Consider the following 53,058-nt stretch of genomic DNA (forward strand, 5'->3'; position numbering starts at 1 on the left):
CGAGGTCGGCGGTGGCGCCGGTGCGGCGGGCGAGCTGGTCGAGTTCGGGGCCGGCCAGGTGCAAGCCGCGCTGGTGGAAGGTGAGTTGGCCGAGCTCGGCGACGGCGGGGCCGAGCCGGTAGCGGGCGGTGCGTTCGTCCTGGTCGAGGAAGCCGGTGACGACCATGGTGCGGGCCAGGCGGTGCGCGGTGGAGACGGACAGGCCCATTCTGCGGGCGAGTTCGGAGGCGCTGAGGTCGGGGCCGTTGTCGTGGAAGCAGTGCAGCAGGCCGAGTGCCCGGTGCACTGCCTGGGCGCCGGCCGGCGGTGACTGCAGGGTTCCGGGGCTGGCGGGCATCGCGCACCTCTTCGGGATTGGCTCATATGGGGTCAACTGCGGTGGGATTTCCAGGATATGGGCGTGATAGCCAACAGAGCATGTCGGCGGTGTTGCGGCGGTGCACCCTGTGTGAACAGCTGATCCCATGATCTGGCAACGCTTGATCCGCGCCCCGGCGTCGTGGAACGCTCGGTCCATCGGCGGACAGACCGCCACCGGCCCCGTCGGCCGGTCCAGCAGGAGGGAGCGCGCCGTGACGACCCACCGGCCGCGCCCCTGCTGTTGTCGCTGAGCGCTCCCCCGAACTCCCCCTTCCCGTCGCACTGTTCCCACTGTGTGGGATTTCTGTGCGTTTTCCCAGCATTCCGGAGCCCCGCCATGAGCCCCGTACCTTCCGTGCCCGGCGCACCCCCGTACCCCGACACCCTGTGGTTCACCCGCTGCCCGGTGCCCACCGCCACCGGTATCGCCGCCGACCGGGGCTGGCTGGCCGAGGAGTTCGCGGCCGACGGCATCGAGGTGCGTTCCCTGCAGGACGCCCCGCCCGAGGTCGCCGCCGACCACCACTACACGCACGCGCTGACCGCGCTGTTCCGCGAGGGCGGCAACGTGCCTGCGCTGTGGGCGCGTTCGCGTGGCCAGCGGACCCGGCTGATCGGCCTCACCTGGATCGAGGAGCGCCAGACCGTCCTGGTCCGGGAGGGCAGTGACATCCGCTGCGCCGAGCAGCTGCGGGGCGCCAGGCTTGCGGTGCCCCGGCACCCGATCGGTATCGACTTCTGGCGGGCGATGGCGCTGGCCGGCCACCGAGGCGCTCTCGAATCGGCTCAACTCGGCCTGGAAGACGTCGAGTTGACGGAGGTCGTGGCGGAGCCGGGCGGCGAGCAGTGGGCGGCCGAGCTGGCGGCGCTGCGGGACGGCCGGGTGGACGCGGTGTACGTGAAGGGCGCGCTGGCGGTGGAGGCTGCCCGCCGGTACGGCGCGGTGCCCGCCGTGGAGCTGGACGCGCTCGCCGACCGCCGCCACCGGGTCAACAACGGCACCCCGCGGCCGATCACCGTGCACCAGCAACTACTCGACGAGCACCCCGAGTTGGTGGCCCGGTTCGTCGCTGTCCTGCTGCGGGCCGCCGACTGGGCGGCCGGGCGGCCGGCCGAGGTGGCGCGGATCCTCGGCGCGGAGACCGGCGCCGGACCGGACGGCGTCGCCGGGGCGTACGCCGGGGGCGGGCACCGCGCCCTGCACCTGGACCTGTCCGCCGAGCGCCTCGACCTGCTCGCCCAGCAGGAGCGGTTCCTGCACGCCCATGGCTTCCTCGCCGACCGGGTGGACGTCCACGCCTGGGCCGACCCCGCCCCGCTGGCCGCCGCCCGCGCCCTCGTCCCCTGAAGCCCCTCCCTGACGCCCCCACGCCCTGTGATCCAAGAGGAGAGACCCATGCGCAGCACCATCCCGCGCACCCCCATCATCGCCACCGTCGCCGCAGTCGCCGCCGCCCTCGTCCTCTCCGCCTGCGGCTCGTCCGGGCCCGGGGCCGATGGGAGCACCGACGGCAAGGGCGGCGAGGTGGCGCTCCGGGTGCCCGACCCGGGGAACTCCGGGTTCCTGGCGAAGGGGAAGAAGGACGGATCGCTGGACCGGGCGCTGGCGGCCGTGCACGCCAAGGTGGTGTGGACGGGCAGCGCCGGGCCGTTCGCCCCGGCCGCGCAGGCACTGAACGCGGACCAACTGGACGTCGCCCAGGGCTCGATCACCTCGGCGATTGCCGCGCTCGCCCAGAAGCCCGGCTTCGAGCTGTTCGCGCAGATCGCGCCGGACGAGGCCGGCGAGGGCATCCTGGTGAAGAACGGCTCGCCGATCAAGGAGGTCAAGGACCTGATCGGCAAGAAGGTCGCGGTCTCCCAGGGCGGCACCTCCGAGTACCTGCTGCTGAAGGCGCTGGAGAAGAACGGCATCCCGGCCGACCAGGTGCAGCGGGTCTACCTGCGGGCCGACCAGACCTCCGGGGTGTTCAACTCCGGCCAGGTGGACGCCTGGGCGACCTGGGGGGCGTTCTCCATTCCGGCGATCGCCAACACCGGCGCGCACCTCCTGGTGGACGGCAGGGCCATCGGCAGCGACAACTACGCGGTGTGGGCGGTGCGTTCGCGCTTCGCCGAGCAGCACCCGGAGGTGGTGAAGGCGTTCTACGGCTACCTGCACGAGAACGGCGCCAAGGAGAAGGCCGACCCTGCCGCCTACCTGAACGTGTTCACCGACGCCGGCCCGACCGCCGTCAGCCCCGCCGAGCAGCAGATCGCCGTCGAGTTCGGCCGGCAGCGCGCCGTGGACTCGCCGATCACCGAGGCCGACAGCGCCCGCTTCGCCGTGGTCGCCGCGTTCTACGCCGACCAGGGCGTCACCAAGGCGAAGGTGGACGTCAAGCCCTATCTGATCAGCATCAACTCCCTTGGTGGGGACGCGAAATGAGCACCACTACCGCCACCGCCACCACCACCGAACAGGCGCGGGCCGCCGGGCTGGTCGCACCGCGCGCCCGGACCACCGCCGATCGCCGGCGTGGCGTCTCGCTCGCCCTGCGCACCCTCGGCCCGCTCGGACTGCTCGCCGCCTGGCAGGTCTCCTCCGCGACCGGCGTGCTGACCCCGGACGTGCTCGCCTCGCCCGGCCAAGTCGTCCAGGCCGTCGGCGAGTTGTGGGGCAACGGGCAACTGACCGCCGCGCTGTCCACCTCGCTGGCCCGGGCCGCGCTCGGCCTGCTGTTCGGGGCGGGCGCCGGGCTGGTGCTCGGCGTGATCACCGGATTCTTCCGGCTGGGCGAGGAACTGCTCGACTCCGCCGTCCAAGTGCTGCGCACCGTCCCGTTCTTGGCGCTGGTGCCGCTGTTCATGGTGTGGTTCGGCATCACCGAGACGGCGAAGGTCGCGCTGATCGGCGTCGCCACTTCCTTCCCGATGTACGTCTCCACCTTCGGCGGCGTGCGCAGCACCGACCGCAAACTCGTCGAGGCGATGCGCAGCTTCAGCCTGTCGCGCTTGGCGGTGGTCCGCGAGGTCGTGCTGCCCGGGGCGCTGCCCGCACTGCTGTCCGGACTGCGGCTGTCGATGACGCTCAGCGTGATCGCGCTGATCGCCGCCGAGGAGATCAACTCCACCGAGGGGATCGGCTACTTGATGGCCCAGGCGCAGAACTTCTCGCGCACCGACGTGCTCGCCGTGTGCATCCTGATCTACGGCCTGCTGGGCCTGGCCGCCGACGGTGCGGTGCGCGTCCTGGAGCGGCTGCTGATGCCGTGGCGTCCCGTCAACGGCCGGGCGGTGGTGGGGCGATGAGCACGCCCGCCGTTCATGTCCGGGGCCTGCGACGGGTGTTCGGCACCCGGACCGTCCTGGACGGCATCGACCTGGACATCGCCCGCGGTGAATTCCTCGCCCTGCTCGGCGCGTCCGGCACCGGCAAGACCACGCTGCTGCGCATCCTCGGCGCACTCGACCGGGCCGACGGCGGAACCGTTCTGGTGCCGCCGGCGCGGACGGTGGTCTTCCAGGAGCCGCGACTGATCCCGTCCAAGCGCGTCCTCGGCAACGTCACCGTCGGCCTGCCGCGCGGCGCCGCCACCCGGGAGACCGGCCGGCGGGCACTCGCCGAGGTCGGCCTCGCCGGACACGCCGACGCCTGGCCCAGCACCCTGTCCGGCGGCGAGGCGCAGCGCGCCGCGCTCGCCAGGGCCCTCGTGCGCGAACCCCAACTGCTGCTGCTGGACGAGCCGTTCGCCGCCCTGGACGCGCTCACCCGGCTGCGCATGCAGGACCTGGTCGGCGACCTGTGCCGCCGCCACCGCCCCGCCGTCCTGCTGGTCACCCACGACGTCGACGAGGCGATCCGCCTCGCCGACCGGGTGGCCGTGCTGCGCGACGGCGCACTGGTGCGGGACGAGACGGTGGCCGTCGAACGGCCCCGCGACCCCGCCGACCCCGCCTTCGCGGCGCTGCGCCGCGAGCTGCTCGCCGATCTCGGCGTGCACCAGGAGACCAAAGCCCACCGCTGACTGACGCGCCGTCAGCTAGCAAGAAGAAGAGAGACCACGCCCATGACCGTCACCGTCGGTGTGCACCGCTCCAACCCGTCCCTTTCCCACCTGGCCCGACTCGACTACCTCCAGCAGGAGTTGGCGCCGCTCGGTGAACGTGCCGAGTTCCACCACTACGCCGACGGCACGAAGACCGGAGGCTACCTGGCGGACGGCACCATCGACTTCGGCGGGACGGGCTCCACCCCACCGATCACCGCGCAGGCCGCCGGGCACAACATCGTCTACACGGCGGTGTCCGCGCCCCGGCCCGACCACGGGGCGCTGCTGGTCGCCGCCGACGGCCCGATCGGCTCGGTCGCCGACCTGAGGGGCACCACCGTGGTGCTCGCCATCGGCTCCTGGCAGACCCACCTGCTCGCCAAGGCCCTGCACCAGCACGGACTTTCGTACCGCGACGACCTCACTGCCGAACGCCCCGCCGGGGACGAGGCCGAGCGGCTGCGCAGCGGCGCCATCGCCGGCTGGATCGCGCAGGGCGCGGAACTCGCCGCCGCCCGCCGCACCGGCGGGTTCCGCGAACTGATCCGCACCACGGACGTGATCACCGACCGCTCGGTGTTCTTCGCCCGCCGTGAACTCGCCGTCCAGCGGCCCGAGGTGATCGCCGCGATCGTCACCGCCCTGCAGCGCGCCGACCACTGGGCCGCCGCCCACCCCGAGGAGGCGGCCGCGATCGCCGCCGCCGACCAGGGCGGCGAGACGGCCGACTGGCACACCGCACTGAGCGCGCTGCCCTGGCAACTGGAGCCCGCCACCGCCGAGTTCGTCGCCGAGCAGCAGGAGGCCGCCGACATTTTCCACCAGGTCGGCTTCATCGACCGCCCGGTCACCGTCGCGGACATTCACCTGCCCGCCCTGGAGCAGGCCGTCGCCGACGCCATCTCGCGTGCCGCGAAGGGGAACTGAGCACCATGGCCACCGAATTCCTGTGGTACCTGATTCCCCGCGAAGGCCACTACCCGTGGGAGCCCGAGGGCCGTCGGCCGGTCGACCTCGGCTACCTCCAGCACCTCGCCGCCACCGTCGAACGACTCGGCTACAGTGGCGCGTTGCTCGCCACCGACCAGTACGACGTGTGGACGCTCGGCTCCGCGCTCGCCGCCGCCACCGGCCCGGGCTTCCAGCCCCTGCTCGCCGTCCACCCCGGGCTGATCGCGCCCACCCTGCTCGCCAAGATGGCGCTGTCCTTCGAGCACCTGCACGGCGCCGGCCGGCTCCGCTTCAACGTGGTCAACGGCTCCACCGGCCAGCTGCGCGAGTACGGGCTGCACGTCGAGCACGACGACCGCTACCGGCTGTCCGCCGAATACTGGAGCCTGGTCAAGCGCCTCACCAGCGGCGAAGTCTTCGACCACGAAGGCGAGTTCTACCAGCTGAAGAACGCCGGCGCGTCCCTGCGCGACCTGCCGCCGCTGCGCGAGGGCCACATCCCGCTCTGGTTCGGCGGATCCTCCCCGGCGGGCATCGAGGTCGCCGCCGAACACGTGGACGTGTACCTCACCTGGGGCGAACCCCCGCACCTGCTCAGGGAGAAGCTGGAGAAGGTCCGCGAACGCGCCGCCGCGCACGGCCGCACCCTGCGGCTCGGCCTGCGCCTGCACCTGATCGTCCGCGACACCGAGGAACAGGCCTGGGCCGCCGCCGACCGCCTGCTCGACGTCACCAGCCAGGCCACCTACGCCCGCCAACTCGGCGGCGCGCAGGGCGAGGACGGCATCGGCTGGCAGCGGCAGTTCCGTCAGCACGGCGGCCGCGTCCCGGCCCGCGCCCGGGAACTGGAGGCCCACCCCAACCTGTGGCCCGGCATGAGCCTGTTCCGGCCCGGGCCCGGCACCGCCGTGGTCGGCTCCACCGAACAGGTCGTGGAGCGGCTGCGGGAATTCCAGGAGTTGGGCGTCGAGACCTTCATCCTGTCCGGCAACCCGCTGCTGGAGGAGGCCTACCGGGTCGCCGAGACCGTCCTGCCGCAGCTGCACTGACACCGAACGGGCGGGCGGCCGACTCTCCCGGGCCGGCCGCCCGTTCGTCCGCACCGATCAAGCGATCAAGCGATCAAGCGCTCAGGTGCTCAGGCGGTCAGGCGTTCAGGCGTTCAGGCGTTCAGGATCAGCCGGTCGATCTCCGCCAGCTCCGCGGCGGTGAGCGGGCCCGCCGCCAGCCCGTCCAGGTTCTGGTCCAGCTGCCGCACACTCGACGCGCCGACGATCACCGACACCACCCGCTCGTCCCGCAGCACCCAGGACAGCGCCAGCTGCGCCAGGCTCTGACCGCGCCCCTGCGCGACCTGCGCCAGCGCCCGCAGCTGCGTCAACTTCGCCTCCGTCAGCGCCTCCTGCTTCAGGAAGTGCCCCACCGACATCCGCGAACCCGCAGGCACCTCGCCGCTCAGGTAACGGTCCGTCAGCAGACCCTGCGCCAGTGGCGAGTATGCGATCAGCGCCGTCCGCGTCTCACCCACCGCGTCCAGCAGCCCCTGCTCCGGCTCCCGGTTCAGCATCGAGTAGCTGGCCTGGTTCAGCAGACACGGCGTGCCCAGCTCGCGCAGGATCGCCACCGCCTCCCGGTGCTGCTCCGCCGGGTAGTTCGAGATCGCCGCGTACAGCGCCCGGCCCGAGCGCACCGCCGTGTCCAGCGCCCCCATGGTCTCCTCCAGCGGAGTCGACGGGTCCCAGCGGTGCGAGTAGAAGACGTCCACGTAGTCCAGACCCATCCGCTCCAGCGACTGGTCCAGGCTTGCCAGCAGGTACTTGCGCGAGCCGCCGTCCCCGTACGGGCCCGGCCACATGTCCCAGCCCGCCTTCGACGCGATGAACAGCTCGTCCCGGTACGGGCGGAAGTCCTGCGCGAACAGGTAACCGAAGTTGCGCTCCGCACTGCCGTACGGCGGGCCGTAGTTGTTCGCCAGGTCGAAGTGCGTCACCCCGCGGTCGAACGCCCGGCGCAGCACCGCGCGCTGCACCTCCAACGGCTGGGAGTCACCGAAGTTGTGCCACAGCCCGAGCGAGACGGCGGGCAGCTGCACGCCGCTGCGCCCGGCACGGCGGAAGGTCATCGAGGCATAGCGGTCGTCCGCGGCGAGGAAGGTCATACCGGCATCCTGCCAGGTGAGCGCGGTGAAGGGGACCAACGGCCCTCCCGCCGGACCCGGTGCCGACGTACCCTGAGCGGGCGCGAGCAGCACGAGGAGGAAGCCGTGGCACTGCCGGACATCACCACCCGGGCCGAGCTGGAGTCCGCCCTGCGCCGCTTCTACCGTGCCGCGTTCGCCGACCCGCTGCTCGGCCCGGTCTTCACCGAGATCGCCCGCCTCGATCTGGAGTCGCACCTGCCGCGGATCACCGATTTCTGGGAGAGCGCCCTGCTGCGCACCGCCTCCTACCGGGGCAACGCGCTCGCGCCGCACGCCGCGCTGCACGCGATCAGTCCGCTCCATGCCGAACACTTCGGCCGCTGGGTCCAGCTCTGGCGCGCCACGCTGGACGGCCGGCACGCGGGCCCCGTCACGGAACGCGCCAAGGCGCAGGCCCAGCGGATCGCCGTCGCCATGCTCCGCCGCCTCGGCGAGGGCGACACCGCAGGCGGCAGCGGCGGCTTCGTCCCGCTGTCCGCCGTCCGCCTCGCCTCCGGGGTGTGAGCGACCACCCGCCGCAGAGGCGTGGTTCTCCTCCGGTGAGCCGGTCGCGAATGGTCGATCAGTACCGACCCCAGGTCACGTCCCAGTCCGGGTCGCCCTGGTTCTCGTTCGGCGCGGTCACCGAGGCGCCGGTGGCGAGGGCGCTGCCGGTGGCGTGCGAAGAAGGCGCGGAAGAGATCCCGATCAGCACGGCGATGCCGGTGGAAAGCAGACCGACGAGAGCGGTGCGGGCCATACGGGTGGCGTTCACGGAAGTCTCTTCTCTGTGCGAACTGCGGTGCGTGGTAACTGAATTGCCCGGTCAACCGGTCGGGGATTTCCGGCGTCGGATTCGGGTCTGTCTTTGCTGCTCCCCTGCCGACGGGCACTACTTTGGCCCCCGCCGGGGGCGCATGGAAGAGCTGGAGGGTGGACGGATCATGCAGTGGCACAAGTCGTCCACACCTCCCCCGGGCCGCAGCAGCACCCCGGCGGGCGGTGACGGCGGCGAATCCGCAGGTGGGAGCTCGTGCGGGGGCCCGGGGAGAGGTTTGGCGGCGGCTTGGAGCCGACGTGGACGCAGCGGGTGGACCCGCTCGGAGCGCAGGTGGTGGACGGTTGCGGCCAGCCATCGCATAGGCTCGGCGCACGATGGTGCGGATCACTGTGCTCGGGGCACTCACGGCGACCTTCCCGGACATCGCCGACCGGCTCTCCGCCCGCCTCTGGCTGGTCGTCCTGCTCGGCCGTCACAACTGGTGGCTGCCGCGCTGGCTCGACCGTCTCCTCCCGCAACTGCGGATCGAGCACGGCGAGGGCCCGCCCGCCCCTGCGAAGCAGCCGCAGCCCGCTGCCGTCTGACGTCCGGCCGGCCCGCCCCTCGGGGCGGGCCTTGCTGCGTGCGAGTGGCCGCGCCGCGTGGTCCGCTCCGCCCCCGCTCCGCCCGTGCTTACCGTGGGCGCATGAGCGTACGAGTGGAACGTGTGTACGAGGCGCCGAACGGTGGAGTGCGGGTCCTGGTGGACCGGCTGTGGCCACGCGGCCTGAAGAAGGAGGACGCCCAGCTGGACCGCTGGGCCAAGGAGCTCGCACCGTCGACCGAACTGCGCCGCTGGTTCCACGGCCCGCACAGCGACTACGAGGAGTTCGCCCGACGCTACCGGGCCGAACTCGACGCGCCGCAGGTGCAGGGCAAGTTGGACGAGCTGCGGGAGCTGGCGGCGAAGGGGGATCTGGTGCTGCTGACGGCGGTCAAGGAGCCGTCGCACAGTCATGTGTCCGTGCTGCTCGAGAGGTTGGAGTCGTAGGTCCCCCGTCGCCGCCCGCCAGGACGCCCCTCCGCATGCTCAAGGTGCGTTGATCCGCCGCGAGTTGTCGCCCGTTACGATCTCGCCATGACTGCGGACGGACGGATCGAAGAAGCGGAACTCTGCTACGAGCGGGCCGTATTCAAGGGTGACAGCGGCGCTCTCGAACCTGCCGAACGCGGGCTGGACGGAGTCGAGGCCGACCTCGCACTGGCCCGAGGGAGGCTCATCCACGCGCGCTTCATGGACGAACGGGTGGAGGACGCCCGGGAATTGGGGCTGTTCGAGCGGGCCGCCGAGCTGTACGGCCGGCTCGGCGACGAACGCGGCGAGGGCGAAGCACTGTTCTGGGTGGGCACGTTCCACCAGGTGGTGCGGGACGACAACGAGACGGCGCTGCCCGCCCTCCGGCGCGCCCGGGAGCTGGCCGCCCGGGCCGGAGACCGGCTGACCCTCTCGTACGTGCTGCGGCACCTCGGCATCGCCGACCACATGGCCGGTCGACTCGACTGCGCCCGCGCCCACCTTGAGGAGTCCACCCGGCTGCGCCGCGAACTCGGCTTCCTGCCGGGCGTGGCCGCCAACCTGATCGGCCTCGCCTTCCTCGCCTCTCAGCAGCAACGGCGCGAGGACGCGGAGGAGTTGCTCGCCGAGGCGGCCGAACTCGCGGAGAAGAGCGAGGCGTTCGGCGTGCAGCGGTGGGTGGCGGGCGCTCGTGCGGAGCTCGGCCTGGCGTGAGCCGTTCGTTCGCCGCGCCGGGGACGGTCTTCGCCGGGGCGAGGGTCTCCGGCGGGGCAGGGTCTCCGGGCGGGGCGAAAGGTCAAGCCCGGTAGGCCGGTTCGGGGTCAGATCTCGGCGGGCTCGGGGTGGGGCAGGAAGCGGCTGAGCCGGTAGCTGTCCGGGTACTCGCCCCGGCCGCAGAACTCGTCCAGCCGGACGGTGGACCAGTCGAGGTCCGGCTCCGTCCGGCCGAGCTCGCGGAGGTAGGCCTTCCACTCGCCGGCGTCCTGGGTGGCGAACAGCACCTGCCAGCTCCCCGCCTCCGGCGCGAAGCGGTCGGCGAACTGCTGGGCGAGCTCCCGTTGCTTGCGCTTTCTCTTCTTCTGGCCTGGCACCAGCTCGGCATTCCCGGCGACGGGCAGTTGGGCAAGCCGGATTCGTGCTGGTGTCCGTTCTCCCGTGCAGCACCAGGCTGTTCCCGTGCGACTGCGTGCCGGCCCGGTTCGTGCGGCGGCACCTCGATGGCTGACTCGCTTGTTCAGTGGGGGAGTTGCTGCTCCCCGAGGGTGCGCAGGTGGCGGGCGAGGGCGGTGCGCTGGGCGGCGGTGAGGCCGTTGGTCAGCTCCGCGTCCACGGCCTCGGCGGCCTCGGCGCAGCGGGCGAGCAGGTAGCGCCCTTCGGGGGTGAGGGTCAGCACCTGGCGGCGACGGTCCCCGGGGTCGCGGACGCGCTCGACCGCGCCGAGCTCCTGCAGTTGGTCCGCGAGGGCCACGATCAGACTGGGCGCGACACCCAGGCGGGTCGCCAACTCCTGCTGCGAGGCCGCCGATTCGGCATCCAGGGCCGCCAGCAGGCCCGCGTGCTTGGGCTTGATCCCCAGCCGCTCCACTCGTCCCGCGAAGCGGTCGGAGGCGAGAGCACCGAGGGTGCCCAGGTTGAAGACCACCGTTGCGCGCAGCGCCGCTGCTCCCTTGACATCGCTCACGGCCCGAATGGTACCGTCCTCGCATCGTTCACGGCTCGAATGATTCAGGGGGAGATCGAATGACTGCCGGAATGGCTGTTCTGCTGGTGGCCAACGCGGCGGCGGCACTGCTCAGCGCCGGATCCAGCGTGGCCGGGGCGATCCGCCCCGGACTGGTGCTGGCCGCGAACGAGCCGATCACCGCCGGGACGCGCCTCTACGCCCGGGCCTACACGGTCCGCGCCGTCCCGCTCGGGGTCGTCACCGCGCTGGTCCTGGCCGCCGGTTCGCGCGCCGCAGCCTGGCCGATGCTGGTGGTGGCCGGGCTGGCGCAGGTGGGCGACACCGCGATCGGCGTCCGGCAGCGGAACATCGGCATGACCATCGGCGCCGGCGCGGCCGCCGTCCTGCACCTCGTCACCGCCTGGTGGCTGGCCCGATGAACGGCGTCGGACCGTTCGACGCCCTGGCGTTCGCCGCCGAACTGGCCGTCTACGCCGCCGCCGCACACTGGACCTGGACCCGCCCGGGCCACCGCGCCGTCCGGGCGGCCACTGCCCTCGGGTCGGTCGCCCTGCTCGCCGTCCTCTGGGGCCAGTTCGCCGCACCGACCGCCACCCACGCCCTGCACGGCCCGGCGCGGGTGGCGTTCGAGATCTGCTGGTTCGGCGCGGGAGCCTCTGCTGCGGCGGTCGGGAGTTGGAGACGACGGCAGGCCAACGCCCCTTCGGGGGTTGGACGTTGGCGGATTGGCCTGCTTCGCGCCCGAGTCCGGCCGCAGTTGTGTCCAGGCAGGGGGTGTTGGGCGGCCGGAAGTAGTCATCCGGACCGAACCAGGGGCGTCACACCCCGGGCCGGTCGTCCGGCGATGGGCCCCGCAGGCCCGGCGAGGCGCCGCGCGGGCCGGCTGCCCGGGGTGTCGGCCGTGCCTGAGAGGCTCTGGTCCGTGCTGATCAAGGGATACGGCCTTGGGCCGCTTGTCGTGGGTGAGCGGCTGCTTGAGCGTGCCGGGTTCTGGTCCAACCACCTGCTGCCCTGGTGCCGGTGTGCCCCGGGGGAGGTTCGGGCGGTGCCCGAGTGGTTCGGTGACGACGGTGCCGACACTGACGCCCTGTCCGAAGTGCTGCTGGAGGAGCGGGCGTGGCCGACGTTTCGCGTTCCGTTCGGAGGCGGTCACAGCGCCGTCGTTGTCCACCGGAACCTCCTCGGTGACTACGGGGTCGACTACCTGCGGACCCACCCGGATTGGCCGCGGGCGGAGGACCTGTCCAGCTATGACGGCGACTGGTCCGGTCCGGGCCTGTCCTGGCACGACATCGTGCACATCGCCGAGACGCCCGACCTGGCTGCGCCCGGCGTGCACGACACCGAGGCCCGACTGCTGCTCCTGCTGCCGTTGCTCGCCGAGGACGAGCTGCCCCCGGAGGCGTCGGCACGGGTGAGCGCCGCGCTCGCGGACGTCGGAGCATCCGAGGGCTCCGTTCAGGAGGCGGCCGGCCGGCTCCTGCGGAACAGGCGGCCGAAGGCGAGGCGTGCCGAGTCCCCGCTGAGCGGCGGCAGCTGCCACATCGGTCCGGGCTCGGACGAGTCGGCGGTTCTGTGGGCGCTCGGCCTCACTCGATCCCAGAGCGATGCGCTCGCCGGTGCCCTGGGAAGTGGGCTGCTTCCGGCGTCACCGCAGTGAGTGGCAGAGGGCCGGCCGCCGGAAACGGTGATCACCCATGCGGTGCGCCCCCGGGCGGCCGGAACGCGCGCGGGGCACGGGACGAGCCCGGGTCCCGGGAGCCGAGACGGACCGGCAGGGCGGGCAGGGATGGAAAGCGGTTTCCGTGCGGCCGGGGGCAGCGGCCTGGCCCCCGGAGGGAAAGCGCTTTCCGTGGGGCGGGCCGTTCTTGCTTGGCCGGGTGGTGCGGGGCGGCGCATGCTGGAAGGAACGACCGGGGTCCGAGGAGTGTGCGATGGAGATCAGGGGACCCAGTGGGGTGATTGCCGGGGTTGACGGGTCGGCGCCCGCGAACGAGGCTGCCGAGTGGGCGGCCCGGGAGGCCGAGCGGCGGGGGGAGGGTCTTCACCTGGTGCATGCCGTCAACACGGGGACGGTCACGCTCTCGCCGCGTACCGGGACGACCGTCACGGACTTGATCCTGCGCGAGGCGGAGGAGCTGTTGGAGTCCGTCCGCTCGGGGCTGGAGGCCGCGCACCCGGGGCTGCGGATCACCGGCGATGTGGTGCCGCGCGATGCCGCGGAGGCGGTGCTCACGGCCGCGGAGCATGCCGGTCTCGCGGTGCTCGGCACGCGTGGGCACGGCGGGTTCGCGTCCTTGCTGCTCGGGTCGGTGAGTCTGCGGGTGGCCGCGCACGCGGCCTGTCCGGTGGTGGTGGTGCGCGGGACGGAGTATCCCGACGGGCCGGTGCTGGTGGCCGTGCACGACGAACGGGACGCCGCCGCGCTGCGGTTCGGCTGCGAGACGGCCGCCCGGCGGGGCCTGGTGGTGCGGGCGCTGCACACCTGGTCGCCGGTGGTGGCGGATGTCGGGCGGATGGCGCCGATGGTGGACGAGCTGGGGGAGGAGAATCAGCTGCACGAGCAGCTGCTGGTGCGCACCTGCGAGCCGGTGCGGGAGGAGTTTCCCGCCGTCGAGGTGCAGTCCCAGCAACTGGCCGGCGGCACGGCCGCGACCCTGGTCGAGGAGTCCCGCACCGCCGCGATGGTGGTGCTCTCCCGGCACCAGCCGGCCCCGCGCTTCGGTCTCCGGCTGGCCACGCCCGTGCACGCCGTCCTGCATCACGCGCAGTGCCCGGTGGCGGTTGTGCCGGTGTGAACCGGCCTCGGCGGCAGGGGAGTCGGTTCCTCAGTTCGGTTCGGTGAGCGGCCCCGTCAGGTGGCGGAAGGCGGTCTCGGCGAGGTCGGCGGCCCCGGTCGGGTCGGTGTCGCCCGCCGCCCAGGCCTCGACGGCGACCCGCATCGCGGCGTTGGTGGCGGCGGCCAGCAGGCGGACGTCCAGGCTGTCGGCGGGCAGGGAGGTGCGGGCGGCCAGGACGGGTCGCAGGGCGGCCTCGGCCTCGTGCTGGGTGCGGTGCCAGACGTCGCGCAGGGCCGGGTCGTCGGGCATGGCGCGGAGCAGGCCGCGGGTCCAGGCGAGGGAGGCGGCCGGGCGGCCGGGGGCGGGGTCGAGCGCGCCGCGGGCGGATTCGACCAGGGCGGGCAGCAGCGGGGTGTCGGGCGCGGTGGTGGCGAGCAGCTCGATCCACTGGCGGGAGCCGTCGGCGAGCAGCGGGGCGACGGCGTCCTCCTTGGTGCGGAAGTAGCGGTAGAAGGTGCGCAGTGAGACGCCGGCGGTGCGGGCGATGTCCTCGGCGGTGGTGCCCTCGGCGCCGCGTTCGGCGAACAGGCGGGCCGCGGTGAGGGCGATCTCCTGCTGGGTGGCGGCCTTGCGGCGCTCGGTGAGGGAGAGCGCGGGGCGTTCGGGTTCGGCCATGGTGTGGTCCCCGGGCGGGTCGGATGGCGAAGGAGCTCGGGCGGTACTCAGGGTAGCGGCCACGGCGTCACGGGATGCGCTTATGGCACAACGTGCCATGGTGGCGTACCGTGCACAGCGAGAGGCCAGGACGGGCTTCGCCGGGCCCGAGACAGTGGCCGGCGTGATCGCGATGCTCGCCTCGGACGACGGTGCCTTCGTCACCGGCACCGAGATCCGCATCGACGGCGGCACCCACGCCTGAAGCCGGGTCAACCGGCCGCAAACACCTGTCCCGCCCGTCCCGTCCGCTGTGCCGGCCCGCTCGTTCGTGCGCGGGCGGGCGGGACGGAACTGTCCGGGTGAGCGCCGGCGTCCTCGCTTCAGCGTGCATACTTAGCCGGCACGTTCGGCACGGCCGCGCCGAGCCCGTATGCCACCGGCTCGTGGACGCGGCGAGGGGAAGACACGGGGATCACGGCCATGGGGCTGACCAGCACCACACTGCTGCTGTTCACGATCGAGATTGCACTCGTGGTGCTGGGCGCCACCGTCTGGTGGTGGCCCGCGCTCGCCGAGCGCCACTGGCGGGCCGTCCTCGGCCGGATCGGCATGCTGCTCGGCAGCCAGCTCGCGCTGCTCGCGGTGATCGGCCTGCTGGTGAACAACTACTTCTCGTTCTACAGCAGTTGGAACGACCTGCTGGGCACCGGCAAGGACGGCCCGGTCTCCGTGAAGGCCGCCGCCGCGCCCGCCGCCCCGGTCGGGGCGACCGCCGCCCCCAGCCCCAGCGCCGAGCCCGAGCCCAGCAACCTGCCGATGCTGGCCGCCGAGGAACTCGGCAAGGAACCCGTCAACACCACGGTCGGACGCGACCCGCAGAAGGTCGGCGAGATCCGCTCCGTGCGCATCCCCGGCGCGCGCACCGGCCTGAGCACCGACGGATACGTCTACCTGCCCCCGCAGTACTTCCAGCCCGGCAACGAGCAGCGGAAGTTCCCCGCGGTCATCGCCATGACCGGCTTCCCCGGCGACGCCAAGGCGCTGATCACCCGCTTCAACTACCCCGGCGTCGCGCTCGACGAGATGCGGGCCGGCCGGATGCAGCCCACCGTCCTGATCCTGATGCGCCCCTCGCCCGCGATGCCCGCCGACCCCGAGTGCGAGAACGTCCCCGGCGGACCGCAGGCCGAGACCTACTTCGCCAAGGACGTCCCGCGCGCGATCTCCGCCACCTACCGGACGGCGACCGGCCCCGCCGCCTGGGGCGTGATGGGCAACTCCACCGGCGGCTACTGCGCCGCGAAGCTCGCCATGCGGCACCCCGAGGTGTTCGCCGGCGGCGTCTCCATCTCCGGCTATCTGAAGGCCGCCGAGGACGTCACCACCGGCGACCTGTTCAAGGGCAGTCAGCAGCGCCGCGACGAGGCCGACCTGCTGTGGCGCCTCCAGCACCTGCCGATGCCCGCCACCGCGATCATGCTCAGCGGCGCCGAGAAGGGCGACGGCGACTTCCGCAAGGACGCCGACGCCTTCACCGCCGCCGCCAAGGCCCCGATGAGCACCGGCGTCGCCTCCGTCCCCGAAGGCGGCCACAACTTCACCACCTGGATCAAGCTGCTCCCCGCCGGCTTCCAGTTCCTCTCCGCCCACCTGAAGGCGTGAGCCGGGGGCCCGGGGCGGGCTCGGCCCCGGGGCGGGCTCGGACCGGGGTGGGCTCAGGCCGGGGTGGGCTCAGGCCGGGGTGAGGGTGCCGGTGTGGAGTTCGCCGACCCGGCCGGTCTCGCCCTCCCAGGTCCAGAAGACCTTGACGGTGAGGGAGTTGAGGTCCATGACGTGGCTGACGGTGATGCCGCTGCGCTCGGTCCAGGAGACGAACCAGATGCCCGGGGCGATCGCCGCGGCGTGCAGCGCGACGTCCTCATACTGGCCGGCGGACTCGCCGAGGCCCTCCCAGCGCAGCCGGGTGCCGTCCGCGGAGTAGGAGTTGCGGAAGGCCGCGCCGTTGTCGACCTGGAAAAGATAGGTGCGGCCGGCGTAGCCCGGCAGAGCGGCGGTCATGTGTGGGCGGTCCTTCGGCGGTCGGTGCGGTGGGCGGGTGCGGCCGGCGTGGCCGCACCCGCCCCAACCTATCGGACCGGGGTCGCGACCGGGGACCCGATCAGCAGGCGAAGTCGACGCGGCGGAACGTCGCGTAGTGGTCGGCCGTGTAGTAGTCCTCGTGGAAGACCTTGCCGGTGATGATCCGTCGAGTGCCGCGGGTCGGGCTGCCCGGGGTGATCACGGTGTACTCGTGGTAATAGCCGAGCGACTTGGCAGGCAGGACGCCCTCGCGGTTCTGGAAGACGACGCCGTCCTGGGAGTACGGGAAGGGCCCGCCGGCGTCGATCAGGCGGATGGTGTCACGGCCCTGGCTGGGCAGCGCCGAGTAGCAGATGTTCCCGCTGACGGCCGCGTGCGCCTCGGTGGTGGCCACGGCGGTGGGGACGAGGGTCAGCAGGCCGAGGGTGGCGACCGGGAAGACACGGTTCTTCAACGCGCGGAGAGTCATTCGCATGCCAGCAGTGTGACGCCGTGTCAGCCTCCCCCGTCACCCTTGTCGCGAACACTTCACCCGAGGGTCACGGCCGGAAAACCCGGACGACGCGCGGCGTTCCCGACACCGATTCGCGGCGCGCCGGCGCCGGACTTGTGGCGCACCGACACCGGCCGGCCCCGCGCCCTGTGGTCCTGACACATGGGTGGCCGCGCGCGCCGCCCCTAGTGTGACCTGACCCACAGTCGGACCGCCGACCGGCCGGCCACCCCCACGTGGCCGGCCCGCCGCGGTCATTCGTCAGTTGAAGGAGGACCAGGTGCGCCACCCGCTCAGGTCCGTGTTCACCGCCCTGTTGGCCGGCGCGCTGCTCGCGCTCGGCCTCGCCCCCACCCAGGCCGCCGCGGCCACCGCCGTCCCCTCCTACCTCACCCAGGAAGCCGTGTTCAACTCGCCCGGCAACGGCTGGGCGCAGGTCGAGCGCTACCGGGACGGCACGTCCGGGTTCACGCAGGAGCAGTACCCGTCCGACGGGCGCGGCGACCAGGACGGTGCGCGGGTCACGTACTTCGGCGGCGTGAAGCGTCCGTTCTCCGGCCGGTTCCTGCTGTACAGCGCGCAGGGCTGGAACACCGCCACCGGAACGCCCGTGCTGCTGGTGCACGGCGCCAACGACAACGCCGACCGGGCCTGGGCGAACCCCGGCGAGACCGGCAACTGCGGCGCGTCCAGCTGCCCGAGCACCGGCATGGCGCAGGCGCTGGCGGCGTCCGGCCACCGGGTGTTCGCGATCGGTTTCGCGCACAAGCAGGGCGACAACCTGATGCAGGCCCAGGCCGTCGGCGACGCCATCGCCGTGATCAAGGCCCGTACCGGCGCGGCCCAGGTGGACGTGGTGGCCTGGAGCAAGGGTGAGGTCGCGGCGCGGTCCTACGTCTCGTCCGTGAAGCCGAGTTGGGGACGCGCCTACGCGGGCGACGTCCGCAAACTGGTGACCCTCGGCGGCCCCAACGGCGGCCTGGACTACACCTACGCGCACGGCTGGGCGTTCTCGCTCGCCACCTGGCCGGCCTGCGGCGGCACCGCCAACGCGCCGTCCCCGCACCTCTACATGACCTGCTACGGCACCTACACCTCGCAGCCCTGCCTCGGCGTGCTGCCCACCGGCGGCTACGACTGCTTCCCCGGCCAGCGCCAACTGCTCGCCCGCTGGGACGGCCCCTACGGTGTGGACGGCACCATGCAGGACTGGTGGACCACCTACTACGGCGGCCAGGGCTTCTACACCTCCGGCCAGGGCATCCAGGCCGCGATCGACGCCGGCTCGCTGATCAAGCCGCTCCAGCAGGCGGGCGTTCCCGCCGCCGTCCCCACCTACCTGCTGGCCGGTGGCTCGGCGGACATCCCCGGCATCCTGAACGAGGGCCGCGGCCCGAGCGACGGACTGGTGTTCACCGCCAGCGCGCTGGACACCACGGGCATCGGGAAGGTCGGCGGCACCGCGCTGCTCAACGGCCTCAACCACATGGAACTGGCCTGGGGGAGCGCCGCGGTGAGCCAGGTGACGGCCTGGCTGGCATGAGAGCAGGGGCGGCGGCATCCGCTCCGCCGCCGCCCCCGGCCGCCGGCCAACGAGCGCCCCGCAGCGGGGCCTTGCGGTCTCGGGCGTCCGCACTACAGTGCCAGCATGACGACGTCCCTGCTTGCCCTCGTCCGTGGCCACAATGCCGTTGCCGACTACCTCTGCTGGCCCGGTGAACTCGACTTCACCCGCACCGAGCACGTGGAACCGGTCCACCTGGCGAACGGCCTCACGCTGGAGCCGTTCGCCGGGGACGGCGCGGGCGGGACGTACTTCTTCTGCGGCGAGGGCGGCGAGGGGCGTCCGATCCTGTTCGCCGACTCCGAGGGCGGCGCCGCCCTCATAGCCGTCGGCCTGCCCGAGTTGCTGCGCCTGCTGCTGGCCGCACCCTGGTGGCGCGACTGCCCGAACTGCACGGCGGAGGAGAGCGAGGAGGCCGCAGCCGAGTACCTGGAGGACGAGCCCGCCCTGCTCGCCGCCCGCGAGGCCGTCGCCGCCACCCTCGGACTCAGCTACCCGACCGCCGCCGAGGCACTCGCCCGCCTGCACGTGACCGCCACCGGCATCGGCCGCGAATTCGACCTGATCCACACACCCGAGGGCACGGCGTACCGGATGCTGATCGGCTGAGACGCTCGGTGGTGCCGGTGCGCTGCCTGCGGGAGTGAACACCCGGGTCGGCGCCCACGGGCTGGAAAGTGAGAGAGTGCCTCGTGCCCAAGAGACAGTCACGCGTCGGCCTGATCGACCTCCTGCTGTTGCTCGTGGCAGCCGTCTGGGGCTCCACCTACCTGGCAGCGAAGGAACTCGTCACACCCGCCACGGTTGTTGCCGTCCTCGCGCTGCGGTTCCTGGTCACCGCCGTGGCCATGCTGCCGCTCGCCATGCGCAGACTGCGTGGTGCCGGCCGGGACGAGATCGTCACCGGAACGCTCCTCGGCGTCATCCTCGCGGTGATCTTCCTGTTCGAGACCTTCGGCATCGCCCACACCACCGCGACCAACGCCGGGCTCATCATCAGCCTGACCATTGTGATGACCCCGCTGCTGGAGAGCGCCATGAGCCGCTCGTGGCTGCCCGCCGGGTTTTTTCTGGCCGCGGCCATGGCGGTGGCCGGTGTTGCCCTGCTGGCCTCGCGCAGCGGCCTGCACGCCCCGACGCTCGGCGACTGGCTGATCCTGGCCGCGGCGGCCGTCCGGGCCGTGCACATCACCGTGATGCACCGACGGTCGGCCCGGAAGGCCTACGACTCGTTCAACCTGACCTTCCTCCAGATGGCGACGGCCGCAGTGCTGTTCTGCCTGGCGGGCCCGCTGGCCGGCGACTCCGCCTTCGCGCTGGCCGCGCGGCTCGGACCCGTGCAGTGGGTCGACCTGCTCTACCTCGCGCTGATCTGCACGGTGTTCGCGTTCTTCGTCCAGATGTGGGCGGTCCGCACCACGTCGCCGTCCCGGGTCAGCCTGCTGCTCGGCACCGAACCCGTGTGGGCACTCCTGGTGGGCGTCCTGCTGGGCGGGGACCACATCGGACCGTACGGGGCCGCAGGCGCGGCCCTGATCATCATCGGCGCGAGTTGGGGGCAGCGCATCGAACGCCGACACCGGGAAGGGGAACAGGGCCACCCCGCAACGGATTCCGGGTCGCCGGACCACGACAGCGCCGACCGGCAGTTCGCGCATCCGGCCTGAACCTGCGAGTGCCGCCAACAGGCCGATGCGCCCGGCCGGTTGGTGTGAGCGCGGAGATTCAGGCCGAGGGCTGCACCAAGACCTGCTCGCCCTCCCCGCGCGGTTCCTCGAAGCCGGACAGGTAGCGGTCGAACAGCGGCTCGTCCACGGTGACGCAGTTGGCACCCTGCTCGGCGTTGCGAACTGCCAGGCGGCGCTTCAGGGTTGCCGGGTCGGCCTTGAGGTGGATCAACTCCCAACGGCAGCCGTGCCGGTCGATCAGCGCCTTGTAGTCGTCGCGGGCGGCGCGGCTCCAGAAGCTGTAGTCCACCACCACGTCACGCCCGGCCAGCATCAGCTCGGTCAACTCCTGCCGCTGCTCCCGGCGGACCTCCTCCTTGAGCCGGTCGTACGCCTCGGGCTCCAGTGCCAGGCCGGCGTCGCGCTGCCCGATGCGTTGCCAGACCACCTCGTCGATCGAGAGACGGGTGTAGCCGCGGCGCACCAGTTCCTTCGCATAGGTGGTCTTGCCCGCTCCCGGGAGGCCGCACATCAGCACCACGGTGCTCAATTGCTGTGTCACGCAGCCAGGTTAGATCCACCCGGGGTCGGGCCTGGGTCTGATGGTGAAACGTGGACCTGGACCTGCGCTGGCGCCCCTCCCTCCGCGCCCGCGGCCTGCTCGCGCTCCCGGTCGGCTTTTCTGAGCGGAGATCAGCCGACCGCAAGCCCGATCGCGAGGCCGATGCCGACCAGGATCAGCACGCACGCGAGGAGGCTCACCATCAGCGCCGACTTCACCACCCGCGGAATGGTGCGCGGGTCCTTCTTCTCGAGCGTGTTCCGGGCCCTGAGCCGGACGTACCAGGTGAACCAGCGGAGCCACCGCTTGTCGTCCTTCTGCAGGGCCTTCGATTTGGTGGCGACAAGGGGGCGGGTGACGGCGAGCACCTTGCGCCAGAGTGGGCTGTCGGCCGCCGAGGCCGGTTTGCCCTTGTCGGTGTTGCCCAGCAGCGCGATTGCCGAGCAGATGACGGCCCTCAGGCCGGCCTTGCCCTGGTCGGTTTTGAGAATCCGCCCCAGCAGCTCCGTGTCCGTTGTGGTCCGGAGCTCCTCGAGATTGTGCTCCAGCTGGTCCTTGACGGAGACCTCGGCCGCCCGATCCTGGGCCTCTGCTTCCTGGTCCTCGGTCTGCGCTTCGGTCTGCGCTTCGGTCTCCGCTTCGAGGATGGCGAGGTGGAGCCGCTCCTCCCAGTCCAGGCGTTCCTCGCGGGAGGGGACGAGCAGGGAGAGCAGGTGGTGGGCGGCGTCGAGCCGGCCCCAGACGAAGTCGGAGCGGCGCCATTTGTGGTTGATGAAGGCGCCGAAGTGCTGGAAGCGGATGCCGTAGAGCTTCCGGTCGCCGAGATCGGCGAACCGGTCGACGTTGAACACCGGACTCATGTTGTCCGGGCCGAGCCGCAGGAATTCGAATGCCGGCGTGAGCGGCCCGGCGGCCTTCGACGGGGGTGCGTACATCCTGGTGACCACTTCGACCGCCAGACAGTCGTGCACGACGTCCTTGGGACCTTCCCAGTGGTTGAGGCCGGCCTGCCCGGTCACATAGGCGAACCGTCTGCACGCCTGCAAGACGAGTGCGCCGACCGTGGCCGGGACGTTCAGCTCGTCGAAGACACGGCCGAGGAGCTCGCTCAGTTCCAGGTTCGACAGCTCCAGCCCCGGCCGGTATTCGTCCCGGATCCGGTTTCTGGCGGCCTTTGTGACGGCGAGCGCGCGGCGCTGTTGCTGGCTGATGTCGGTCGCGCCGACGAGCAGTGCGCGCTGTCCGTCGGGATCCGCGCGCAGCTCCTCGGAGTCGAGGCACTGCTGGAGGTAGCCGCCGAGGGTCTCGAAGAGCCGTTCGGCGGTGATGATTCCCCAGGGCCATTTGGACATGTCGGGGTTGTTGATGTCCTGGCTCGGCCACCGCGGGCTCCAGTTGGGGTTCTCCCCGAGGATCCGACCGAGCTCGTCGGAGTCCGCCTCCGGTACGGTGACGAGCGAGGTCACCGTGCCCACCTCGGCGAGCCGCTGGCGGGTCTCCCAGAGCGCTGCGCTGGCCCGGCTCAGCCGGTACTCGCCGAGCATCGTCTCGGCCGCTTCCCGCACGTAGTCGCGGAGAGCCGGGTCCCTGCTCATCCGGTTGAACAGATTCAGCTGTGTGCCGCGAACGCTTGTCCCGAGCCGGGTCGACAGCTCCTGCGTCCCGGACCGGAAATCCGCCTCCCGCGGGTACTGCAGCGCGTTGAAGGCCGAGGTGACGAAGGAGACGTCACCGCAGGGCGACTGTCCCGCCGTCTTCACCGACTCCAGGCCGACCGAAGGGGTCACGTAGACGACCACCCGGCGCACCCGTTGGTCCAGTTGACGTTCGGTGATCGCCTCGAGAACCGGGCCGAACGGGGCGTTGTTGAGCACACCACCGTCGATCACGCAGCTCGCCGGAGCCTCGGAGACGCGAGCGGGGAGCTCGCGGAAGTGGACCATCGGCGTCTCGTCGACCGGCGGGAAGGCCACCGGATAGCCGGCGCTCGCCCGCGCCGCCTGAACCAGCGCGTCGTTGTTCACCGAGCGGAAGTCACAACGGCTGTCGGGGGCGAAGCCCATCGTGCCGTCGTCCAGCTTCCGGAAGACTTCCGCGTCCTTGTCGTGCTGGAACCGGTACACGCGCCGGTGGTCACGGACGTCGAACTGGCTGCCGAAGCCGTCCTTGAAGGTGCGCGCCCGGCCGTCCAGCGAGGTGGCCGTCATGAAGAGGGTGATCGGCTGATCGTCCGCCTCGCCCCCGGGCATTGCCTTCAGCTGCGTTTTGATCTTCTCCTCGAAGAAGGTGCCGTCGAGCAGGCTCTGCGGGGAGGGCGATTTCACCAGCTCCGGCAGCGAGGCGGCCGCCTCCCACACCTTGCGCAGCGAGCCCAGGTCCGAGCCACGGCCGATCGCGGTGGCCAGCAGGAGCCCGTTGAGGCCGCCGGCCGAGGTGCCCGAGACAATGTCGATCACCACCCGGGCATTCGCCCTCGCCGCGTCGGTGATCTGCTGCCAGATCTCGGCCACCTTCCGGTCAGGCGGGGAGATCGATTCATCGGGTTCGTCGGCAGAAGCGCGGCGCAGCAGGTCGAGCTCGTGCGTGACACCGCCCATCCAAACCGCGAGGCTGACGCCGCCGTTCATCACCAGGGCCAGCCGGACCTCTTCCTTCAGCGCCATGTCTCGCACCGTAGATCGGCGGCCTCCGGGCCGCTCCCGCAGCGCCGGCCGGTTGGTCCACCCGGTCCAGCGCGCGGGCACGGTGAAGACTCACCTCACCTCACCTCACCTCGGGCGGCTGCCGGCCAAGCTCGCGGCCCACGACCGGGCCCAACTGGTCGTCGCCGCCCACGAGTCGGGGCCGGTGCAGGCGCGGGCCGTCAGAGTGCCGCGCCGAGGCGGGCCGCGACGGACTGCATCAGGGGGACCAGGCCGGCGGGGCCGGACTGGGCTTCGAGGGAGTGGATGCGGGCCTCGGGGCCGGAGACGGAGAGCGCGGTGGGGGTGGGGGCGCCCGGGACGGCCACGGCGAGGCAGCGGACGCCGATCTCCTGCTCCTGGTCGTCCACCACGTAGCCGGACTCGCGGGCGGTGGCGAGGTGGGCGAGCAGGACGGCGGGGTCGGTGATGGTGTGCGGGGTGTGGGCCTGGAGCGGGCCGGGGCCGAGCAGGGCGCGGGCCTCGTCCTCGGGGAGCTGGGCGAGCAGTGCCTTGCCGACGCCGGTGCAGTGCGGCTGGGCGCGGCGGCCGACCTCGGTGAACATCCGCATGGAGCGCCGGGACTGGACCTGGCCGACGTAGACCACCTCGCAGCCCTCCAGGACGGCGAGGTTGGCGGTTTCGCCGGTGGCTTCCATGAGTTCGGCGAGGAACGGGCGGGCCCAGGAGCCGAGCAGGCGGTTCGCGGTCTCGCCGAGCCGGATCAGGCGCGGGCCGAGGGTGTAGCGGCGGGCGGAGTCCTGGCGGACGTAGCCCTGGGCGAGCAGGGTGCGGACCAGGCGGTGGATGGTCGGCATCGGCAGGCCGGAGGCGGCGGAGAGCTCGCTGAGGGTGGCGATGCCGCCGGTGTCGGCGAGGGCTTCGAGGAGCAGGAAGGCGCGTTCGACGGACTGCACCGAGCCGGTGGTGCGTTCGGTGGGGCTGCTGGCCACGGGGCGGTTCCTTCGTCGGTGGACTTCGCGCGACCTCTCAACGGAGCGTTGAAATTCTGCATCGCGGAAACTAATCTCCACTCTACAGAATGGAACAGCGCACCGGCCCGAGGGGAGTGCCACCCATGGCAGCAGATCAGGGTTCCACTGTTCCGGGAACGGCGGTCGCGGGCCCGCCGGTGGAGCGCGCCGAGGAGGTGCTCACCCCGCAGGCGCTGGCGTTCGTCGCGGGCCTGCACCGCGCGTTCGACGGCCGGCGCCGGGAGCTGCTGGCCGCACGTGCGGCGCGCCGGGCCGAGATCGCCCGCACCGGCACCCTCGGCTTCCGGCCGGAGACGGCGGCGATCCGCGCCGCCGAGTGGCAGGTCGCGACCGCGCCGCGCGCCCTGACGGACCGCCGGGTGGAGATCACCGGCCCGACCGACCGCAAGATGACCATCAACGCGCTGAACTCCGGCGCCCAGGTGTGGCTCGCCGACTTCCGGTGAAGGTCCGGGCCGACAAGGAGCGGGAGGCGGGCGGCGGCTTCGACGGCTCGTGGGTCGCCCACCCGGACCTGGTGCCGGTGGCGCGCGAGTGCTTCGACGCGGTGCTCGGCGAGCGGCCGCACCAGAAGGAGAATCCCGGTCCGGTGGCGGAGGTGACGGCGCAGGAGCTGCTCAACGTGGCCGGAGCGGGCGGCAGTTGTACGTCCACGGGGCTGCGCAACGCCGTTCAGGTCGGCCTCCGGTACATCGAGTCGTGGCTGCGCGGAACGGGTGCGGTCGCCATCTTCCAGCTGATGGAGGATGCCGCCACCGCCGAGATCTCCCGCTCGCAGATCTGGCAGTGGATCCACAACGGCGTGGTGCTCGCCGACACGGGCGAGAAAGTGACGGCCGAGCAGGTGCGACGGCTGCTGGCGGAGGAACTCGCCGGGTTGCGGGCGGAGGCGGTCGCCGGGCGGCGGTGGGAGGAGGCCGCCGCGCTGTTCGAACAGGTGGCGCTCGGTGAGGAGTTCCCGGAATTCCTCACGCTGCCGGCCCTCGCCCTGCTCGACTGAGCCCAGGCCGATGCGGCGGCGGAAAACCCAGGTGCGGGCGGGGGCGGCGGACGGCTAAGGTCGTTCTCGTCCAGGTGCGCAGGCAGGGGTTACTTCCACTTGTAATGGGCAGGTCGCGGGTTCGAGTCCCGCCGCCGGCTTTCGGGCCGGTGTAGCTCAGTCGGGAGAGCAGCTAATGTCACCTCCGCCGCTTCTGTTCTCTGGACACCGAACTTCAGAACGACTGCCACCTCCCGGTGCGCAGACGCCGGTTACTTCCTCCAAAGAACTCCACCGGCGCCACCTTTGATCTCGGGAGGGCAACCGCGCCGGGGCGTCCGGTGCGCAGGCGGGGGTTACTTCCGGATCCGGAGGTTCCGGGTTCGAGTCCCGGCCGACCGTGCGCGAGCACGGCCGGTAGCTCAAGGGAAAGAGCACCGGACTGCCACCTCCGCCGAGGCCGGTCCGCGCGACCGGCAATTCTCGGACGCCCCGGTTCGGCCTGCCCGCCCGCAGGAGGAGTCCGCCATGTCCCGCTTCAACTTTCGCCGTTCGAAGAAGACCGCCCCCGTCGGCCCGAGCTCGCCCGTCGCCACGACCGGGCAGCTCACCGTCAACCACCAGGGCGGGCCGGGACACCTGCGCGACGAGAAGTCCGAACTCTTCCTGCTGGCGGTCGCCAACCTGGTCGGCCAGGACACTTTCTACGAGCACGGCGGCGACCGCGACGACCGCTACACCGCCCTGGTGCGCTCGCTCGCCGTCAGCGACCCCGAGTGGACGCTCGGCCTGCTGCGCTGGCTGCGCCACGGCGCCGCGATGCGCACCGCCTCGCTGGTCGGCGCCGCCGAGTTCACCCGCGCCCGGCTGGACGCGAAGCTCCCCGGCCACTCCCGGCAGGTGATCGACGCCGTCCTGCAGCGCCCCGACGAGCCCGGCGAACTGCTCGCCTACTGGACGTCCCGGTACGGGCGCGCGCTGCCCAAGCCCGTCAAGCGCGGCGTCGCGGACGCCGTCGGCCGGCTCTACAACGGGCGGGCGCTGCTCAAGTACGACACCGCCACCAAGGGCTTCCGGTTCGGCGACGTACTGGAGCTCACCCACCCGGCGCCGCACCCCCAAAAGCCGTGGCAGAGCGAGCTGTTCCGGTACGCGCTGGACCGGCGGCACCGCCCCGAGAGCGCCGTCCCGCCGGCCGGTGACGCCCTGCTGACCGCGCACCACGCACTGATGGCCGTGCCCGTCGCCGAGCGCCGCGCGCTGGTCACCGGCCCCGACGGCGCGCAGCGCCTGGCCGAGGCCGGCCTGACCTGGGAGGCGCTGGCCGGCTGGCTCCAGGGCCCGCTGGACGCCGCCGTCTGGGAGGCCGTCATCCCGTCCATGGGGGCGATGGCGCTGGTGCGCAACCTGCGCAACTTCGACCAGGCCGGGGTGTCGGACGAGGTCGCCGAGCAGGTCGCCCGGCGGATCTCCGACCGGGGCGAGGTCAAGCGTTCGCGCCAGTTCCCGTTCCGCTACCTGGCCGCGTACCGGCACGCGCCGTCGCTGCGCTGGGGCCATGCGCTGGAGACGGCGCTGAAGCACTCGCTGGCCAACGTCCCCGCGCTGCCCGGTCGTTCGCTGATCCTGGTGGACCGCTCCGTCTCGATGTTCGACCGCCCGAGCGCGCAGACCCAGCTCAACCGGGCCGACACCGCCGCCGTGTTCGGCACCGCCCTCGCCCTGCGGGCGGCCGACGCGGACCTGGTCGAGTTCGGGACGGGCAGCCGGGCGATCCCGCTGAAGGCCGGGGACGCGGTGCTCAAGGTGCTGGACCGGTTCGGCAACCTCGGCGGCACCGACACCGCCGGCGCCGTTCGCCAGCACTACCGCGGCCACGACCGGGTGGTGATCGTCACCGACGAGCAGGCGTACGGGAGTTACTTGCACGACCCGCTGGAGTCCGTCCCCGCGCACATCCCCGCCTACACCTGGAACCTGGCCGGCTACCGCCCCGGTCACGCGCCGTCCGGCGCCGCGAACCGCCACACCTTCGGCGGCCTCACCGACGCCGCGTTCCGGTTCGTCCCGCTGCTGGAGGCCGGGCAGGACGCCGGCTGGCCGTGGGAATGACCACCCCTCACTCCGCGCGCCGGCGCCGGTAGTACGCGAAGGTCAGCGCCAGGACAAGCGGACCCCACAGCGTCAAGGGGAGCGTGGCCACTGCCGCAAGCGCCTTCCACCAGCCGTTGGAGTACTCGACGAGAGGGACTCCGCCGAGATGGAGGAAGGCCAGCGGCAGCGGGTCCCACAGCACGACCAGGCCCAGCCCGCCCAAGGCGGCCGGGACGATCGCCGCGAACGGCGGGACGCGCCGGCCGCCGATCAACGGGAGCCAGGCCGGGGCCACTTCACCCCACCTGGCCACCAGGCCGAAGGAGAGGTAGGCGAGCCCCTCGGAGAGGACGCTGAGCCCGAAGACGTACAGGATCACCCACCAGTGCCAGGTCTTGTGGACCTCGTAGACCTGGCCCATCTCGAAGTCGAACGCGAACGGCAGCCGCCAGATGCACGACGGCAGCACGGCCAGCGGTATCAACCGGGCCGAGCGGACGGCCCATTGGGGCACCGGCCGGGCGGTGCCACCAAGCCTGGGGGACGGGTGAAGCAGCTCGAATCGCATGCCTCGATCCTCCCGGCCCGGTCGGCGCCGGGGATCGGCCCGAGGGAGTGTCGGATGCTCGCCCGCGCGAGGGAGATCGAGTCCTCCGCCAGGTGGACGGCCGCAGCGCCTTCTCGGCCTCAGGAACCAGCCCTGCTGGCGGTGGCCGGTCCGGGGGTGCCTTCGGCGGCGGTCCGTCAGTCTCCCGAGAAGCCGAACACGCCGAAGTGGGAGGCCTCCTCGCCGGTGTAGAGCACCACGAACCGCCCCGTCCACCGCATGCCCGCCTCCGCGGGCAGCTCGGTGCCCTCCATCGCCCGCCGGTACTGCTCGACACTCGGCCGGTCGGTACCGAAGTGGTGCAGCAACCGCGCATGCGGCAGCGGCCGGACCGTCCCCAGGTCGTCGTACCCCGCCGGTTCGTCGCTGACCAGCACCGCCTTGGGAATGTCCAGGATCGAGTGAGTGCCCTCCTCACCCATGAACTCCTCGTCCTCCCACAGCTCCTCGATCGACTCGTACTCCCCGGCCCCGACCCACCCGCTCCCCGCGAACACCTCCTCGTGCAGCGCGTTCAAGGTCTTCTGCGGAGTCCCCCGGTAGGCCGTCAGGTACTCCCAGCTGCTGGCGCCCATCTGCATGCTCCTCAACTCGTCACAGGCTCCGAACGGCCCGGACGCTACCGCAGGCGACCGACAGGCCGGGGCAGTGCCCGGCCCGGCGACCGGGAATCGGTGGGAGTTACGAGTAGCGCTCGAAGAGGGCCAGGAGGTACTCCTCCAACCGGCTCGCCAGCAGGGCAGGGGTCAGATCCGGGCGGCCGAGCTCCCGCCAGGGGAGGGCGACCTTCTCGGCGTCCGGGGCGAAGGCCAGGGCGTCGATCAGCCGCCAGTACAGGTGCGCCGCCCGGTCCTCGTCGAGCTGTCCTCCGGCGGCGGCGTACCGGTCCGCGAAGCTCATTCCCAGCGGGACACCGTGGAGCAGCGCCAGCGCCGTCGAGCAGTGGGCGACGTCCAGGTCGGCCGGGCCCCAGGAAGTCTCCACCCAGTCCACGACACCGCTGATGCGGGCATCCTCGCCGACACCTTCGAACAGGACGTTGCCCGGGTGGAAGTCCCGGTGCAGAAAACACGGCCGGTGGGCCGGAGGATCCTGCCGGATGACCTCGACGGCCCGCTGCCAGAGCTCCGGCCGCGCCGAAGACTCGGGCAACCGCACCCGGTCCGGGGCGGTCCACGCCTGCCAGGTCCGCGGCCTCGTCTCCGGCGAGACCTCGACCCGGTGGATGCGCAGCAACTGCTCGGCCAACAAGTCGGCACGGTGCTCGGCGCCCTGGTCGTCCACCGTGACGGCTCCCGGCAGCAGCGACATCAGCAGCGACGGGTGGTCGCAGGAGGCCGCCGTCGAATCCGCGTCCACCAGCGCCGCCGCAGGGACGTCCGTGCCGTCGAGCAGGCGGAGGATCGTGGCCTCGCGCGACAGCAGGCCGTCCGCGTGCTGGACGAAGAACGGCTTGACGAACGAACGCAGCACCAGCGCCCGCCGACCTTGCGGTCCGACGATGCTCAGCCGGCGCATCTCCGAGGTCCAGCCGCCGCGCAGGCGTGCGACACCTTCGATCCGCTCCCCGGCGCCGAGCCGCTGCTCCACCCACGACCTGGTGAGGGCCCAGCCGTGCTCCTCAAGACCGCCACCGACCCGCTCCGCGCCCGCACTCGTGACCATGCGTCGAGGCTATCGGCATCGCGGTCCTCCGGTGTCGATCTCGGGATATCCCGTCAAGGGCAGGCGAGTTGACCGAAAGGGCTCGGGCGGCCCCACCGGCGGGCCTACGGCGTCAGCGGGCTCGTGGACCGCCTCCACGGGAGGCGAGGTCGCGGGCCGCGGCGGCGCAGGTGCGGGCGAGGTGGGTCTCGTCGGCGGTGGTGAGGTGGTCGTGTTCGACGACGGGGGCGCCGTTGACGAGGAGGGTGGTGAGTGGGGGGAGGGCGCCGAGGACGAGGGCGGCGACGGGGTCGGCGATGCTGGAGTGGAGAAGGCCGTCGATCTTCCAGAGGGCGAGGTCGGCGAGTTTGCCCGGTTCGATGGAGCCGATCTCGTGCTGGCGGCCGAGGACTCTCGCGCCGCCCATGGTGGCCAGGCGCAGGGACTGGCGGACGGTCAGGGCGTCGGGGCGGCCGGCGAGGCGGTTGATCAGGAGGGCGTTGCGCAGTTCGGTGCCGAGCTGGCCGGATTCGTTGGAGGCGGTGCCGTCCACGCCGAGGCCGACCGGAACGCCGGCCGCGAGCATGTCGGGGACCCGGGCGATCCCGGCGGCCAGGCGGGCGTTGGAGGACGGGCAGTGGGCGACGCCGGTGCCGGTCTCGGCGAACTTGGCGAGGTCGGAGTCGGTCAGGTGGACGCAGTGCGCCATCCAGACGTCCTCGCCGAGCCAGCCCGTGGACTCGAAGTAGTCGGTGGGGCCCATGCCGAAGAGCTGCCGGCAGAAGCGCGCCTCCTCGGCGGTCTCGGAGCCGTGGGTGTGCAGCCGCACGCCCTTGCGGCGGGCCAACTCGGCGGAGCGGGACATGAGTTCGGTGGAGACGGAGAAGGGCGAACAGGGCGCCAGGGCGATCTGCAGCATCGAGCCGAAGCCCGCGTCGTGCCACCGGTCGATCGCGGCCTCGGAGGCGGCGAGGATCTCGTCGGTGTCCTCCACCGCGTGGTCGGGCGGCAGGCCGCCGTCCTTCCGGCTGCGGTCCATCGACCCGCGCAACGCCGTGAAGCGGAGGCCGAGTTGCCGGACGGCCTCGATGGACGCGCCGAGCAGGTCGCCGGCGCCGCGCGGGAAGACGTAGTGGTGATCGGCGGCCGTGGTGCAGCCCGACTTGAGCAGCGCCGCCGCCGAACCCAGGGTCGCGGCGTGCATCAACTCGGCGTCGATCCGCGCCCAGGTCGGGTACAACGCCACCAGCCAGTCGAACAGGATGTCGTTCTGGGCCAGCCCGCGGGTGAGCCACTGGTAGAAGTGGTGATGGGTGTTGACCAGCCCCGGGGTGAGCAGGTGCCCCTCGCCGTCGATCCGCCGCGCCACGTCGGCGAGCCCGCCCGGCGCGGGCCCGTCGCCGACCGACTCGACGGTGTTGCCGAGGACGACGACGTGCCCGCGCGCGTACTCGGTGCCGTCGGCATCGACGGTGGCGATCGCGGCGTTCTCGATCACGATCCGCCGGTCTGCTGCGCCCGGGGGCCGCACAGGCATGAGAACTCCAGGAGAGAGTCGGCGAGTTGTCAGGAGACGGGGATGACCGGGGTGACGCCCTCGCGGTGCACGGTGCCCTCGATCAGGCCGTACATCCGGTCGGCGGCGAAGTAGACCTCGTTCTCGTTCTTGAGCCCGAACGGCGCCAGATCGACCAGGAAATGGTGCTTGTTGGGCAACTCCAGCCGGACCTCGTCCACCTCGGCCCGATGGTCCAGCACCCGGGTGCCCATCGCGTGCAACGTCTGCTGCAAGGAGTACGAGTAGGTGTCGGCGAACGCCTCCAGCAGATGCCGCCTGACCTCCTGGTACGAGTCGTTCCACCCCGGCTGCTCCTGCCCGTCGCGGCCGTCGAAGCCGAACGCCCACCGGGCCGTCACCTGAGTGGCCAGGATCCGGTCGTAGGCCTCCTGGAGGGTGGTGTAGCGGTCCTTGAGGTACCCCCAGAACTCCGAGTCGGTGGTGTTCATCACCACCAGGTCCCTGAGCCCGGAGATCACCCGGAACCGCTCGCCGTCGTACACCACCTCGGTGGTGCGCACCTCCTGCCCGGCGCGGACGAAGGAGTGGCCGGACTCCGCCGAACTGCCGGACGGGGAAGGGGAGTTGGCGACCGGGATCCGGTTCCAGGCGTACTCCTCGATCCGGATCCGGGCGCTGCGCACCACGCCGCGCTCGGTGTTCTCCACGAAGTGCCGGGCCAGCAGGGCGGCGAAACCCTCGGCGGACTCGATGCCGTGCTGCTTGGCGAACGCGTACACGGTGTTCTTGGTGCTGTCGGTGGGCAGGCAGTTGGCGTTCGAGCCGGTCCGGTGGACGTCCTCGAAATCGCCGCGCAGCGAGACCGAGACGTTCAGGTCCTTGATCTCGTGGCGGGTGGAGTCGCGGCGGACCCGGACGATGCGGTTCTCCGCCTTGCCGTACTGGTTCTGCCCGAGCACGTGGGTCATGACGTGTCTCCTCAGTGGTGGGCCCGGCCCAGGGCGCTGTCCGGCCGGACAGGCCCTAGCTGCCGCGGTAGACCGAGTAGCCGAAGGGGTTCAGCAACAGCGGTACGTGATAGTGGAGTTGGTCGGGTGCGACGGTGAAGACGACCGAGACCTCGGGGAAGAACGGCTGCTGTCCCGGCCCGGCCCGGTACGTCGCGGTGTCGAACAGCAGCCGGGCGACCGAGCCGCCCGCCACGGCCGGCAGGTCCGCGGCCCGGCCGTCGGCGTCGGTGGCGCAGGCGCCGAGCAGCTGCCAGCCGTCCTCGGTGCGCACGGCCAGTTCGACCGGAACGCCCCCGGCCGGGCGGCCGAGGCTGGTGTCGAGCACGTGGGTGGAGATGCCGGCCATGGACACATCCTTATGGGCAGCGGGTATGCGGCGGGTAGGCGGCGGGTGTCAGGTGGAGAGCAGCCGGTCGAGGCGGAGCTCGTTGATCTCGCGCAGTTCCCGGCGGACGGTCCCGGCCTCGGTGACGGCGTCGTGCGGCAGCCGCTCGCGCAGGGCGGCGAGCATGTCGGCCGCCGTGCGTCCGCTGGCGCGGATCAGGAAGAGGTGGCCGAACTTCGCCTCGTATACGGCGCCCGCGGCCGCCAACTCCGCCAGTACGGACGGCTCGGCGCCCCGGACGCCGGACTGCTCGCGCGCGGACGCGGCGTCGCCGGCCCCGGGCGCGCCGATCCGGGCGTGGCCGGCCAGCGCCGCGTGCAGCTCGGCCACCGACAGCTGTGCCGTGGCCTTCGCGTTGGCGGCCAGCAGCTCCGCGCGGTCGGACCAGGGGCGGGAGGCGGCGACGGCGGCGGCCCAGGCCGGGCTGGGACAGATCTCCAGCAGGGTTCTTCGCAGTTCGGCGGGATCGAGGGAAGCCAGTGCGGCCAGTGCGGCGGGTGGCTCGGTCACGGAGGGGCCTCCTGGATTCGGTGCCACCCCGACAAGCTAGAGCGAGCCCCGAGGGCCGTCAACGCTTTGTTGAACTGTTGCTGTGGCGGCGGTGGGCGGCGGTGCCTGACGGATCAGGACTTCTCTTGCCGGTTCAGGTAGTTGTACACGGTGAACCGGCTGACACCGAGCGCCGACGCGACGGTCTCCACCCCATGGCGGACGGTGAACGCGCCGCGTTCCTCCAGCAGGGCGACCACCCGCTGCTTCTCCACGCGGTCCAGCTCGGCCAGCGGGCGGCCGTCGAACTGGCGGGCCATCTCGGCCAACAGCCGCTCCAGCGCGCTGCCCAGGTGCGGCAGCCGTACCGCGACGGCCGGTGCGCCGTCCCACTCCAGGACGAGGTCCTCGGCCCGCGCCTCGGCGAGCTCGACGGCGGTGGCGCCGACCGCCTCCAGCAGCGGCTTCAGGGCCGCGGTGAGCGGGTGGTCGGGGGCGTCGTTCACGGCGTGCTTCCTTCGTCGGGCGTCCTCGGTGGGCCGGGTGCGGCCGGGGCCGGGTCGTCGGCCAGCACGCTGACCTGGAGCGAGATCCGGCTCGCGCCGACCGCGAGGGTCTCCCGCAGCAGCCGGGTGACGGCGGCCAGCGCCTGCTCGGCGTCCCCCTCGGCGCTGGTGCCGAACGGCCCCACCGAGACGGCCAGGCCGGCCTCTTCGGCCGCCCGGCGGGCGGTGGCGGCGTGCTCGGGGAAGCCGTCCAGTTGGAACGGTTCGGTCGTGAACTCCACCATCAGTCGCACGTGTTCACCTTATCGAGCGAGCGTCCGGCCGATGGTCGGACGAGACGATTGGATGGAGGTTCAGTGGCGTTCAGCTTTCGGATGGTGGAATTCCGGTGGCGAACTCAGGGTGCTGCCGCTGTTGGCGTGGGCGGACCATGACGGTGAGCCGGGGCGAGCCGGGCGTGGGCGACTGGCCGTTGACCGCCCGACAGCCCCAAGTCTCCTACAGGGAGCGGACCTTGTCGGCCGCGCCGCATTGACGGTCGATCGGGCCGGTCCTACGCTCCCAGAACTCTGCCGACGCTCGGAGGCCCCTGATGCCCCTCGGTGATGATCTGCTGATCCGCTCGCGGCGGGTGGTGCTGCCGGAGGGGGAGCGGGCCGCCGATGTGCTGGTGCGCGGCGGGCGGATAGAGCGGGTCGCCGCGTACCGGACGCTGCCGGCGGGCGGCCGGGAGATGTCCGACCTCGGTGAACTCGCGCTGCTGCCGGGCTTGGTCGACACCCACGTGCACATCAATGAGCCGGGGCGGACCGAGTGGGAGGGCTTCGCCTCCGCGACCAGGGCCGCGGCGGCCGGTGGGGTCACCACACTGATCGACATGCCGCTGAACTCCGTCCCGCCGACCACCACGGTCGAGGGCCTGGCCGCCAAGCGGAAGGCCGCCGAGGGCAGCATCTGGGTGGACGCGGGGTTCTGGGGCGGGGCGGTGCCCGGCAACACCAGTGAGCTCGAATTGCTGTACCGGGAAGGGGTGTTCGGGTTCAAGTCCTTCCTCGCCCCGTCCGGCGTGGCGGAGTTCCCGCACCTGGCCACGCCCGCCGACCTCGCGGCCGCCCTCACCGAACAGGCCCGGCTCGGCGCCCTGGCCATCGTCCACGCCGAGGACCCGGCGGTGCTGGACGCCGCCCCGCACGTCCCCGGCGTCCGCTACCGCGACTTCCTGGCCTCCCGGCCGGAGCGCGCCGAGACCGCCGCCGTCGCCGCGCTGCTGGCGTGCGCCCGCCGCACCGGCGCCCGGGTGCACCTGCTGCACGTCTCCTCCGCCGCCGTACTGCCACTGCTGCGCCGGGCCCGCGCGGACGGGGTGCAGGTCACCGCCGAGACCTGCCCGCACTACCTGACGCTGGCCGCCGAGCAAGTCCCCGACGGGGGCACCGCGTTCAAGTGCTGCCCGCCGATCCGGGGCGCGGCCAACCGGGAACTGCTCTGGCAGGCGCTCGCGGACGGGGAGTTCGCCGCCGTGGTCTCCGACCACTCGCCGTCCACGCCGGAGCTGAAACTGCCGGGCGGGAGTGGGGACTTCGCGTCCGCGTGGGGTGGCATCGCATCCCTCCAGCTGGGCCTGCCCGCCGTGTGGACGCAGTCCCGGCGGCGCGGGCACTCGCTGGCGGACGTGGTGCGCTGGATGGCCGCCGGCCCCGCCGCGCTGGTCGGTCTGAGCGGCACCAAGGGCGCCATCGCGCCCGGCTGCGACGCCGACCTGGTGGCCTTCGACCCGGATGCCGAGTTCACCGTCCACCCCGAACGGCTGCACCACAAGAACCCCGTCACCCCGTACGCGGGCCGTCCCCTCGTCGGGCAGGTCCGCCGCACCTGGCTGCGCGGGCGGCCGGTCGATCCCGCCGGAGCGCCGCACGGCCGGCAGCTCGTTCGTCGTTGAACTCATCCGGGAGGAGAGTCGGTTGAGCACGGATCGGCAGTTCACCGAGTTGCTCGACCTGGCCTCCCGGCCGCTCGGCGCGGGCGTGATCGCCACCAACGAGGACACCTTCGCCGACGCCGAGAACCTGCTGGTCACCGCATCCCCCGAGTTCCGTCCGCACACCTTCGGGCACAAGGGTCAGATCATGGACGGCTGGGAGTCCCGCCGCCGACGCGGCGTCAGCGCCGAACAGCCGCACCCCGGCGAGGAGGACCACGACTGGGTGATCGTCCGGCTGGGCGCGGCGGGCGTGGTGCGGGGCGTGGTCGTGGACACCGCGCACTTCACCGGAAACCACCCCGAGACGGCGTCCGTGCAGGCCGCGTCCGTCCCCGGCCACCCCTCGCCCGCGGAGGTCGCCGCCGCGCGGTGGACCGAGATCGTCCCGCGCACGCCGCTGCGCGGCGACACCGCGCACGCGTTCCCGGTCGCCGATCCCGTGCGCTACACCCACGTCCGGCTGAACATCTGGCCCGACGGCGGCGTCGCCCGGCTCCGGGTGCACGGCGAAGTCCTGCCCGACCCACGGGAGTTGGCCGGTCTGACCTTCGACCTGGCCGCGCAGGAGTACGGCGGCGCCGCCGAGGACGCCTCCGACCGGTACTACTCCTCCCCGCACCACCTGAACGCCCCCGGCCGCCCCGCCGTGATGGGCGACGGGTGGGAGACCCGGCGACGCCGGGACAAGGGCCACGACTGGGTACGGATCGCCCTGGCCGGGGCGGGCCAGGTACTGGCGGCGGAGGTGGACACCTCCTGCTTCCTCGCCAATGCCCCCGGGTGGGTGGAACTGGTGGGGCTGGCAGGCGGGTTGGAGACGGTGCTGCTGCCCAGGACCCGCTTGCAGCCCGACACGCGGCACCGCTACCGGCTTCCGGCGGCCGCCGCCGTGACGCACGTACACGTCAATGTGTATCCCGACGGGGGCTTGGCGCGGGTCCGGCTCGTCGGACGGCTCACCCGGGCCGGGCAGGATGCGATGGCGCTCCGGTGGTTCAACGCCCTGCCGGCGGAGGAGGCCAGGGCGCTGCTCGGGCAGGAGGTGGCGCGGGCGCGGCCGTTGCGGGACGCGGAGGCGATCAGGGCGCTGTACGGCGCGTGACGCGGCAGCGGCATATGCCTGTCAAGGGGAAGTGGCTCTGGCGGGGGAATATCCGCTGAGCGGATGATGGGGTCCCGGCTTGCTGGTTACGCTGGACGGACGGTGGGGTGAGAGGAAAGGGGGGCAGGGGAATGACGATTGTGAGCCGGGGGCGGAGTGATCTGCTGGGGCCGGGTGGTGGCGGGGCGGGGCCGTTCGGGGTGCTGCGCCGGGCGTTGCGGTTGCTCGAAGCCGTGGACCGGTATCCGGACGGGTGCACGACGGGGGAGTTGGCGCGGACGCTGAGCATGCCGGAGACGGCGGTGCGGCTGTTCGCGGAGGAGCTGGAGACCGAGGGGTACCTGCTGCACCTGGACGGGCTGTGGACCCTCGGCGGCGCGTTCACCCTGCTCGGGGCGCAGCACCGGGAGCCGCTGGTGAGAGCCAGACTGCACCACCGACTGGAGGACCTGCGGGACGAACTCGGCGCCGCCGTCTACTTCAGCCGCTACCAGGACGGCGAACTGCTGGTGGAGGCCGTGTGCGACGGCGAGCACGCCCCGGCGGTGCACGAGTGGGTGGACTTCAGGGCCACCGCGCACGCGTCCGCGATCGGCAAGTGCCTGCTCGCCCAACTCGACCACGCGGCACGGCTCGACCACTTCGCCCGGCACCCGGTGGCCCGCCTCACCGCCCGGACCATCACCGAGACGGACCGCCTGCTGCACCGGCTCGACCGGCAGCCCGCCACCGTCCCCGTGCTGGACCTGCAGGAGTACTCGATGGACACGGTCTGCGCCGCCGTCCCGATAGTGGCCGGGAACACGGTGGGCTGCCTGGCCACCTCGCTGCCCGTCGAGCAGGCCCACCGGCTGCGCGAGGCCGCCGAGCTGCTCACCGCCCGGGCCACTCCGCTGATGCTCGCCATGGCGGTGTGAGCCGCGAAGAGCCAGCCGCGTCGTATCCGGCCGCTACCCTCGCGGACGCCGATCGAACCAAAGGGACGACGCGATGCCCCTGTTCACGAACCGCAAACTCCACCGGGCCGGAGAGCTGCTGACGGCCACTCAACACGCGCACCAGGAAGGCCGGTTCGGCGCGGCCGAAGAGCCGGCGCGGGAGGCCGCGAAGCTGTACTCCGGGGCGGGGCGACCGGGCCTGGGGGGCGCGGTGTCAAGCCGGGCGGCCCTCGGCCGGGCGCTCAGGGAGCAGGGCCGCGCCGCCGAGGCGGAGAACGAGCTGCGGACGGCGCTCGCCAGGCCGGGTGTGGCGGGCACGGCCGAGGCGGTGCTGCGCCTCGAACTGGTCGACGCCCTGTGGGCGGGCCGGCGGGGCGAGGAGGCGCTGGACGAGATCGGACGGGCCGTGGCGGTGAGCGGACCGGACGACCTGCGGCTGACGGCGGGTCACGCGCGGGCGCTGCTGCTGGGCGAGCTGGGCCGGCACCGGGAGGCCGTCTCGGCGCTCGCCGAACTCGCCGACACGGCCCGCCGACTCGTCCCGCCCCAGCCGGAGTTCGCGCTCGTGGTGGACAGCGACCGGCTGGCGCAGCTCGCCTGGCTCGGCGAACACGACGAGGCCGACATCGTCGCGCTGCGGGTGCGGGCGGCCGCCGTCACGGTGGCCGAGCCGGTCGCCGGGCCGATCCGGCGGTGGGTCGGCCACAACCTGGCGGTGAGCCTGTCGCTGCGCGGCCGCCACACCGAGGCCGAGGGCCTGCTGCGGAAGGCGCTGGCGGAGACGGTCGGCACGGACCGGCTGGTGTTCCTGCTCCGCCTCGGCCTGTCCCGGGCCCTGCTCGGCCAGGGCGGGATCGCCGCCCGGGAGGCCGTCGAAACCGCCGGAACGATCGCCGACACCCCGCCCGGCATCACCGAACAGGACCTCTCCCTCTTCGGCCTGGCCGCCGCCACCGTGCACCTCGCCCTCGGCCAGGCGGACGCGGCCGAACGCGAGGCCCAGCAGGCACTGACCCGCTGCGCCGACGCCCCGTCCCACCGGGTGCTGGAGCTGCGCACCGCCCTCGGCATCGCGGAACTGCGGCAGGGCCGGGGCACCGGCCCGCCGGCCGCCGCGGCCGAGGACTGGCGGGCACACTTCGGCGAGCAGCCGGCCGCCGCCCGGCAGGCCCTCGCGGGGTAGCGAACAGGCCCTCGCGGGGCAGCGAACAGAACGGGGGCCGTCGCGCGGATCCGGCGATCCGTTGCGACAGCCCCCATCGGTTTCGACGCGTCCCCCCGCCCCCCGGACCGGCGGCCTGGCCGCCGGATCGAAGCAACGTCGAAGGTTCCAGCCCGCCCCCGGAACGGGCTTCCCCCGGTGGCTCCACCGTAGGCCGGGTCGGGCCGTGCGGGTTTGGCAACGGGTGCCCGGCCGCTTGGCGAGGCGTCGCCTCCCGGGAACTGCCTACGGGCAGGCGCGGCGGCGGTGCTCGCGCGGGGCGAGGCCGTACGCGGTGCGGAAGGCGCGGCTGAAGTCGTCGGGGCGGGGGATGCCGCAGCGGGCCGCGATGGTGCCGATCGGGACGGTGCGCAGGGCGGGGTCGGCGAGGTCGCGGTGGGCCTTCTCCAGGCGCAGGCGGCGGATCCAGGCCGCCACGGTGTCGCCGTCGGTGTGCAGGGCGAACAGGCGGTGCAGGTGGCCGACCGAGATGTGGTGGGCGGCGGCGATGGTGGCCGGGGACAGCTCCGGGTCGTGCAGGTGGCGGCGGACGAAGGCGCGGACCTGTTCGACGGTGGCGCGCTGCCGGGCGGTCTCGGGCAGGTCGGCCTCGTCCGCCAACTCGTCGGCCAGCCAGGCGGCGACCAGGTCCACCGCGATCGGGCCGAGCCGGTCGGCGACCGCCGGGCCGAGGGTGGGGGCCTGCCGGTCCACGCTGAGCAGGAAGTCCGCGAGCACCGCCGCCGACCCCTCGGACGCCCGGATGCCCCGCCCGAGCAGCGGGCGCAGCCGGTGCGGCGGGATCGGCAGCAGTGCCATCGGGAAGTCGATGCCGACACCCTGGATGCGCGGCGCGCCGTCCGGCCCGGTGCGTTCGCCGAGCGCGCGCAGCTCGTACGGGCGGGAGCTGTCCAGCATGGTCAGCTCGCCGGGCCGGAAGAGTTGGCTCGGTTCGCCGTCGCGCGACAGCGCCAGCGCCCCGTGCTGAACGAAGGTCAGGTGGAACACCCCGGGGTCGGAGCGCCGCACCCGGGCGTCGGTGCGCCGGAACCGGGCGGACGGGAAGGAGGTGCCGAGGAAGGTCACCGGCCCGAGCTCGGAGCGGCGCAGTTCGGCGTCGAAGCGGTCGGTGTCGGGGGTGGTGGCGTCGCAGTCCCTGGTCAGTCCGATCAGCTCGCGCCAGAGCTCGAACCGCTCCTGCGGCCGGAGTTCCGCGAACGGGCCGACGCCCTCCGTCGCCGTGGCCATGCCGTGCCCCACCTTCCGTTGCCCGCCGGCCACTCGCCGTGTCGGCCCCAAGCATCGCAGGTCAGGCACGGTATCCGGGAAGCCCCCCGACAACAGAAGAGGCAGGGAGCCGATGCTCTCCTGCCGCTTCCCAACTTATATCGGACGGGGGGCCTTGCGGCAAGGCCCCCCGTCCGGCGCACAATCGCTGACTGAATCGGGGAACCCGCGCAAACAGCACAAACGGGGCGAAACGCGCGAAGCACCCGGCAGGGGATCGGAGAAGCACCACATGAGCCAGCAGACGACCAGCGCCTTCGAGTTGCCCGAGCGGCTCGCCGCCAAGGCGGACCCCGCCCTGATCGCCGAGGACGAACGGCACTTCGCCGCCGTCGCCGCGACCCTGGAGCAGGACATCGCCGAACTGACCGCCCGCCTCGACCAGGCCCGCCGCCGCCCCGGCGGAGCCGGCCGCGCCGCCCTGGACCGCGACAACGAGGTGCACCAACTCTCCACCCGGCTGCGCACCTTGAGCCGGTTCGGCACCGACCTGTGCCTCGGCCGGATCGTCCACGCGGAAAGCGCCGAGCCGGTGTACATCGGCCGCCTCGGCCTCGCCGACGCCGACGGCCGGCGCCTGCTGATCGACTGGCGATCGCCCGCCGCCGAACCGTTCTTCGCCGCCACCCACGCCAACCCGATGGGCCTCAGCAGCCGCCGCCGCTACCGCTGGCAGCGCGGCAGGATCGGCGACTACTGGGACGAGGTCTTCGCCGCCGAGGCGCTCGACGGCCACGCCGCCCTCGACGACCAGTCCGCGTTCATCGCCAGCCTCGGCTCCGCCCGGTCCGAGCGGATGCGCGACGTCCTCGCCACCATCCAGGCCGACCAGGACGCCATCATCCGGGCCGGCTCGCGCGGCGCCCTGGTCGTAGACGGCGGCCCCGGCACCGGCAAGACCGTGGTCGCCCTGCACCGCACCGCCCACCTGCTGTACTCCGACCCACGCCTCGGCCACCGCAAGGGCGGCGTGCTGTTCGTCGGCCCCCACCAGCCGTACCTGGCCTACGTCGCCGACGTGCTGCCCAGCCTCGGCGAGGAAGGCGTCCAGACCTGCACGCTGCGCGACCTGCTCCCCGAGGGCGCGGCGGTCGCGGAGGAACGGGATCCCGAGGTGGCCAGGCTGAAGTCCGCCGCCGGAATGGTCGGCGCGATCGAACAGGCCGTCCGGATCTACGAGGAACCGCCCACCGAGGCCTGCAAACTCTCCATCGAGTGGTACGAGTTGTCGGTCCAGCCCGAGGACTGGTCCGAAGCCTTCGCCGCCGTCGGCCCCGGCACCCCGCACAACGAGGCCCGCGAGACGATCCTCGACGAACTCATCACCATCCTGATCGACCGGAACGCCGACGCCCTCGACGACGAGGAGCACGGCATCTCGCCCGAGATGCTCGCCCGCGAACTGCGCCGCGACCGCGAACTGCTCGGCGCGCTGCGCCGGGCCTGGCCGATCCTCGAACCCACCGACCTGGTCGGCGACCTGTGGACCGTCCCCGCATACCTGCGGCTGTGCGCGCCCTGGCTGAGCCGCGAGGAGATCCGCACCCTGCAGCGCACCGACCCCGCCGCCTGGACGCTCTCCGACCTGCCGCTGCTGGACGCCGCCCGCCGCCGCCTCGGCGACACCGACGCCGACCGCCGCCAGCGCGCCCAGCGGGCCCGCCTGGCCGCCGAACGCGAACTGATGGACGGCGTCGTCGACCACCTGCTGAACGCCGACGACGACGGCGAGGGCGCGATCACCATGCTGCGCGGCGCCGACCTGCGCGAGGCGCTGATCGACCACGCCGACCCCGAACCGCTCGACCCCGACCTGCTGGCCGGCCCGTTCGCGCACATCGTGGTGGACGAGGCGCAGGAACTCACCGACGCCGAATGGCAGATGCTGATCGCCCGCTGCCCGTCGCGCTCCTTCACCATCGTCGGCGACCGCGCCCAGGCCCGGCACGGCTTCACCGAATCCTGGACCGAACGCCTGGAACGGGCCGGCCTGGACCGCGTCACCCTCACCTCGCTGAGCGTCAACTACCGCACCCCCGAGGAGGTCATGGCCGAGGCCGCGCCCGTCATCCGGGCCGCCCTGCCCGACGCCAACGTCCCCACCTCGATCCGCCGCAGCGGCCTCCCCGTCCTGCACGGCACCCCCGCCCTGCGGGACGAACTGCTGAAGCGCTGGCTGGCCGAACACCCCGAGGGCACCGCCTGCGTCATCGGCGACCCGGCCTTCCCCGGCCTGCCCCGGGTCCGCTCGCTCAGCCCCCAGCTGGCCAAGGGCCTGGAGTTCGACCTGGTGGTGCTGGTCGATCCCGAGTCCTTCGGCGAGGGCATCGAGGGCGCGGTGGACCGCTACGTCGCCATGACCCGCGCCACCGGGCAGCTCGCGATCCTGCGCTGACGGCTAGTCGGCGGTGTTCGGGCCGAGCACCCGGTAGCGCAGGTGGGTGACCGTTTCGGAGGGGATCACCTCGACGGGTTCCAGGGCGATCCGGAGGCCGTCGAGGAGGCGCTCGCCGGTGCCCAGGGTGACGGGGACGAGGTGCAGGACGAGTTCGTCGAGGAGGCCGGCCCGGAGGTACTGGCGGACGGTGGCGGCGCCGCCGGCGATCTCCACGTCCTGTTCGCCGGCGGCGGCGCGGGCCCGGTCGAGGGCGGCCTCGATGCCGTCGGTGACGAACTCGAAGGTGGTGCCGCCGGCCATCGGGAGCGGCTCGCGCGGGTGGTGGGTGAGCACGAACACCGGTGCGTGGTACGGCGGTTCGGGCCCCCACCAGCCCGTCCAGCTCTCGTCCCAGGCGCCCCGGCCCGGGGTGAACATGTTCCGCCCCATGATGTGCGCGCCGGTGTTCGCGTGCAGCACGCCGAGCAGGTGCGCGTCCTGCTCCCGCCCCGGCCGATCGGTCTCGAACATCCAGGAGGTCAGGGCCTCCCTGGCGCCGGTGCCGAACGGATGGTCCAGGCTCTGGTGCGGCCCGGCGGTGAAACCGTCCAGCGAGATGGCCATGTTTGCGGTGACGAGTCCCATGAGGGCTCCCGGTGGTTCGACGGCGGTGTTCCCCCGGCGATGCTAGGCAGCGGGGCGGCCGATCAGCGGGAGCCGCGGGGCGGAGTGTCCTGCGGGGTGTCGTCCGGCAGGTCCGGGAGCTCGGGCGGGTCGAGGCTGACGCGGCGGTCGCTCGGATTGTCCTCCAGGTAGCGGACGGTGGCCTTCGCGCCGAGCCGCGGCGGCAAGTGCACCGGGAATTCGTACCTGGCGCGGAAGTCGGGTCCTCCGTCCGCCGTGTCGGTGTAACGCAGCGTCAGCGTGGTGGCCGTCCGGCCCCAGTTGTCGATCTCGTCGAGCGTCTTGCTGATCCCGACCACCACGGCCCGGCGGCTCACCGCCTCGGCGGCGAACCGGCGTTGGTGCAGAGCGCGCTCACGCGGCTGGTTCAGGGAGAACAGCCGCCGCTTGCGGTCCTTCCGGGCGGTGAACACCACCCCGACCGCGGCGGCCACCGCCACCGGCAGCGGTCGGATGTCGGCCATCCCGACGGCCCGACCGACCGACATGGTGATCGCGGCGGCCAGGGTGGCCGTCCACGGCCCGAACACCGGATGGATGTGCTCCAGGGTGTCCAAACCGGCCATCGCGAGGAACATGAACACCCCGTACGTGGCCGCCGCCATCACCAGCGCGGCCCACTGCTGCCGGTGGTTCGCTCCGGTCAGCCATCCGCCGCCCAGCCCGACCGCCAGTGCGATCGCCAGGATCACCCAGCGCGGCCAGAACAGTCGCGGCCACTTCCCCGCCGGGGGTATCGAAGGTTCGTAGTCCATGGGCCGGATGGTAACTGCTCTCCTGCCGAGGGCCGTTGGCGTTCTGCGAGGGTCCTCTGCCAGGTCCGGCCGGCGGTCAGATGTCGCGCAGCATGCAGGTCAGGCGGCAGCTGCTGATGCGCTTTCCGGTGTCGTCGGTGATGGCGATCTCGTAGGTGGCAGCGGTCCGGCCCCGGAAGACGGCGGTCGCGATGCCGGTGACGTGGCCGGAGACGGCCGGGCGGTGGTGGGTGGCGTTGAGGTCGACGCCGACCGCGTACCGGCCGGTCCCGGCGTGGAGGGCCGCGCCGATCGAACCGAGCGACTCCGCGAGCGCGGCCGAGGCGCCGCCGTGCAGCAGGCCGTACGGCTGCTGGTTGCCCTCGACCGGCATGGTGCCCACGACCCGGTCCGGGGTGGCTTCCAGGATGCGGACGCCGAGCCGTTCGGCGAGGTTGCCGATCGGGATGAGGGAGGGGTCCACACCGGATTCGGCGAGCTGCTGGTCGAGGCGGTCGAGGAGGTCCTGGGGCGGGCTGAGCGGGGGTGCCTGGTGCGTCATGGTGTTCCTGTCCTGCGGGGTGTCTTGCGGGGTGAGCGTGGAGCAATTGCTTCAGGACTGTAGCTACAGATGTGTAGCTTTCACAAGATAGGCTGGCACCATGGCCCGACCCCCCGTACCCGCGAAGCGCCCGTACGCCCCGCGGATGGCCCCCGCCGAGCGGCGGGAGCAACTCCTGGACGCGGCACTGGAGATCATCAACTGCGACGGTGTGGCAGCCGTCTCGGTGGATGCCGTCGCCAAGGCCGCCGGGGTCACCCGGCCCGTGGTCTACGGGCAGTTCACCGACGCGGACCACCTGCTGCGCGCCCTGCTCGAACGCGAAGGGGAGCGGGCCCAGGCCCAACTGGCGGCCACGCTGCCCGGCGACCTCGACGGAGCGGACCCGGTCGAGGTCTTCACCGGCGTCGCCCGCGGCTACTACGACGCGGTGGTCACCGCCCCGAGCCGCTGGCGCGCCATCCTGCTCCCGGTGGACGGCTCACCGCCCGCCGTGCGCAAGTACAAGGAACGCAGCGACGCGCTGATCCGGGAGCAGTTCGCCCAAGTCGTCCGCTGGTTCCTCCGCGACGCCGACGACGCCGCCGAGCTCGACATCGAGCTGCTGATCCGCGTGCTGCTGGCGGCACTTGAGGAAGGCGGCCGGCTTGTCCTCAACGCCCCCGACGAGTACCCGCCCGAGCGCCTCACCGCGATGGCCCGGTTCCTCGCCGAGACCTTCTTCCACCGCTACCCGTACACCGCTCCCTGAGTCGGCGGACGTTCTTCCCGGGACGGGGCGGCTCGTCCAGGTGGCGGAGTCGAACCGCATCGACCTGATGGCGTAGCACTGCCACTCGTTGGGGGACTCCGCAGGCCGTCCCGGCTGCCCGTGCCGCTGAGCCGTGCGGACCTGGTCGATGATCGCATGCACCGCCCCTGGACCTCGCCCCCTGGAGGCCCGATGACCACCAGCCGTTCGCCCAGGCGCATTCTCGTCGTCTGCCTCGGCAACTACTGCCGCAGCCCGTTCGCCGCCCGGGTGCTCGCGGACCTGGGCGGCGAGGCGGTGGAGGTGCGCTCCGCCGGGCTGATCGGCAAGTGGCAGGAGGCGCACCCGGAGATGGTCGCCGTGGCGGGCTTCCTCGGCTACGACCTGACCGGCCACCGGCCCACCCGCGTCACGGCGGAGCTGATCGAGTGGGCCGACCTGGTGCTCGCCATGGACCACGCCGTGCTGGACCGGCTCTACGCCCTGGTCGGCCCCGACAGCACCACCGAGATGCGCCTCTACCTCGACCACGACCGCGACGTCCCCGACCCGATGGGCCGCTCCGCCGTCGAGTTCGTCTACTGCGCGCTGCTGATCGAGGCGGGCGCGGCCAATCACCTGCCCTGACGGGACGTCAATGCCGGGGGCCCGCTAGGTTTCTCCCTCACTGCCGTCGAACGATCACCGGGGGGTGGTTCTGCACATGATGTACAACATTCTCGTGGCGGGGTCGGTGGGCCTGGAACAGCTGAAGCCGGCGCTGGCCGAAGAGTTCACCGTGCCGACCGAGAACATCGACGTGGTTCATTCCGAGGAGACGGAGGCACGCAACTGGGACGCGCAGGTGATCTGCGAGCTCCGCCCGACGAACGGCGACACCAGTCTGGCGCTCGACATCCACGTTGTCGACAGCATCCAGGGTCAACCCGCCGAGCCCGACCTCGCGATCTCCCTTGCCCGGCGACTTCAGCAGCCCGTCCTGTTCCCCGATCCGGACATCGACCCGAGCGCGTACTGGGTCGCCGACCCGCTGGGAAACACGGCGCGTGCGCGCCTGTACGCACCCGACGAGGAGGGCGGGGACCATGTCATCGACGCCGTCGATGCGCCGATTGCGGGCCTGCCGGGTATTCCCGTGCAGAATTTCCCGGAAGCGATCCACATGTTCCGGACGGTGACTCCTGTCGCCGAGGAATTCAAGGCTGCTCTCGCACATCGGGGAGTGAATTTCGCAGAACGGAACGCGTATTTCGACAAGAATCGACTCATCGCGTCGGACACGTGGAGTTGGGAGAATCTCTCTGCGCTGATGGAGCAGGGCTGGCCGCCCTACTCGTGGTTTCCGGCCTCCCTCTACGAGGAAAGCCTGAGCCTGCGCGACCGTCTGGACGACACGGTGAGTACAGCTGATTCGGAGGCTGCCGAGGCGGCACCCGAATTCATTGCGCGAATCGACGAGACATATCGTCGGCTCACCGTCGACGACGGCGGTGCTGCCCTGAGTGCGGCGCTCGGTCTGCCGCAATCCGCCGTCGCGGGGCGCAATTGGTGGTGGCACCGTCGTCCGGCCGAAATCCCCTGGGAGGAACAGGCCGGGTGAGCCCGGTCAGCCGTCCAGCGGCGAGAGGTGCGGCGAGAGGTGCGCGGACAGGGCGCGCAGGAAGTCCGGGGCGTCGAAGATCGCGCCTGCGGAGGCGACGCCGGTGGTCCTGGTGCGGCCGGTGAGGATGCGGTTGACGGCCTCCACCGCGAGCGGGGCGGTGACGGCGTAGATGTCCTGGCCGGCGACGGACACGCGGCGTTCGGTGCCGCCGGAGCGGACCAGGACGTCGACCACGAAGGTCTGTGCGGAGCGGCCGCGTTCGTCCACGGCGGTCGGCGCCGAGGGGACGGGGGCGGACAGGTCTGCGGCCGCGTTCGCCGTCATGTAGGTGCGCACCTCCGGGACGGCCAGGTGGCTGGGGACGGTGACGACGTCGGCCATGGTGAACTCGCCGAGGACGCGCTGCGGGCCGAGCGGGGCCGGGAAGTGCCAGTCGAGGGTCGGCAGGGCGTCGTCGTGGTACTCCAGCCGTCCGTTGGTCCAGCGGACCCGGCGGCCGGCGCGGCGCTGCGCCGAGACCGCGCCCGCGGCGAGCGTTCCGGCCGTGGGGTGCCAACTGCTCAGCCCGTACGCGATGTGCGCCTCGTCGGCCGCCGTCCAGTCGCCCATCGCGGCCGTCACCAGCAGGTCGCCGAGGCCGCCGTAGAAGGCCATCGCCGGGACCACCACGGTACCCGCCGCGCGGGCGCGGTCCGCGAACCGCGCGAAGGTGTCGAGGTTCGCCTCGATCTCGGCCGCCACATCGACGTACGGGAGGCCGGCCCGCAGCGCCGCCTCGATCAGCGGGGCGGCGGTGGTGGCGAAGGGCCCGGCGCAGTTGATCACGGCGGCGGCGCCGCGCAGGGCGCGGTCGAGCGCGGCCGGATCGTCCACCGAGGCCTGCCGCGCCTCGCAGCCCGGTGGAACCAGCGCCGCCAACTTGTCCCGGTCGCGGCCGACGGGCAGCGGGACGTACCCGCGCTCGCGCAACTCCGCGACCACGAACCGCCCGGTGTGCCCGTAGGCCCCGTACACCGCCACGATGTTCCCGCCCGACACCATCCGTCTGCTCCCGCGTGCTCGAAGTGACCCACCGGGAAGATCCTGTCCGGTTCGGTGATCGGCGCCCAGTGTCCGGAACGACACGACCCGTACAATTTCCGACATGGGTTCTGCCGCGCGCTCCGTCGCGATCGCCGCCACGGACGGCATGCTGCACTTCGAACTCGCCCTCGCCCAAGAGGTGTTCGGCTCGTGCCCGGACGCGGTGCCGGGCCCCTGGTACGACGTCAGGGTGTGCGGCCCGCAGGCCGTCCGGGTCGGCCGGTTCCTGCTGGAGCCGGACTGCGGACTCGACCGGCTGGCGGACGCCGACACCGTGATCGTCCCCGCCCTGGCGGACGTCGAGCAGGACCCGCCGGCCGAACTGGTCGAGGCGGTGCGCGCGGCCCACGCGGCGGGGGCGCGGATGGTCTCGCTGTGCACCGGCGTGTTCGCGCTCGCCGCCGCCGGAGTGCTGGACGGGCTGCGCGCCACCACGCACTGGGCGCACACCGGCGAACTGGCCAGGCGCTACCCCCGGGTGGAGGTGGACCCGGACGTGCTCTACGTCGACAACGGCCAGGTGCTCACCTCCGCCGGGAAGAGCGCGGCGATGGACCTGTGCCTGCACCTGGTCCGCCGCGACCACGGCTCGGCGATCGCCAACGTGACCGCCCGCCGCCTGGTCGTCCCGCCCCACCGGGCAGGCGGCCAGGCCCAGTTCGTCACCACACCGGTGCCCGCGCAGGACGACCACCCCCTGGCCGAGCTGCTCCCGTGGGCGATGCGGCGGCTGGACCGGCCACTCACCGTGGAGGACCTGGCCCGGCGGGCGAACTTGAGCTCGCGCCACCTGGCCCGCCAGTTCCGCTCGGTGACCGGAACCACCCCGCTGCGGTGGCTGCTGACCCAGCGGATCCGGCGCGCGCAGGAACTGCTGGAGACCACGGACGACAGCATCGACACCATCGCCGCGGCCTCGGGCCTGGGCACCTCGACCACCCTGCGCCGCCACTTCCACCGCACGCTCGGCGTGCCGCCGGACACCTACCGCCGCACCTTCCGGGCGTGAGGCCGCGGGGCTGCCGCCGCACCTTCCGGGCGTGAGGCCGCGGGGCTGCCGCCGCACCTTCCGGGCGTGAGGCCGCGGGGCTGCCGCCGTACGTTCCGGGCGTGAGGCCGACTATTCGCGGCGGGCCACCGACAGCAGGACGTCCACCAGCCGCTCCGCCGCGTCCGGGCGGCCGTGCTCGCGGGCCCGCGCGGCCATCGCGGCCCGCCGGGTGTCGTCCTCCAGCAGGGGGCCGAGCGCTGCGCGGAGGTCGTCCGGCGTGACGGTGCCGAGCAGGGCGACGGCCGCTCCGGCCTGCTCCAAGTGGGCGGCGTTGTGGGCCTGTTCGTTGCCCGCCGCCGACGCCAGCGGGACGAACACCGCCGCCTTGCCCAGTGCCGTCAGCTCCGCGAGGGTGCCCGCGCCGCTGCGGCTGACCACCACGTCCGCCAGGGCCAGCACGTCCGGCAGTTCGGCGCCCATGAAGCCGGTGAGGAAATAGCGGCCCATCAGGTGGGCGGGCAGCCGCGCCGCCCGGGCATGCAGGTCGGCCTCGTTCGCCGGGCCGCACTGGTGGACGACGTTCGCCCGTTCCAGCAGCCACGGGAGGACGCCGGACACCAGGTCGTTGATCTGCGCCGAACCCTGCGCGCCGCCCGTCACGTACACCGTCGGCAGCGAACGGTCGAAGCCGTGCAGCCCGAGCGCCGTCACCGCCTTGTCCGGGTGGCCCGTCAGGACCGCCGGGCGGACCGGGTTGCCCGTCACCACGGCGGTGCTGCGGGCGGATTCCGGCAGCAGCGGGAGCGTCGATTCCGAGGAGACCGCGACCCGGGTCGCCGCCCGGGCCAGCACCTTGTTCGCCAGCCCCAGCCGCACCGTCTGCTCGTGCACCACCAGCGGGGCCCGGCAGGAGCGGGCGGCCAGGCCCACCGGCACCGCGACGTACCCGCCGGTGGCCAGCACCACGTCCGGCCCGAACTTCCGGATCAGCGACCGGGCCTGGACGGCGCCCCACGGCACCCGCAGCATGTCCCGCACGTTCGCCGGGGACAGCAGCTTCAGCGGATTGCTCGACCGCCGGACCTTGCCCGTGGCGACCGGCTCGAACCTGATCCCCTCCGTGGGCGCGATCCGCGCCTCCAGGCCCTTCGCGGTGCCCACCCACAGCACGTCCACGCCGCGGTGCTCGGCCGCCAGCCGCTGCTGCAGGGCCCGCACCGCCGTCAGCGCCGGGTACGTGTGCCCGCCGGTGCCGCCGCCCGTCACCACCAGCCTGAGCGCCCTCTGTTCGCCGGCCATCCTCGTCCTCCTCCAGCTCGGTTCTGTGCTGTGCTCCAGGGTGCACGCTTACCTGGTGGGTCGTCACATTCCGTGGCGGATCGATGAGAAGGGTGGGGAACGGGTGCGCGAGGCGTACATGGATCGTGAGGTGGCGGCGGCCGTGGCGGCCCGGGGCGGGGTCCCGGCGCCGTTGACGCCGGAGCGGCTGCGGGAGTGGCAGCGGGCGGACGCGGCGGTCCGGCCACGGCCCGGGCTGCGGGAGTTGACGGACGGGGGCCGGTACGAGGCGGGCGTCGGCGAGGGGGTGGTGTGGGCGCGGCCGACCGGGCTTCGCGGGCGGCTGCCGGTGCTGTGCTACCTGCACGGGGGCGGGCTGATCGGCGGCAACGCGTACTCCGTACTGCCGCGCGTGCTACGGGAGTTGGCGCAGCCGTTGGGCCTCGCGGTGGTGTCGGTCGAGTACCCGCTCGCACCGGACGCCACGTACCCGCAGCCGCTGCACGCCTGCCGGGAGGCGCTGCGCTGGACGGTCGCCAACGCCGACGTGCTGGGGATCGACCCCTCGCGGGTGGTCCTCGCCGGCAAGAGCGCAGGCGGCGGCCTCGCTGCCGCGCTCGCACTGCTGCTGCGCGACGAGGGCGGGCCGGTGACGATCGGTCAACTCCTGCTCAGCCCGATGCTCGACGACCGCGGCGACACCGCGTCCGCCCGCCAACTGGCCGGCCACGACACCTGGGACGCCACCTCCAACGCCACCGCCTGGCAGGCGGCCCTCGGCCCCCGCTACGGCACCCCCGACGTCCCGCCGTACGCGGCGCCCGCCCGCGCCACCTCGCTGGCAGGGCTGCCACCCGCGTACCTGGAGGTCGGCTCGGCGGAAACCTTCCGCGACGAGGTGGTGGCCTACGCGAACGCCCTCTGGCAGTGCGGCGGCAGCGCCGAACTGCACGTCTGGCCGGGCGCCTGCCACGGCTTCGACACCCTCGCCCCGTACGCGGCCGTCAGCCGCACGGCGGCGGCGGCCCGGCGGGAGTGGCTGCGGCGGCTGCTGCTGGAGTGACGGGGCGTCGGACGGCAGGTGGGTGCCGTCAGTCCGCTCGCAGGATGCGTGAGACGTAGATCCGCGGTGGGTCCGTGTCATCGTTCACCACGTACTCCACCAGCCCGAGATCACGGCGCAGCGGTGCCGAGTGCATCCCGGGCCGTCCAGGCACCGGCATGCTCAGGTGGGGGCAGGGGTTCTCGCGCAGGTCGACCAGGAACGCCACCACGGTGGAGAACACGTCGGCCGGCGTGCCCGGATCGTCGAGCGACTCCTCGACGGCCGGAGAGAGGATGAGCGGATCGTCCTCGAACTCGCTGTGGTCGCTCACCGGGCGTCGAGGCGGCGCAGCACCGCGGACGCCGGGGCGCCGGGTGCGGTGCCGGCCTGCACGGCGGCGTGGATGCGGTCGCCCTCCGGGTCACGGTAGAGCTCGGCCCGCAGCCACCACCGCCGCAGAACGCCGCCGATCGTCGTGTCGTCGGCCTCGCCCATCTCCCGGTAGAACTCCATCCGCTGTGCCGGAGGCAGCGCGGCGGCGACGGCGTCCTGCGTGCGCGGGATGGGCTGGGTGCCGTCGTGGTGGCCGTGCAGGGATGCGGCGCTCACCGTGTCCTCCGGGAGTCTCGAGCGGGCGGGACCACCACCAGTGTGCTCTCCCCGCGGCACCGGTCGGAACTCGGGGCGCGGGCTTGGCAGGTCAGCCCGGGATGTCGGTGGGGGTCCAGCCGGTGGAGGTCCAGCCGGTGGCGGTGCGGGAGAAGCGCAGGCGGAGGTGGTGGCGGTCCGGGCCTGCCTGCCAGAACTCGGCGGTGGTGGCGTGCAGGGCGTAGCAGTGCAGGGCGGGGGAGGGGGTGCTGCGGTCCGGTGCGGGGTGGACGGGGCCGCGGAGGCGGACCTGGCGGCCGGGGCGGGGCCAGTAGACGGTGAGGGCGGCGTCCGGGTGGGCGGTGAACTGGCGGGCCTTCGGGGAGTCGGGCTCGGTCCAGAAGTGCCAGGCGCCGGCGGCCGGGTCGATGTCGCGCAGGACGAGCACCCGGGCGTCCGGGTGGCCCTCGGCATCGACGGTGGAGAGCGTCATCACCTGCGCGTCGGGTACGCCTGCCGCGAGGGCGTCCAGCAGCCAGGCGGTGAACAAGGTGGCCGGGTCGGCAGGGGCGGCCGGGTCCGGGGCCGGGTAGGCGGTGGCGGCGAGGACCGGATGGGCGATCAGGGCCCGGACCAGCGGGCCGGGTGCGGTGCGGTCGGTCAAGGCGTCTCCCCGGGGTGGCTTCGGGCCACCCTATCGAGCGGCTTATTAGACTCAATGTTGATAAGAACGGCCGAACCTCTTGTCGGGCCCGCTACCCGCGAGTAGTTTGCCCCTGTGCCCACGGGCCCACGGGCCCCACCGGAACTCCGCCGGAGGCCGGCCCGCCGCCCGCTCACCCCCGGTCGCAGTCCAGTCGCAGGTCCAGTCGCAGGTCCCGCCGTACGTCCAGTCGCAGGTACAGGAGGCACCCCCATGCCGCGCCCCACCCCCTCCCGCAGCCTTCGGCCCGGGCGGCCCGCGTCCGTGCACGACAACCTCGTCCTCGAACCGCGTGACGTCCACTTCGACTGGTCGCAGCTGCCCCTGCACTGGATCCCCGACGAGCCGATGGCCACCCACACCATCAACGTCCTGCACCTGCTGCTGCCCGAGGGCGAA

Annotated in this window: 59 protein-coding genes, 1 tRNA gene and 2 pseudogenes (2 of these 62 cut by a window edge); 33 read left to right on the plus strand and 29 right to left on the minus strand. The window is 72.6% G+C overall.

Annotated elements, in window-relative coordinates:
• Positions 1 to 337: the beginning of an IclR family transcriptional regulator gene (locus ACFV18_RS19320; RefSeq protein ID WP_380484700.1), read on the minus strand. 437 nt of this gene lie to the left of the window's left edge; the window shows 337 of its 774 coding nt (coding positions 1-337); the start codon lies at positions 335 to 337; its stop codon lies off the left edge, out of view.
• A gap of 360 nt (positions 338 to 697) precedes the next feature.
• Here ACFV18_RS19320 and ACFV18_RS19325 point away from each other — a divergent pair, with 360 nt between their 5' ends.
• The 6 genes from ACFV18_RS19325 to ACFV18_RS19350 are packed head-to-tail and all read left to right on the plus strand — an operon-like array spanning position 698 to position 6,391.
• Positions 698 to 1,708: an ABC transporter substrate-binding protein gene (locus tag ACFV18_RS19325; protein WP_380484702.1), complete on the plus strand. Its 1,011-nt coding sequence runs from the start codon at positions 698 to 700 to the stop codon at positions 1,706 to 1,708.
• A gap of 48 nt (positions 1,709 to 1,756) precedes the next feature.
• Entirely contained in the window at positions 1,757 to 2,788 is a 1,032-nt protein-coding gene (locus ACFV18_RS19330) for an NrtA/SsuA/CpmA family ABC transporter substrate-binding protein (protein ID WP_380484704.1), read from the plus strand.
• Positions 2,785 to 3,651, plus strand: a complete 867-nt coding sequence (locus ACFV18_RS19335) for an ABC transporter permease (protein ID WP_380484706.1) — start codon at positions 2,785 to 2,787, stop codon at positions 3,649 to 3,651. Before ACFV18_RS19330 ends, ACFV18_RS19335 begins: the two co-directional genes overlap by 4 nt.
• Entirely contained in the window at positions 3,648 to 4,367 is a 720-nt protein-coding gene (locus ACFV18_RS19340; RefSeq protein ID WP_380484707.1) for an ABC transporter ATP-binding protein, read from the plus strand. The genes ACFV18_RS19335 and ACFV18_RS19340 overlap by 4 nt, the downstream gene beginning before the upstream one ends.
• 42 nt (positions 4,368 to 4,409) lie before the next feature.
• Positions 4,410 to 5,318: an ABC transporter substrate-binding protein gene (locus ACFV18_RS19345; RefSeq protein ID WP_380484709.1), complete on the plus strand. Its 909-nt coding sequence runs from the start codon at positions 4,410 to 4,412 to the stop codon at positions 5,316 to 5,318.
• Between the two features lie 5 nt (positions 5,319 to 5,323).
• Positions 5,324 to 6,391, plus strand: coding sequence for an LLM class flavin-dependent oxidoreductase (locus ACFV18_RS19350; protein ID WP_380484711.1), 1,068 nt, complete (start codon positions 5,324 to 5,326; stop codon positions 6,389 to 6,391).
• Between the two features lie 113 nt (positions 6,392 to 6,504).
• Here ACFV18_RS19350 and ACFV18_RS19355 read toward each other — a convergent pair whose 3' ends face one another.
• Complete coding sequence (locus ACFV18_RS19355; RefSeq protein ID WP_380484838.1) at positions 6,505 to 7,500, minus strand: aldo/keto reductase; 996 nt, start codon at positions 7,498 to 7,500, stop codon at positions 6,505 to 6,507.
• 105 nt (positions 7,501 to 7,605) lie between these two features.
• Between ACFV18_RS19355 and ACFV18_RS19360 the strand changes: the two genes are divergently transcribed.
• Positions 7,606 to 8,046 carry a group III truncated hemoglobin gene (locus ACFV18_RS19360; protein WP_380484713.1) on the plus strand — a complete coding sequence of 147 codons (441 nt, stop codon included), beginning with the start codon at positions 7,606 to 7,608 and terminating at the stop codon, positions 8,044 to 8,046.
• A 58-nt stretch (positions 8,047 to 8,104) separates the two neighbouring features.
• On the opposite strand, the gene ACFV18_RS19365 is transcribed toward ACFV18_RS19360, so the two are convergent.
• Positions 8,105 to 8,296, minus strand: coding sequence for a hypothetical protein (locus tag ACFV18_RS19365; protein WP_380484715.1), 192 nt, complete (start codon positions 8,294 to 8,296; stop codon positions 8,105 to 8,107).
• A 380-nt stretch (positions 8,297 to 8,676) separates the two neighbouring features.
• On the opposite strand from ACFV18_RS19365, the gene ACFV18_RS19370 reads away from it, so the two are divergent.
• The 3 genes from ACFV18_RS19370 (at position 8,677) to ACFV18_RS19380 (ending at position 10,070) form a co-directional block, all read left to right on the plus strand.
• Positions 8,677 to 8,886, plus strand: a complete 210-nt coding sequence (locus ACFV18_RS19370; protein WP_380484717.1) for a hypothetical protein — start codon at positions 8,677 to 8,679, stop codon at positions 8,884 to 8,886.
• A gap of 101 nt (positions 8,887 to 8,987) precedes the next feature.
• On the plus strand, positions 8,988 to 9,332 hold the full coding sequence (locus ACFV18_RS19375) for a DUF488 domain-containing protein (protein WP_380484719.1): 345 nt from the start codon (positions 8,988 to 8,990) through the stop codon (positions 9,330 to 9,332).
• Between the two features lie 87 nt (positions 9,333 to 9,419).
• A complete protein-coding gene (locus tag ACFV18_RS19380; RefSeq protein ID WP_380484721.1) occupies positions 9,420 to 10,070 on the plus strand; it encodes a tetratricopeptide repeat protein in 651 nt (216 codons plus the stop codon).
• 107 nt (positions 10,071 to 10,177) lie between these two features.
• On the opposite strand, the gene ACFV18_RS19385 is transcribed toward ACFV18_RS19380, so the two are convergent.
• Positions 10,178 to 10,447, minus strand: coding sequence for a hypothetical protein (locus ACFV18_RS19385; RefSeq protein ID WP_380484724.1), 270 nt, complete (start codon positions 10,445 to 10,447; stop codon positions 10,178 to 10,180).
• 143 nt (positions 10,448 to 10,590) lie between these two features.
• On the minus strand, positions 10,591 to 11,037 hold the full coding sequence (locus ACFV18_RS19390; protein ID WP_380484726.1) for a MarR family winged helix-turn-helix transcriptional regulator: 447 nt from the start codon (positions 11,035 to 11,037) through the stop codon (positions 10,591 to 10,593).
• A gap of 59 nt (positions 11,038 to 11,096) precedes the next feature.
• On the opposite strand from ACFV18_RS19390, the gene ACFV18_RS19395 reads away from it, so the two are divergent.
• The 4 genes and pseudogenes from ACFV18_RS19395 to ACFV18_RS19410 all read left to right on the plus strand — a co-directional run bounded on the left by ACFV18_RS19395 (position 11,097) and on the right by ACFV18_RS19410 (position 13,838).
• Complete coding sequence (locus ACFV18_RS19395; protein WP_380484728.1) at positions 11,097 to 11,459, plus strand: hypothetical protein; 363 nt, start codon at positions 11,097 to 11,099, stop codon at positions 11,457 to 11,459.
• Positions 11,456 to 11,698: pseudogene (locus ACFV18_RS19400) on the plus strand (YrdB family protein); the annotation flags it as partial. The gene ACFV18_RS19395 and the pseudogene ACFV18_RS19400, both read left to right, overlap by 4 nt.
• A gap of 186 nt (positions 11,699 to 11,884) precedes the next feature.
• On the plus strand, positions 11,885 to 12,700 hold the full coding sequence (locus ACFV18_RS19405; protein WP_380484847.1) for a hypothetical protein: 816 nt from the start codon (positions 11,885 to 11,887) through the stop codon (positions 12,698 to 12,700).
• A gap of 274 nt (positions 12,701 to 12,974) precedes the next feature.
• Complete coding sequence (locus tag ACFV18_RS19410; RefSeq protein WP_380484730.1) at positions 12,975 to 13,838, plus strand: universal stress protein; 864 nt, start codon at positions 12,975 to 12,977, stop codon at positions 13,836 to 13,838.
• 30 nt (positions 13,839 to 13,868) lie between these two features.
• Here ACFV18_RS19410 and ACFV18_RS19415 read toward each other — a convergent pair whose 3' ends face one another.
• Positions 13,869 to 14,495, minus strand: a complete 627-nt coding sequence (locus tag ACFV18_RS19415; protein ID WP_380484732.1) for a TetR family transcriptional regulator — start codon at positions 14,493 to 14,495, stop codon at positions 13,869 to 13,871.
• Between ACFV18_RS19415 and ACFV18_RS19420 the strand changes: the two genes are divergently transcribed.
• Positions 14,494 to 14,739 carry an SDR family oxidoreductase gene (locus tag ACFV18_RS19420; RefSeq protein ID WP_380484734.1) on the plus strand — a complete coding sequence of 82 codons (246 nt, stop codon included), beginning with the start codon at positions 14,494 to 14,496 and terminating at the stop codon, positions 14,737 to 14,739. The two genes, ACFV18_RS19415 and ACFV18_RS19420, sit on opposite strands and share 2 nt — an antisense overlap.
• Before the next feature lie 218 nt (positions 14,740 to 14,957).
• The gene (locus ACFV18_RS19425; RefSeq protein WP_380484736.1) at positions 14,958 to 16,139 is read left to right on the plus strand and encodes an alpha/beta hydrolase; all 1,182 of its coding nucleotides are present in this window, start codon (positions 14,958 to 14,960) and stop codon (positions 16,137 to 16,139) included.
• 69 nt (positions 16,140 to 16,208) lie between these two features.
• Here ACFV18_RS19425 and ACFV18_RS19430 read toward each other — a convergent pair whose 3' ends face one another.
• Positions 16,209 to 16,535, minus strand: a complete 327-nt coding sequence (locus ACFV18_RS19430) for a MoaF N-terminal domain-containing protein (protein ID WP_380484738.1) — start codon at positions 16,533 to 16,535, stop codon at positions 16,209 to 16,211.
• A 100-nt stretch (positions 16,536 to 16,635) separates the two neighbouring features.
• A complete protein-coding gene (locus ACFV18_RS19435; protein WP_380484840.1) occupies positions 16,636 to 17,025 on the minus strand; it encodes a ribonuclease domain-containing protein in 390 nt (129 codons plus the stop codon).
• A 304-nt stretch (positions 17,026 to 17,329) separates the two neighbouring features.
• On the opposite strand from ACFV18_RS19435, the gene ACFV18_RS19440 reads away from it, so the two are divergent.
• From ACFV18_RS19440 to ACFV18_RS19450, 3 genes are all read left to right on the plus strand, one after another.
• The gene (locus ACFV18_RS19440; RefSeq protein ID WP_380484741.1) at positions 17,330 to 18,592 is read left to right on the plus strand and encodes an esterase/lipase family protein; all 1,263 of its coding nucleotides are present in this window, start codon (positions 17,330 to 17,332) and stop codon (positions 18,590 to 18,592) included.
• Positions 18,593 to 18,697: 105 nt separating this feature from the next.
• Positions 18,698 to 19,222 carry a hypothetical protein gene (locus ACFV18_RS19445; RefSeq protein ID WP_380484744.1) on the plus strand — a complete coding sequence of 175 codons (525 nt, stop codon included), beginning with the start codon at positions 18,698 to 18,700 and terminating at the stop codon, positions 19,220 to 19,222.
• 83 nt (positions 19,223 to 19,305) lie between these two features.
• Complete coding sequence (locus ACFV18_RS19450) at positions 19,306 to 20,280, plus strand: DMT family transporter (protein ID WP_380484746.1); 975 nt, start codon at positions 19,306 to 19,308, stop codon at positions 20,278 to 20,280.
• Positions 20,281 to 20,338: 58 nt separating this feature from the next.
• On the opposite strand, the gene ACFV18_RS19455 is transcribed toward ACFV18_RS19450, so the two are convergent.
• The 3 genes from ACFV18_RS19455 to ACFV18_RS19465 all read right to left on the minus strand — a co-directional run bounded on the left by ACFV18_RS19455 (position 20,339) and on the right by ACFV18_RS19465 (position 24,476).
• Positions 20,339 to 20,842, minus strand: a complete 504-nt coding sequence (locus ACFV18_RS19455; protein ID WP_380484748.1) for an AAA family ATPase — start codon at positions 20,840 to 20,842, stop codon at positions 20,339 to 20,341.
• Between the two features lie 131 nt (positions 20,843 to 20,973).
• Positions 20,974 to 23,505 (minus strand): DUF3376 domain-containing protein, encoded by a 2,532-nt coding sequence (locus ACFV18_RS19460; protein WP_380484749.1) that lies wholly within the window; start codon positions 23,503 to 23,505, stop codon positions 20,974 to 20,976.
• A 200-nt stretch (positions 23,506 to 23,705) separates the two neighbouring features.
• Entirely contained in the window at positions 23,706 to 24,476 is a 771-nt protein-coding gene (locus ACFV18_RS19465; RefSeq protein WP_380484751.1) for an IclR family transcriptional regulator, read from the minus strand.
• 125 nt (positions 24,477 to 24,601) lie between these two features.
• On the opposite strand from ACFV18_RS19465, the pseudogene ACFV18_RS19470 reads away from it, so the two are divergent.
• The 3 genes and pseudogenes from ACFV18_RS19470 (at position 24,602) to ACFV18_RS19480 (ending at position 27,609) form a co-directional block, all read left to right on the plus strand.
• Positions 24,602 to 25,518: pseudogene (locus tag ACFV18_RS19470) on the plus strand (hypothetical protein).
• Positions 25,519 to 25,596: 78 nt separating this feature from the next.
• Positions 25,597 to 25,658, plus strand: a tRNA-Ser gene (locus ACFV18_RS19475).
• A 367-nt stretch (positions 25,659 to 26,025) separates the two neighbouring features.
• The gene (locus tag ACFV18_RS19480; RefSeq protein WP_380484753.1) at positions 26,026 to 27,609 is read left to right on the plus strand and encodes a TROVE domain-containing protein; all 1,584 of its coding nucleotides are present in this window, start codon (positions 26,026 to 26,028) and stop codon (positions 27,607 to 27,609) included.
• 7 nt (positions 27,610 to 27,616) lie between these two features.
• Here ACFV18_RS19480 and ACFV18_RS19485 read toward each other — a convergent pair whose 3' ends face one another.
• From ACFV18_RS19485 to ACFV18_RS19525, 9 genes are all read right to left on the minus strand, one after another.
• Positions 27,617 to 28,159 carry a hypothetical protein gene (locus tag ACFV18_RS19485; RefSeq protein WP_380484756.1) on the minus strand — a complete coding sequence of 181 codons (543 nt, stop codon included), beginning with the start codon at positions 28,157 to 28,159 and terminating at the stop codon, positions 27,617 to 27,619.
• Between the two features lie 176 nt (positions 28,160 to 28,335).
• Positions 28,336 to 28,773 carry a hypothetical protein gene (locus tag ACFV18_RS19490; protein ID WP_380484758.1) on the minus strand — a complete coding sequence of 146 codons (438 nt, stop codon included), beginning with the start codon at positions 28,771 to 28,773 and terminating at the stop codon, positions 28,336 to 28,338.
• Between the two features lie 106 nt (positions 28,774 to 28,879).
• Positions 28,880 to 29,863, minus strand: a complete 984-nt coding sequence (locus ACFV18_RS19495; RefSeq protein ID WP_380484760.1) for a phosphotransferase family protein — start codon at positions 29,861 to 29,863, stop codon at positions 28,880 to 28,882.
• Between the two features lie 112 nt (positions 29,864 to 29,975).
• Complete coding sequence (locus ACFV18_RS19500) at positions 29,976 to 31,379, minus strand: 8-oxoguanine deaminase (protein ID WP_380484762.1); 1,404 nt, start codon at positions 31,377 to 31,379, stop codon at positions 29,976 to 29,978.
• A gap of 29 nt (positions 31,380 to 31,408) precedes the next feature.
• On the minus strand, positions 31,409 to 32,329 hold the full coding sequence (gene pucL, locus ACFV18_RS19505; protein ID WP_380484764.1) for a factor-independent urate hydroxylase: 921 nt from the start codon (positions 32,327 to 32,329) through the stop codon (positions 31,409 to 31,411).
• A gap of 55 nt (positions 32,330 to 32,384) precedes the next feature.
• Entirely contained in the window at positions 32,385 to 32,717 is a 333-nt protein-coding gene (gene uraH, locus ACFV18_RS19510; RefSeq protein WP_380484766.1) for a hydroxyisourate hydrolase, read from the minus strand.
• Between the two features lie 48 nt (positions 32,718 to 32,765).
• Positions 32,766 to 33,266 carry a 2-oxo-4-hydroxy-4-carboxy-5-ureidoimidazoline decarboxylase gene (gene uraD / locus ACFV18_RS19515; protein ID WP_380484768.1) on the minus strand — a complete coding sequence of 167 codons (501 nt, stop codon included), beginning with the start codon at positions 33,264 to 33,266 and terminating at the stop codon, positions 32,766 to 32,768.
• A gap of 113 nt (positions 33,267 to 33,379) precedes the next feature.
• Entirely contained in the window at positions 33,380 to 33,751 is a 372-nt protein-coding gene (locus ACFV18_RS19520) for a helix-turn-helix domain-containing protein (RefSeq protein ID WP_380484770.1), read from the minus strand.
• Positions 33,748 to 34,035: a thiamine-binding protein gene (locus ACFV18_RS19525; RefSeq protein ID WP_380484841.1), complete on the minus strand. Its 288-nt coding sequence runs from the start codon at positions 34,033 to 34,035 to the stop codon at positions 33,748 to 33,750. The genes ACFV18_RS19520 and ACFV18_RS19525 overlap by 4 nt, the downstream gene beginning before the upstream one ends.
• A gap of 308 nt (positions 34,036 to 34,343) precedes the next feature.
• Between ACFV18_RS19525 and allB the strand changes: the two genes are divergently transcribed.
• The 4 genes from allB (at position 34,344) to ACFV18_RS19545 (ending at position 38,955) form a co-directional block, all read left to right on the plus strand.
• Entirely contained in the window at positions 34,344 to 35,690 is a 1,347-nt protein-coding gene (gene allB / locus ACFV18_RS19530; RefSeq protein ID WP_380484772.1) for an allantoinase AllB, read from the plus strand.
• 22 nt (positions 35,691 to 35,712) lie between these two features.
• Entirely contained in the window at positions 35,713 to 36,834 is a 1,122-nt protein-coding gene (alc, locus tag ACFV18_RS19535) for an allantoicase (RefSeq protein ID WP_380484774.1), read from the plus strand.
• A gap of 131 nt (positions 36,835 to 36,965) precedes the next feature.
• Positions 36,966 to 37,751: an IclR family transcriptional regulator gene (locus ACFV18_RS19540; RefSeq protein ID WP_380484776.1), complete on the plus strand. Its 786-nt coding sequence runs from the start codon at positions 36,966 to 36,968 to the stop codon at positions 37,749 to 37,751.
• A gap of 73 nt (positions 37,752 to 37,824) precedes the next feature.
• A complete protein-coding gene (locus ACFV18_RS19545) occupies positions 37,825 to 38,955 on the plus strand; it encodes a tetratricopeptide repeat protein (RefSeq protein ID WP_380484778.1) in 1,131 nt (376 codons plus the stop codon).
• Between the two features lie 264 nt (positions 38,956 to 39,219).
• Here the strand turns inward: ACFV18_RS19545 and ACFV18_RS19550 are convergent, their stop codons facing one another.
• The gene (locus tag ACFV18_RS19550) at positions 39,220 to 40,221 is read right to left on the minus strand and encodes a helix-turn-helix domain-containing protein (RefSeq protein WP_380484780.1); all 1,002 of its coding nucleotides are present in this window, start codon (positions 40,219 to 40,221) and stop codon (positions 39,220 to 39,222) included.
• Positions 40,222 to 40,492: 271 nt separating this feature from the next.
• On the opposite strand from ACFV18_RS19550, the gene helR reads away from it, so the two are divergent.
• Entirely contained in the window at positions 40,493 to 42,655 is a 2,163-nt protein-coding gene (gene helR, locus ACFV18_RS19555) for an RNA polymerase recycling motor ATPase HelR (RefSeq protein ID WP_380484782.1), read from the plus strand.
• Positions 42,656 to 42,658: 3 nt separating this feature from the next.
• Here the strand turns inward: helR and ACFV18_RS19560 are convergent, their stop codons facing one another.
• The 3 genes from ACFV18_RS19560 to ACFV18_RS19570 all read right to left on the minus strand — a co-directional run bounded on the left by ACFV18_RS19560 (position 42,659) and on the right by ACFV18_RS19570 (position 44,617).
• Positions 42,659 to 43,282 carry a dihydrofolate reductase family protein gene (locus ACFV18_RS19560; protein WP_380484784.1) on the minus strand — a complete coding sequence of 208 codons (624 nt, stop codon included), beginning with the start codon at positions 43,280 to 43,282 and terminating at the stop codon, positions 42,659 to 42,661.
• A gap of 62 nt (positions 43,283 to 43,344) precedes the next feature.
• Complete coding sequence (locus tag ACFV18_RS19565) at positions 43,345 to 44,076, minus strand: hypothetical protein (RefSeq protein WP_380484786.1); 732 nt, start codon at positions 44,074 to 44,076, stop codon at positions 43,345 to 43,347.
• Between the two features lie 76 nt (positions 44,077 to 44,152).
• On the minus strand, positions 44,153 to 44,617 hold the full coding sequence (locus ACFV18_RS19570) for a PaaI family thioesterase (RefSeq protein ID WP_380484788.1): 465 nt from the start codon (positions 44,615 to 44,617) through the stop codon (positions 44,153 to 44,155).
• A 100-nt stretch (positions 44,618 to 44,717) separates the two neighbouring features.
• On the opposite strand from ACFV18_RS19570, the gene ACFV18_RS19575 reads away from it, so the two are divergent.
• The 3 genes from ACFV18_RS19575 (at position 44,718) to ACFV18_RS19585 (ending at position 46,968) form a co-directional block, all read left to right on the plus strand.
• On the plus strand, positions 44,718 to 45,368 hold the full coding sequence (locus ACFV18_RS19575) for a TetR/AcrR family transcriptional regulator (RefSeq protein WP_380484790.1): 651 nt from the start codon (positions 44,718 to 44,720) through the stop codon (positions 45,366 to 45,368).
• A 192-nt stretch (positions 45,369 to 45,560) separates the two neighbouring features.
• Entirely contained in the window at positions 45,561 to 45,995 is a 435-nt protein-coding gene (locus tag ACFV18_RS19580; protein WP_380484792.1) for a low molecular weight phosphotyrosine protein phosphatase, read from the plus strand.
• Positions 45,996 to 46,071: 76 nt separating this feature from the next.
• Positions 46,072 to 46,968, plus strand: coding sequence for a hypothetical protein (locus ACFV18_RS19585; RefSeq protein ID WP_380484794.1), 897 nt, complete (start codon positions 46,072 to 46,074; stop codon positions 46,966 to 46,968).
• Between the two features lie 6 nt (positions 46,969 to 46,974).
• Here the strand turns inward: ACFV18_RS19585 and ACFV18_RS19590 are convergent, their stop codons facing one another.
• A complete protein-coding gene (locus tag ACFV18_RS19590) occupies positions 46,975 to 48,012 on the minus strand; it encodes a saccharopine dehydrogenase family protein (protein ID WP_380484796.1) in 1,038 nt (345 codons plus the stop codon).
• 103 nt (positions 48,013 to 48,115) lie between these two features.
• Between ACFV18_RS19590 and ACFV18_RS19595 the strand changes: the two genes are divergently transcribed.
• Positions 48,116 to 49,063, plus strand: a complete 948-nt coding sequence (locus tag ACFV18_RS19595; protein WP_380484798.1) for a GlxA family transcriptional regulator — start codon at positions 48,116 to 48,118, stop codon at positions 49,061 to 49,063.
• A 111-nt stretch (positions 49,064 to 49,174) separates the two neighbouring features.
• On the opposite strand, the gene ACFV18_RS19600 is transcribed toward ACFV18_RS19595, so the two are convergent.
• On the minus strand, positions 49,175 to 50,344 hold the full coding sequence (locus ACFV18_RS19600; protein WP_380484800.1) for a glycosyltransferase: 1,170 nt from the start codon (positions 50,342 to 50,344) through the stop codon (positions 49,175 to 49,177).
• Positions 50,345 to 50,462: 118 nt separating this feature from the next.
• On the opposite strand from ACFV18_RS19600, the gene ACFV18_RS19605 reads away from it, so the two are divergent.
• Positions 50,463 to 51,386, plus strand: coding sequence for an alpha/beta hydrolase fold domain-containing protein (locus tag ACFV18_RS19605; protein ID WP_380484843.1), 924 nt, complete (start codon positions 50,463 to 50,465; stop codon positions 51,384 to 51,386).
• Between the two features lie 28 nt (positions 51,387 to 51,414).
• On the opposite strand, the gene ACFV18_RS19610 is transcribed toward ACFV18_RS19605, so the two are convergent.
• From ACFV18_RS19610 to ACFV18_RS19620, 3 genes are all read right to left on the minus strand, one after another.
• Positions 51,415 to 51,699: a hypothetical protein gene (locus ACFV18_RS19610; RefSeq protein ID WP_380484802.1), complete on the minus strand. Its 285-nt coding sequence runs from the start codon at positions 51,697 to 51,699 to the stop codon at positions 51,415 to 51,417.
• On the minus strand, positions 51,696 to 51,977 hold the full coding sequence (locus tag ACFV18_RS19615) for a hypothetical protein (RefSeq protein WP_380484804.1): 282 nt from the start codon (positions 51,975 to 51,977) through the stop codon (positions 51,696 to 51,698). Before ACFV18_RS19615 ends, ACFV18_RS19610 begins: the two co-directional genes overlap by 4 nt.
• A 91-nt stretch (positions 51,978 to 52,068) precedes the next feature.
• Positions 52,069 to 52,620 carry a pyridoxamine 5'-phosphate oxidase family protein gene (locus ACFV18_RS19620; RefSeq protein ID WP_380484806.1) on the minus strand — a complete coding sequence of 184 codons (552 nt, stop codon included), beginning with the start codon at positions 52,618 to 52,620 and terminating at the stop codon, positions 52,069 to 52,071.
• A gap of 252 nt (positions 52,621 to 52,872) precedes the next feature.
• Between ACFV18_RS19620 and ACFV18_RS19625 the strand changes: the two genes are divergently transcribed.
• On the plus strand, positions 52,873 to 53,058 hold the beginning of the coding sequence (locus ACFV18_RS19625; RefSeq protein WP_380484808.1) for a metal-dependent hydrolase. 732 nt of this gene lie beyond the right edge of the window; only the first 186 of its 918 coding nucleotides appear in the window; the start codon lies at positions 52,873 to 52,875; the stop codon falls past the right edge of the window.

The organism is Kitasatospora sp. NPDC059673, assembly GCF_042734215.1.
Taxonomy (GTDB): Bacteria; Actinomycetota; Actinomycetes; order Streptomycetales; family Streptomycetaceae; genus Kitasatospora.

Excerpts from the sequence above, each read along its gene's own strand:
- ACFV18_RS19540 (WP_380484776.1), top strand. The coding sequence starts at position 36,966 with ATGACGATTGTGAGCCGGGGGCGGAGTGATCTGCTGGGGCCGGGTGGT.
- ACFV18_RS19460 (WP_380484749.1), bottom strand. The coding sequence starts at position 23,505 with ATGGCGCTGAAGGAAGAGGTCCGGCTGGCCCTGGTGATGAACGGCGGC.
- uraH (WP_380484766.1), bottom strand. The coding sequence starts at position 32,717 with ATGGCCGGCATCTCCACCCACGTGCTCGACACCAGCCTCGGCCGCCCG.
- ACFV18_RS19545 (WP_380484778.1), top strand. The coding sequence starts at position 37,825 with ATGCCCCTGTTCACGAACCGCAAACTCCACCGGGCCGGAGAGCTGCTG.
- ACFV18_RS19330 (WP_380484704.1), top strand. The coding sequence starts at position 1,757 with ATGCGCAGCACCATCCCGCGCACCCCCATCATCGCCACCGTCGCCGCA.
- ACFV18_RS19395 (WP_380484728.1), top strand. The coding sequence starts at position 11,097 with ATGACTGCCGGAATGGCTGTTCTGCTGGTGGCCAACGCGGCGGCGGCA.
- ACFV18_RS19430 (WP_380484738.1), bottom strand. The coding sequence starts at position 16,535 with ATGACCGCCGCTCTGCCGGGCTACGCCGGCCGCACCTATCTTTTCCAG.
- ACFV18_RS19325 (WP_380484702.1), top strand. The coding sequence starts at position 698 with ATGAGCCCCGTACCTTCCGTGCCCGGCGCACCCCCGTACCCCGACACC.
- helR (WP_380484782.1), top strand. The coding sequence starts at position 40,493 with ATGAGCCAGCAGACGACCAGCGCCTTCGAGTTGCCCGAGCGGCTCGCC.
- ACFV18_RS19560 (WP_380484784.1), bottom strand. The coding sequence starts at position 43,282 with ATGGGACTCGTCACCGCAAACATGGCCATCTCGCTGGACGGTTTCACC.
- ACFV18_RS19410 (WP_380484730.1), top strand. The coding sequence starts at position 12,975 with ATGGAGATCAGGGGACCCAGTGGGGTGATTGCCGGGGTTGACGGGTCG.
- ACFV18_RS19380 (WP_380484721.1), top strand. The coding sequence starts at position 9,420 with ATGACTGCGGACGGACGGATCGAAGAAGCGGAACTCTGCTACGAGCGG.
- ACFV18_RS19405 (WP_380484847.1), top strand. The coding sequence starts at position 11,885 with ATGGGCCCCGCAGGCCCGGCGAGGCGCCGCGCGGGCCGGCTGCCCGGG.
- ACFV18_RS19585 (WP_380484794.1), top strand. The coding sequence starts at position 46,072 with ATGATGTACAACATTCTCGTGGCGGGGTCGGTGGGCCTGGAACAGCTG.
- ACFV18_RS19575 (WP_380484790.1), top strand. The coding sequence starts at position 44,718 with ATGGCCCGACCCCCCGTACCCGCGAAGCGCCCGTACGCCCCGCGGATG.
- ACFV18_RS19345 (WP_380484709.1), top strand. The coding sequence starts at position 4,410 with ATGACCGTCACCGTCGGTGTGCACCGCTCCAACCCGTCCCTTTCCCAC.
- ACFV18_RS19335 (WP_380484706.1), top strand. The coding sequence starts at position 2,785 with ATGAGCACCACTACCGCCACCGCCACCACCACCGAACAGGCGCGGGCC.
- ACFV18_RS19580 (WP_380484792.1), top strand. The coding sequence starts at position 45,561 with ATGACCACCAGCCGTTCGCCCAGGCGCATTCTCGTCGTCTGCCTCGGC.
- ACFV18_RS19485 (WP_380484756.1), bottom strand. The coding sequence starts at position 28,159 with ATGCGATTCGAGCTGCTTCACCCGTCCCCCAGGCTTGGTGGCACCGCC.
- ACFV18_RS19525 (WP_380484841.1), bottom strand. The coding sequence starts at position 34,035 with ATGGTGGAGTTCACGACCGAACCGTTCCAACTGGACGGCTTCCCCGAG.
- ACFV18_RS19495 (WP_380484760.1), bottom strand. The coding sequence starts at position 29,863 with ATGGTCACGAGTGCGGGCGCGGAGCGGGTCGGTGGCGGTCTTGAGGAG.
- ACFV18_RS19445 (WP_380484744.1), top strand. The coding sequence starts at position 18,698 with ATGACGACGTCCCTGCTTGCCCTCGTCCGTGGCCACAATGCCGTTGCC.
- ACFV18_RS19565 (WP_380484786.1), bottom strand. The coding sequence starts at position 44,076 with ATGGACTACGAACCTTCGATACCCCCGGCGGGGAAGTGGCCGCGACTG.
- ACFV18_RS19355 (WP_380484838.1), bottom strand. The coding sequence starts at position 7,500 with ATGACCTTCCTCGCCGCGGACGACCGCTATGCCTCGATGACCTTCCGC.
- ACFV18_RS19500 (WP_380484762.1), bottom strand. The coding sequence starts at position 31,379 with ATGCCTGTGCGGCCCCCGGGCGCAGCAGACCGGCGGATCGTGATCGAG.
- pucL (WP_380484764.1), bottom strand. The coding sequence starts at position 32,329 with ATGACCCACGTGCTCGGGCAGAACCAGTACGGCAAGGCGGAGAACCGC.
- ACFV18_RS19570 (WP_380484788.1), bottom strand. The coding sequence starts at position 44,617 with ATGACGCACCAGGCACCCCCGCTCAGCCCGCCCCAGGACCTCCTCGAC.
- allB (WP_380484772.1), top strand. The coding sequence starts at position 34,344 with ATGCCCCTCGGTGATGATCTGCTGATCCGCTCGCGGCGGGTGGTGCTG.
- ACFV18_RS19605 (WP_380484843.1), top strand. The coding sequence starts at position 50,463 with ATGGATCGTGAGGTGGCGGCGGCCGTGGCGGCCCGGGGCGGGGTCCCG.
- ACFV18_RS19595 (WP_380484798.1), top strand. The coding sequence starts at position 48,116 with ATGGGTTCTGCCGCGCGCTCCGTCGCGATCGCCGCCACGGACGGCATG.
- ACFV18_RS19600 (WP_380484800.1), bottom strand. The coding sequence starts at position 50,344 with ATGGCCGGCGAACAGAGGGCGCTCAGGCTGGTGGTGACGGGCGGCGGC.
- ACFV18_RS19435 (WP_380484840.1), bottom strand. The coding sequence starts at position 17,025 with ATGACTCTCCGCGCGTTGAAGAACCGTGTCTTCCCGGTCGCCACCCTC.
- ACFV18_RS19480 (WP_380484753.1), top strand. The coding sequence starts at position 26,026 with ATGTCCCGCTTCAACTTTCGCCGTTCGAAGAAGACCGCCCCCGTCGGC.
- ACFV18_RS19490 (WP_380484758.1), bottom strand. The coding sequence starts at position 28,773 with ATGGGCGCCAGCAGCTGGGAGTACCTGACGGCCTACCGGGGGACTCCG.
- ACFV18_RS19590 (WP_380484796.1), bottom strand. The coding sequence starts at position 48,012 with ATGGTGTCGGGCGGGAACATCGTGGCGGTGTACGGGGCCTACGGGCAC.
- ACFV18_RS19425 (WP_380484736.1), top strand. The coding sequence starts at position 14,958 with ATGGGGCTGACCAGCACCACACTGCTGCTGTTCACGATCGAGATTGCA.
- ACFV18_RS19420 (WP_380484734.1), top strand. The coding sequence starts at position 14,494 with ATGGTGTGGTCCCCGGGCGGGTCGGATGGCGAAGGAGCTCGGGCGGTA.
- ACFV18_RS19350 (WP_380484711.1), top strand. The coding sequence starts at position 5,324 with ATGGCCACCGAATTCCTGTGGTACCTGATTCCCCGCGAAGGCCACTAC.
- ACFV18_RS19415 (WP_380484732.1), bottom strand. The coding sequence starts at position 14,495 with ATGGCCGAACCCGAACGCCCCGCGCTCTCCCTCACCGAGCGCCGCAAG.
- ACFV18_RS19340 (WP_380484707.1), top strand. The coding sequence starts at position 3,648 with ATGAGCACGCCCGCCGTTCATGTCCGGGGCCTGCGACGGGTGTTCGGC.
- ACFV18_RS19370 (WP_380484717.1), top strand. The coding sequence starts at position 8,677 with ATGGTGCGGATCACTGTGCTCGGGGCACTCACGGCGACCTTCCCGGAC.
- ACFV18_RS19550 (WP_380484780.1), bottom strand. The coding sequence starts at position 40,221 with ATGGCCACGGCGACGGAGGGCGTCGGCCCGTTCGCGGAACTCCGGCCG.
- ACFV18_RS19375 (WP_380484719.1), top strand. The coding sequence starts at position 8,988 with ATGAGCGTACGAGTGGAACGTGTGTACGAGGCGCCGAACGGTGGAGTG.